This is a genomic window from Shimia aestuarii, from assembly GCF_900114635.1.
In the GTDB taxonomy this organism is placed as follows: Bacteria; Pseudomonadota; Alphaproteobacteria; order Rhodobacterales; family Rhodobacteraceae; genus Shimia; species Shimia aestuarii.
The window spans coordinates 53,212-110,882 of the sequence record NZ_FOTQ01000006.1; the positions used below are offsets into that span (position 1 = coordinate 53,212).

At 58.8% G+C, this 57,671-nt stretch carries 47 protein-coding genes (2 of these 47 only partly in view); 34 read left to right on the forward strand and 13 right to left on the reverse strand.

Annotation, left to right across the window (positions count from 1 at the left end; genetic code table 11):
• The 3 genes in view from BMZ35_RS14250 to BMZ35_RS14260 are tightly spaced (at most 21 nt apart) and all read right to left on the reverse strand, a layout consistent with a single transcriptional unit that may run on beyond the window.
• Positions 1 to 196: the start of an AMP-binding protein gene (locus BMZ35_RS14250; RefSeq protein ID WP_093094539.1), read on the reverse strand. It extends 1,421 nt beyond the left edge of the window; 196 of the gene's 1,617 nt are visible here — the first part of the coding sequence; it begins with the start codon at positions 194 to 196; its stop codon lies off the left edge, out of view.
• Positions 197 to 212: 16 nt separating this feature from the next.
• A complete protein-coding gene (gene dmdD, locus BMZ35_RS14255) occupies positions 213 to 1,019 on the reverse strand; it encodes a methylthioacryloyl-CoA hydratase (protein WP_093094540.1) in 807 nt (268 codons plus the stop codon).
• Positions 1,020 to 1,040: 21 nt separating this feature from the next.
• Positions 1,041 to 2,822: an acyl-CoA dehydrogenase family protein gene (locus tag BMZ35_RS14260; protein ID WP_278247153.1), complete on the reverse strand. Its 1,782-nt coding sequence runs from the start codon at positions 2,820 to 2,822 to the stop codon at positions 1,041 to 1,043.
• Positions 2,823 to 2,915: 93 nt separating this feature from the next.
• Between BMZ35_RS14260 and BMZ35_RS14265 the strand changes: the two genes are divergently transcribed.
• The 5 genes from BMZ35_RS14265 (at position 2,916) to speB (ending at position 9,414) form a co-directional block, all read left to right on the forward strand.
• Complete coding sequence (locus tag BMZ35_RS14265; RefSeq protein ID WP_093094541.1) at positions 2,916 to 3,929, forward strand: AraC family transcriptional regulator; 1,014 nt, start codon at positions 2,916 to 2,918, stop codon at positions 3,927 to 3,929.
• Between the two features lie 218 nt (positions 3,930 to 4,147).
• Complete coding sequence (gene speA, locus BMZ35_RS14270; RefSeq protein ID WP_093094542.1) at positions 4,148 to 6,037, forward strand: biosynthetic arginine decarboxylase; 1,890 nt, start codon at positions 4,148 to 4,150, stop codon at positions 6,035 to 6,037.
• 16 nt (positions 6,038 to 6,053) lie between these two features.
• Positions 6,054 to 7,265 carry a saccharopine dehydrogenase family protein gene (locus tag BMZ35_RS14275; protein WP_093094543.1) on the forward strand — a complete coding sequence of 404 codons (1,212 nt, stop codon included), beginning with the start codon at positions 6,054 to 6,056 and terminating at the stop codon, positions 7,263 to 7,265.
• A gap of 134 nt (positions 7,266 to 7,399) precedes the next feature.
• Positions 7,400 to 8,569: a carboxynorspermidine decarboxylase gene (locus BMZ35_RS14280; protein ID WP_093094544.1), complete on the forward strand. Its 1,170-nt coding sequence runs from the start codon at positions 7,400 to 7,402 to the stop codon at positions 8,567 to 8,569.
• The gene (speB, locus tag BMZ35_RS14285) at positions 8,566 to 9,414 is read left to right on the forward strand and encodes an agmatinase (RefSeq protein ID WP_093094545.1); all 849 of its coding nucleotides are present in this window, start codon (positions 8,566 to 8,568) and stop codon (positions 9,412 to 9,414) included. The genes BMZ35_RS14280 and speB overlap by 4 nt, the downstream gene beginning before the upstream one ends.
• A gap of 187 nt (positions 9,415 to 9,601) precedes the next feature.
• Here speB and BMZ35_RS14290 read toward each other — a convergent pair whose 3' ends face one another.
• Genes BMZ35_RS14290 through BMZ35_RS14300 form a run of 3 tightly spaced genes read right to left on the reverse strand, consistent with a single transcriptional unit; the run spans position 9,602 to position 12,613 of the window.
• Entirely contained in the window at positions 9,602 to 10,609 is a 1,008-nt protein-coding gene (locus BMZ35_RS14290) for an ABC transporter substrate-binding protein (protein WP_093094546.1), read from the reverse strand.
• A complete protein-coding gene (locus BMZ35_RS14295; RefSeq protein ID WP_093094547.1) occupies positions 10,588 to 11,955 on the reverse strand; it encodes a sensor histidine kinase in 1,368 nt (455 codons plus the stop codon). The genes BMZ35_RS14290 and BMZ35_RS14295 overlap by 22 nt, the downstream gene beginning before the upstream one ends.
• The gene (locus tag BMZ35_RS14300; RefSeq protein WP_093094548.1) at positions 11,948 to 12,613 is read right to left on the reverse strand and encodes a response regulator transcription factor; all 666 of its coding nucleotides are present in this window, start codon (positions 12,611 to 12,613) and stop codon (positions 11,948 to 11,950) included. The genes BMZ35_RS14295 and BMZ35_RS14300 overlap by 8 nt, the downstream gene beginning before the upstream one ends.
• 107 nt (positions 12,614 to 12,720) lie before the next feature.
• Between BMZ35_RS14300 and BMZ35_RS14305 the strand changes: the two genes are divergently transcribed.
• From BMZ35_RS14305 to BMZ35_RS14340, 8 genes are all read left to right on the forward strand, one after another.
• Positions 12,721 to 13,707 (forward strand): tripartite tricarboxylate transporter substrate binding protein, encoded by a 987-nt coding sequence (locus BMZ35_RS14305; protein ID WP_093094549.1) that lies wholly within the window; start codon positions 12,721 to 12,723, stop codon positions 13,705 to 13,707.
• A 55-nt stretch (positions 13,708 to 13,762) separates the two neighbouring features.
• Positions 13,763 to 14,245: a tripartite tricarboxylate transporter TctB family protein gene (locus tag BMZ35_RS14310; RefSeq protein WP_093094550.1), complete on the forward strand. Its 483-nt coding sequence runs from the start codon at positions 13,763 to 13,765 to the stop codon at positions 14,243 to 14,245.
• Between the two features lie 4 nt (positions 14,246 to 14,249).
• Positions 14,250 to 15,764 carry a tripartite tricarboxylate transporter permease gene (locus tag BMZ35_RS14315; protein ID WP_093094551.1) on the forward strand — a complete coding sequence of 505 codons (1,515 nt, stop codon included), beginning with the start codon at positions 14,250 to 14,252 and terminating at the stop codon, positions 15,762 to 15,764.
• Positions 15,765 to 16,040: 276 nt separating this feature from the next.
• A complete protein-coding gene (locus tag BMZ35_RS14320; protein ID WP_093094552.1) occupies positions 16,041 to 16,391 on the forward strand; it encodes a DDE-type integrase/transposase/recombinase in 351 nt (116 codons plus the stop codon).
• A gap of 69 nt (positions 16,392 to 16,460) precedes the next feature.
• Positions 16,461 to 17,918 carry a hypothetical protein gene (locus BMZ35_RS14325; protein ID WP_093094553.1) on the forward strand — a complete coding sequence of 486 codons (1,458 nt, stop codon included), beginning with the start codon at positions 16,461 to 16,463 and terminating at the stop codon, positions 17,916 to 17,918.
• Positions 17,919 to 17,969: 51 nt separating this feature from the next.
• Complete coding sequence (locus BMZ35_RS14330) at positions 17,970 to 18,206, forward strand: hypothetical protein (RefSeq protein WP_093094554.1); 237 nt, start codon at positions 17,970 to 17,972, stop codon at positions 18,204 to 18,206.
• Positions 18,207 to 18,260: 54 nt separating this feature from the next.
• On the forward strand, positions 18,261 to 19,199 hold the full coding sequence (locus BMZ35_RS14335) for a hypothetical protein (RefSeq protein ID WP_131814386.1): 939 nt from the start codon (positions 18,261 to 18,263) through the stop codon (positions 19,197 to 19,199).
• Positions 19,200 to 19,230: 31 nt separating this feature from the next.
• Entirely contained in the window at positions 19,231 to 25,686 is a 6,456-nt protein-coding gene (locus tag BMZ35_RS14340) for an AAA family ATPase (protein WP_093094556.1), read from the forward strand.
• 209 nt (positions 25,687 to 25,895) lie between these two features.
• Here the strand turns inward: BMZ35_RS14340 and BMZ35_RS14345 are convergent, their stop codons facing one another.
• The gene (locus BMZ35_RS14345; protein ID WP_242654809.1) at positions 25,896 to 26,693 is read right to left on the reverse strand and encodes a LuxR C-terminal-related transcriptional regulator; all 798 of its coding nucleotides are present in this window, start codon (positions 26,691 to 26,693) and stop codon (positions 25,896 to 25,898) included.
• A 130-nt stretch (positions 26,694 to 26,823) separates the two neighbouring features.
• On the opposite strand from BMZ35_RS14345, the gene BMZ35_RS14350 reads away from it, so the two are divergent.
• From BMZ35_RS14350 to BMZ35_RS14400, 11 genes are all read left to right on the forward strand, one after another.
• Positions 26,824 to 27,945, forward strand: a complete 1,122-nt coding sequence (locus tag BMZ35_RS14350; RefSeq protein WP_093094558.1) for an ABC transporter ATP-binding protein — start codon at positions 26,824 to 26,826, stop codon at positions 27,943 to 27,945.
• A gap of 30 nt (positions 27,946 to 27,975) precedes the next feature.
• Positions 27,976 to 29,133, forward strand: coding sequence for an ABC transporter substrate-binding protein (locus tag BMZ35_RS14355; RefSeq protein WP_093094559.1), 1,158 nt, complete (start codon positions 27,976 to 27,978; stop codon positions 29,131 to 29,133).
• A 22-nt stretch (positions 29,134 to 29,155) separates the two neighbouring features.
• A complete protein-coding gene (locus tag BMZ35_RS14360; RefSeq protein ID WP_093094560.1) occupies positions 29,156 to 30,007 on the forward strand; it encodes an ABC transporter permease in 852 nt (283 codons plus the stop codon).
• Positions 30,008 to 30,017: 10 nt separating this feature from the next.
• The gene (locus BMZ35_RS14365; protein ID WP_093094561.1) at positions 30,018 to 30,836 is read left to right on the forward strand and encodes an ABC transporter permease; all 819 of its coding nucleotides are present in this window, start codon (positions 30,018 to 30,020) and stop codon (positions 30,834 to 30,836) included.
• A 35-nt stretch (positions 30,837 to 30,871) separates the two neighbouring features.
• Complete coding sequence (locus BMZ35_RS14370) at positions 30,872 to 31,630, forward strand: SDR family NAD(P)-dependent oxidoreductase (RefSeq protein ID WP_093094705.1); 759 nt, start codon at positions 30,872 to 30,874, stop codon at positions 31,628 to 31,630.
• A 655-nt stretch (positions 31,631 to 32,285) separates the two neighbouring features.
• Positions 32,286 to 33,866 (forward strand): ABC transporter substrate-binding protein, encoded by a 1,581-nt coding sequence (locus BMZ35_RS14375; RefSeq protein ID WP_093094562.1) that lies wholly within the window; start codon positions 32,286 to 32,288, stop codon positions 33,864 to 33,866.
• Between the two features lie 137 nt (positions 33,867 to 34,003).
• Positions 34,004 to 34,975, forward strand: coding sequence for an ABC transporter permease (locus BMZ35_RS14380; RefSeq protein ID WP_093094563.1), 972 nt, complete (start codon positions 34,004 to 34,006; stop codon positions 34,973 to 34,975).
• Complete coding sequence (locus BMZ35_RS14385; protein ID WP_207502979.1) at positions 34,972 to 35,934, forward strand: ABC transporter permease; 963 nt, start codon at positions 34,972 to 34,974, stop codon at positions 35,932 to 35,934. Before BMZ35_RS14380 ends, BMZ35_RS14385 begins: the two co-directional genes overlap by 4 nt.
• Positions 35,931 to 37,622 carry a dipeptide ABC transporter ATP-binding protein gene (locus BMZ35_RS14390; protein WP_093094564.1) on the forward strand — a complete coding sequence of 564 codons (1,692 nt, stop codon included), beginning with the start codon at positions 35,931 to 35,933 and terminating at the stop codon, positions 37,620 to 37,622. Before BMZ35_RS14385 ends, BMZ35_RS14390 begins: the two co-directional genes overlap by 4 nt.
• 72 nt (positions 37,623 to 37,694) lie before the next feature.
• A complete protein-coding gene (locus BMZ35_RS14395; protein ID WP_093094565.1) occupies positions 37,695 to 38,297 on the forward strand; it encodes a helix-turn-helix domain-containing protein in 603 nt (200 codons plus the stop codon).
• 35 nt (positions 38,298 to 38,332) lie between these two features.
• On the forward strand, positions 38,333 to 39,448 hold the full coding sequence (locus tag BMZ35_RS14400; protein WP_093094566.1) for a M24 family metallopeptidase: 1,116 nt from the start codon (positions 38,333 to 38,335) through the stop codon (positions 39,446 to 39,448).
• A gap of 235 nt (positions 39,449 to 39,683) precedes the next feature.
• Here the strand turns inward: BMZ35_RS14400 and BMZ35_RS14405 are convergent, their stop codons facing one another.
• On the reverse strand, positions 39,684 to 40,877 hold the full coding sequence (locus BMZ35_RS14405; RefSeq protein ID WP_093094567.1) for a YcaO-like family protein: 1,194 nt from the start codon (positions 40,875 to 40,877) through the stop codon (positions 39,684 to 39,686).
• Between the two features lie 37 nt (positions 40,878 to 40,914).
• Between BMZ35_RS14405 and BMZ35_RS14410 the strand changes: the two genes are divergently transcribed.
• A complete protein-coding gene (locus tag BMZ35_RS14410) occupies positions 40,915 to 43,395 on the forward strand; it encodes an adenylate/guanylate cyclase domain-containing protein (RefSeq protein WP_093094568.1) in 2,481 nt (826 codons plus the stop codon).
• A 6-nt stretch (positions 43,396 to 43,401) separates the two neighbouring features.
• Here the strand turns inward: BMZ35_RS14410 and BMZ35_RS14415 are convergent, their stop codons facing one another.
• The 3 genes from BMZ35_RS14415 to BMZ35_RS14425 all read right to left on the reverse strand — a co-directional run bounded on the left by BMZ35_RS14415 (position 43,402) and on the right by BMZ35_RS14425 (position 46,312).
• Positions 43,402 to 43,872: a hypothetical protein gene (locus BMZ35_RS14415; RefSeq protein WP_093094569.1), complete on the reverse strand. Its 471-nt coding sequence runs from the start codon at positions 43,870 to 43,872 to the stop codon at positions 43,402 to 43,404.
• 20 nt (positions 43,873 to 43,892) lie between these two features.
• On the reverse strand, positions 43,893 to 45,539 hold the full coding sequence (locus BMZ35_RS14420; protein WP_093094570.1) for a peroxidase family protein: 1,647 nt from the start codon (positions 45,537 to 45,539) through the stop codon (positions 43,893 to 43,895).
• A gap of 344 nt (positions 45,540 to 45,883) precedes the next feature.
• On the reverse strand, positions 45,884 to 46,312 hold the full coding sequence (locus tag BMZ35_RS14425; RefSeq protein WP_093094571.1) for an Rrf2 family transcriptional regulator: 429 nt from the start codon (positions 46,310 to 46,312) through the stop codon (positions 45,884 to 45,886).
• Positions 46,313 to 46,420: 108 nt separating this feature from the next.
• Between BMZ35_RS14425 and BMZ35_RS20965 the strand changes: the two genes are divergently transcribed.
• Genes BMZ35_RS20965 through ubiV form a run of 5 tightly spaced genes read left to right on the forward strand, consistent with a single transcriptional unit; the run spans position 46,421 to position 49,572 of the window.
• Positions 46,421 to 46,567 carry a hypothetical protein gene (locus tag BMZ35_RS20965; protein ID WP_165610093.1) on the forward strand — a complete coding sequence of 49 codons (147 nt, stop codon included), beginning with the start codon at positions 46,421 to 46,423 and terminating at the stop codon, positions 46,565 to 46,567.
• Entirely contained in the window at positions 46,564 to 47,133 is a 570-nt protein-coding gene (locus BMZ35_RS14430; protein ID WP_093094572.1) for a DUF2478 domain-containing protein, read from the forward strand. The genes BMZ35_RS20965 and BMZ35_RS14430 overlap by 4 nt, the downstream gene beginning before the upstream one ends.
• Positions 47,130 to 47,639: a ubiquinone anaerobic biosynthesis accessory factor UbiT gene (gene ubiT, locus BMZ35_RS14435; RefSeq protein WP_093094573.1), complete on the forward strand. Its 510-nt coding sequence runs from the start codon at positions 47,130 to 47,132 to the stop codon at positions 47,637 to 47,639. The genes BMZ35_RS14430 and ubiT overlap by 4 nt, the downstream gene beginning before the upstream one ends.
• A gap of 17 nt (positions 47,640 to 47,656) precedes the next feature.
• Complete coding sequence (gene ubiU / locus BMZ35_RS14440) at positions 47,657 to 48,655, forward strand: ubiquinone anaerobic biosynthesis protein UbiU (protein WP_093094574.1); 999 nt, start codon at positions 47,657 to 47,659, stop codon at positions 48,653 to 48,655.
• Between the two features lie 5 nt (positions 48,656 to 48,660).
• Positions 48,661 to 49,572: a ubiquinone anaerobic biosynthesis protein UbiV gene (gene ubiV / locus BMZ35_RS14445; RefSeq protein WP_242654811.1), complete on the forward strand. Its 912-nt coding sequence runs from the start codon at positions 48,661 to 48,663 to the stop codon at positions 49,570 to 49,572.
• A 79-nt stretch (positions 49,573 to 49,651) separates the two neighbouring features.
• Here the strand turns inward: ubiV and BMZ35_RS14450 are convergent, their stop codons facing one another.
• Positions 49,652 to 52,060, reverse strand: coding sequence for a YbcC family protein (locus tag BMZ35_RS14450; RefSeq protein WP_093094576.1), 2,409 nt, complete (start codon positions 52,058 to 52,060; stop codon positions 49,652 to 49,654).
• Between the two features lie 14 nt (positions 52,061 to 52,074).
• Positions 52,075 to 53,625, reverse strand: coding sequence for a proton-conducting transporter transmembrane domain-containing protein (locus tag BMZ35_RS14455; RefSeq protein WP_093094577.1), 1,551 nt, complete (start codon positions 53,623 to 53,625; stop codon positions 52,075 to 52,077).
• 110 nt (positions 53,626 to 53,735) lie between these two features.
• On the opposite strand from BMZ35_RS14455, the gene BMZ35_RS14460 reads away from it, so the two are divergent.
• The 4 genes from BMZ35_RS14460 to BMZ35_RS14475 form a co-directional block, all read left to right on the forward strand.
• Positions 53,736 to 54,626 (forward strand): LysR family transcriptional regulator, encoded by an 891-nt coding sequence (locus BMZ35_RS14460; protein ID WP_093094578.1) that lies wholly within the window; start codon positions 53,736 to 53,738, stop codon positions 54,624 to 54,626.
• Between the two features lie 168 nt (positions 54,627 to 54,794).
• Complete coding sequence (locus BMZ35_RS14465) at positions 54,795 to 56,123, forward strand: PAS domain-containing sensor histidine kinase (RefSeq protein WP_093094579.1); 1,329 nt, start codon at positions 54,795 to 54,797, stop codon at positions 56,121 to 56,123.
• Positions 56,120 to 57,112, forward strand: a complete 993-nt coding sequence (locus BMZ35_RS14470; protein ID WP_093094580.1) for an NADH-quinone oxidoreductase subunit B family protein — start codon at positions 56,120 to 56,122, stop codon at positions 57,110 to 57,112. Before BMZ35_RS14465 ends, BMZ35_RS14470 begins: the two co-directional genes overlap by 4 nt.
• Positions 57,109 to 57,671, forward strand: partial view of a nickel-dependent hydrogenase large subunit gene (locus tag BMZ35_RS14475; RefSeq protein ID WP_093094581.1) — the 5' portion only. 868 nt of this gene lie beyond the right edge of the window; the window shows 563 of its 1,431 coding nt (coding positions 1-563); it begins with the start codon at positions 57,109 to 57,111; the stop codon falls past the right edge of the window. The genes BMZ35_RS14470 and BMZ35_RS14475 overlap by 4 nt, the downstream gene beginning before the upstream one ends.

Genomic DNA, 57,671 nt, shown 5'->3' on the forward strand with positions numbered 1-57,671 from the left:
CGACGCCAAGTCCGGCAAGACCGCTGGCCACCGCGCGGATGCGCCGGGCGGTTTCGCTCCAGCTGCGCCGGATGTCGCCATAGATCACCGCCGTGCGCGGGCCGTGCAGGGCCTCGGCCCGGCGCAGGAAGGACAAGGGCGACAGCGGCACGTGGTTTGCCGGTACTTTGCGAAGGGCTTCGAAGTGTTGGCGCATCCCGGTTCCGCCTGTCTTAGCTGTTGGGCCGCACGCGGGCGGCGGTCTTGTTGGCGAAGGCTTCGAGACGTGCGCGGGCGTCCGGCTGGGTGTTGACGATGCCGCCGACAAACGCCTCGGCATAGGCCGCATCAAGGCCGGACATGTTCTTCATGTGGCTGACCGCCGAACAGATCGCAAAGTTGGTCAGGGGCAGGTTCTGGGCCACCTTGGCGGCGATTTCCATCGCCTTGTCCATGCTGGAACCTTCGACCATGTATTGCGCAAGACCAAGGTCCACGGCCTCTTGTCCCTGATAGACGCGGCCCGTCAGAACCATGTCGATCATGCGGTATTTGCCGATCATGTCCGATACGCGGATCGTTGCGCCACCGCCGGTGAAAATGCCGCGCTGGCCTTCGGGCAGGGCGAAATAGGTGGTGTCGTCCATGACCCGGATATGGGCGGCGCTGGCGAGTTCAAGGCCGCCGCCGACAACCGCACCCTTGAGCGCGGCAATGATCGGCACCCCGCCATATTCCATCTTGTTGAACGCCTCGTGCCAGCGCAGGCAGACATGCATGAAGTCATCGGCACTGCGGTCGGCCTTCCAGTGTTCGACCAGATCGAGACCGGCGCAGAAGTGATCGCCTTCGCCCGCCAGCACGACGGCCTTGACCCCAGCCATGCGCGCGCCGCTGAAAAAGCGGATGAGTTCTTCGATGGTGGCCACGTCGAGCGCGTTGCGTTTGGTCGGGCGGTTGAGGGTCACGACATAGAGGCCGTTTTCGCGGGGCGAAATGGCGAGGGTCTCGTAGGTGTCGGGGTACACGACATCATTCATGGGTCTGGTCCTTTCGGGGCGTTATTCGGGGAAATCCGCGTCAAGCAGGCTGCGGGTGCCATGCAGAATACGGGCCTGTTCGGCGGTACAGTCGGGCAGGATGTTCTGGGCATAGAACAGCGCGGTGGCGATTTTCGAGGTCATGAACGGTGCGTCCTGACCAGCGTCCAGCGCCGCCTGTGCGGCCAGCGCGCCCTTGGCCAGTTTCCACCCTGCGGCCAGCGTGCCGGACAGCATGAGGAAGGGCACGGAGCCTGCAAAGGCCGCGTCGATGTCCTTGCGGCTGGTGTCGAGCAGCCAGTCGAGCGCGGTTTCGAAGGCGGCGCGCGCCTGCGCGAGGCTTGTGCCGATCGCCTGTGCGTCGGCGTTGCCTTGGGCCAGCAGGGCTTCGGTGTCGGCAATCCGGGCGGCGAAGCGGCGGGCGGTGTCGCCGCCGTCGCGCATCACCTTGCGCCCCAAAAGGTCATTGGCCTGAATGGCCGTGGTGCCTTCGTAGATCGGCAGGATACGGGCGTCGCGATAGTGCTGTGCGGCTCCGGTTTCCTCAATGAAGCCCATGCCGCCGTGGACCTGCACGCCCAGCGAGGCGACTTCGACTGCGCGTTCGGTGCAGAAACCCTTGACCAGCGGCACCATGAACTCGGCCAGCGCGGCGGTTTGCGGGTCGTCGCTGTGGTGGGCCATGTCCAGAAGTCCGGCGGTTGCGGCCGCCATGGCGCGCCCGCCTTCGGTGATGCTGCGCATGCGCAGCAACATGCGGCGCACGTCGGGGTGGGAAATGATGGCGACGGCGTCGCGGGCCTCGCCGTTGACGGGGCGGCTTTGAACGCGCTCGCGGGCATAGCCCAGCGCGCGCTGGTAGGCGCGGTCGGACACGGCAATGCCCTGAACCCCGACCGAGAAGCGGGCGGCGTTCATCATGATGAACATGTATTCCAACCCACGGTTTTCCTCGCCGATCAGGAAGCCGGTGGCGTCGTCATAATCGAGTACGGCGGTGGGGCTGGCGCAGACGCCCAGCTTGTGTTCGATGCTCACGCAGTTGACGGTGTTTTCGGCGCCCGGTGTGCCGTCCGGCCCGACCATTTTTTGCGGAACGATGAACAGGCTCAGCCCCTTGGGCCCGGCGGGGGCGTCGGGGGTGCGCGCCAGCACGAGATGGATGATATTCTCGGTCAGGTCATGCGCGCCGTAGGTGATGAAGATCTTGGTGCCCGAGATGCCATAAGTGCCGTCGTCGCGCTGCGTCGCCTTGGTTTTCACGAGGCCCAGATCGCTGCCCGCCTGCGGTTCGGTCAGGTTCATGGTGCCCGACCAGCGCCCGGAAATCAGCGGTTCGAGGTAGGTGGCCTTTTGTTCGTCAGAACCGGTCAGAAGCAGGGCTTCGATGGCCCCGTCGGTCAACAGCGGGCAAAGGCCGAAGCTGGTGTCGGCAGCATTCAGGATCTCGACCGCCGCCGCACCGGCTGCGCGCGGCAGGCCGATGCCGCCATATTCAACCGGATGGGTCAGGGCCTGCCAGCCCATTTCGACAAACTGTGCATAGGCCTCTGCATTGGCCTCGGGCAGGATCACGCGGCCTGCTTCGAACCGGGCGCCCGCGATGTCCCCGGCACGGGACAGGGGGGCAACCTGTTCGCTGCAGAACTGGGCAAAGCCTTCGAGTGCGGCCCCGATGTCGGGCAGATCGTGATCGGCATAGGCCGGGAGCGTGGAGACCTGATCCCAGTGGGAGAGGTGCTCGATACAAAACATCAGATCTTTTACGGGGGGCTGGTAGGACATGCCGGGCTCTTTCGTCATACTATGGGTTTACGTCATCTAGCGACCGTATGGCTTGCCGATAAGCTCATTTCTTGCCAAAATTGTATCCGATCGCGCCAAACCGAGGATAACATGACCCGTCAGGACCCCGTCTCTTTGACCACCGTATCGGCGGGGTTCATCCAGGATTGGCTGGACGCGCTGAAACTGCGCTGCGCGCCGGAAGAAATGGAGGCGCTGTTGAAGCGGTCGGGGTTGCAGACGGGTCCGATGACCCCGAACCAGCGTGTGACGATGAACGAGATCGCGCGTCTTTACCAGCTTGCCGCGCCCGAGACGGGGGACGAGATGATGGGGCTTTGGAGCCGTCCCGTCCGCCCGCGCGCGTTGCAGCATCTCGTGACCGTGCAGCGCGAGGCGAGCAGCCTGACATCGGCGCTGTATCGTTTCTCGACATACTGGAACCTGATCCTGGACGATGTGCATCTTGAATTGCGCAGCGCTGCGGGCGAAGTGGAGTTGGCGATGATCCCCTGTGCCGAGGTGACGCGGCCACAGCGTTTCGGGCACGTTCTTCTGCTGAAACTGGCGCATGGGTTGTTGTCATGGCTCGGGGGCGCGGAAACACCTGTGAAGGCGGTGAGATTCGCCTTTGCGCGCCCGGATTATTATGCCGATTACGCGGTGATGTTTCCCTGTCCGGTGGGGTTTGGCGCCCCGAGCACGAGCATCCTTTTTGACCCGGAGCAGTTCACCCGCCCCATCACGCGCAGCCCCGCCGAGGCGGCCGAGTTCCTTGATCGGGCGCCGCTTGACTGGCTGTTCACGGGATCGCGGGCCCATACCAACAGCCTTCGTGTTCGTGCTTTTCTTTATGGGGCCGACTGGGAGAGCTGCAGCCTTGCCGAGGCGGCGGAAGCGTTGAAAATGACGCCCCGGACGCTGAACCGGCGGTTGAACGAGGAAGGGACATCGTTTCAGGATATCAAGGACGCGCTGCGCCGGGACATCGCGATCCGGGCGTTGCAGAGCGGTGCGGAGAGCATCGAACAGATCGCCTTTGACACCGGGTTTTCGGCCCCGGCCAATTTCCACCGCGCCTTTCGCAAATGGACAAACCGCACGCCGGGGTCATATCGGGTGTAGGGCGGGGGGCTGACCGATCCATTTTTGATTGACTCGCTGACGTCACGAAACTATCGGTCGGTCAGCTCTCAGCAGAGGGCATGATTTGGAGTTTGCGCGGATGAATTGGCTTCATCTTCTCAATGCCGGACAGATCGAACCCGCGTAGTCCTGCGCGGCCTTGACGCCGGTGATCAACGCTCCCATCCTTTCCTAAATCTTACACGAGGTTTGTTCGAATGCCTGCAGAACAACCGCTTTCTGAATCCATCTACGGCATTGACCGTTGGAGCAAAGGCCTTTTGACCGTGTTGCCGAACGGGGATGTCGCCCTGTGCGATCCGGCCAATCCCGAGGCCCCGGCGGTCAGCCTGCCGGCGATCCTGCAGGACCTGCAACAGAGTGGTATTGCCAGCCCGCTCGTGCTGCGGGTCAAAAGCTTTCTCGAGGCGGAAATCCGTCATCTCAACGAAAGCTTTGCCAAGGCGATTGAAAAGACGGGCTATCGCGCGCCGTATCGTGGGGTTTTCCCGATCAAGGTGAACCAGCAGTCACAGGTGGTGGACCGGATCGTCGAGTTCGGGCGGCAGTACCATTACGGGCTTGAGGCCGGGTCGAAACCGGAACTTGTTATCGCGCTGGCCCATCGTCTGTCCAGGGAAGCGCTGATCATCTGCAATGGCGTCAAGGACGCGGAATTCGTCCGGCTGGCGATCCTGTCCCGGCGGCTGGGATTCAACACGGTTATCGTGCTGGAAAGCCCCAAGGAGGCCGAAATCGTCATCGAGGTGGCGCAGGAGCTGGGCATGGACCCGCTTTTGGGGGTTCGGGTCAAGCTGACCAACCAGATCAGCGGCAAATGGACCAGCAGTTCGGGCGACCGGTCGGCCTTTGGCATGAACACCGATCAGTTGCTTCGGGTGGTAGACCGGTTGCGGGACAAGGGGCTGTTGCATTGTCTGAAGTTGCAGCATTCGCACCTTGGCAGCCAGGTGCCGGACGTGAACGACGTGCGCCGCGCCGCGATCGAAGCCTGCCGGTATTTTTCGGAGCTCACCCGCGAGGGGGTTCCGCTGACTCATCTGGACTTGGGCGGCGGGCTTGGCGTGGATTACACCGGCGAAAAGCGGGCCTCGGACAATTCGATCAACTATTCCATGGAGGAATACTGCGCCAACGTCGTCGAGACAGTGGCCTATGAGATGGACGAAGCGGGGATCGAGCATCCGGTGCTGGTGACGGAAAGCGGGCGGGCGGTTTCGGCGACGTCGTCCATGCTGATCTTTGATGTGCTGGAGAGCACCCTTTATGACGCGCCGGACGCGCCGGAGGTCGAGCCGGATGACCATCACCTGATGGCCGATCTGGCAGCGATTTCGGGTTATCTTGTGCCGGAGCGGGTTCAGGAATGCTGGAACGATGCGCTTTTCTATCGCGATGAGCTGCGGGCCATGTTCCGGCGCGGCCATGTGGAACTGCGCCAGATGGCGCGGGCCGAGCGGATCTACCTGCACCTCATGGCGCGGATCAAGGACATCGCGCGCGAAGGTGAGCACGGCGCGGATCTGGACATGGAGCTGAAGAAAATCGCGGATGTGTATCACTGCAATTTCTCGCTGTTCCAGTCCTTGCCGGATGTCTGGGCAATCGACCAGTTGCACCCGATCGCACCGCTTCAGATGCTGGATCAGGTCCCGGACCGGCGCGCGGTTCTGTCCGACATAACCTGTGACAGTGACGGCAAGATGGACCAGTTCATCCTGAGTGGCGGCATTTCTCCGTCCCTGCCGGTGCATACGCTGCCCGAGGATCAACCCTATTACCTTGGGGTGTTCTTTGTCGGTGCCTACCAGGAGACGCTGGGCGATCTGCACAACCTTTTTGGCGACACCAACGTGGTGACGATCGACCTGCGTGCGGATGGCGGGTTCGACCTGTTGCACGAACAGGAAGGCGACACGATTGCCGAGGTGCTGTCTTACGTCGAGTTCGACCCGGCGGCCTGTATCGCGTCGTTCCGCAGGATGGTGGATGAGGCGATTTCGGCCGGGCAACTGACGGCGAAGGATCGCAAGACTTTGATCGGGGCCTATCGGGACTCGATGAATGGATACACGTATTTCGAATAACCACGAGGAGACACCCATGGGAAAGACGCTTGTTGTTGGTGCCGGTGGCGTGAGCCACGCAGCAGTGCACAAGATGGCCATGAACGCGGATATCTTTACGGAGATCACGCTGGCCAGCCGGACCAAGGCCAAATGTGACGCCATCGCCGCCAGCGTGAAAGAGCGGGTGGGCGTGGAGATCAAGACCGCCGCGCTGGACGCTTATAACGTGGCCGACACGGTGGCGCTGATCAAGGAAACCGGGGCCGAGATTCTCGTGAACCTGGCGTTGCCCTATCAGGACCTCGTGCTGATGGATGCCTGCCTTGAGGCGGGCTGTCATTACCTTGATACCGCGAACTATGAGCCCGAGGATGTGGCCAAGTTCGAATACCACTGGCAATGGGCCTATCAGGACAAGTTCAAGGAGGCGGGTCTGACCGCGATCCTCGGGTCGGGCTTTGATCCGGGCGTGACCTCGGTGTTTGCCAAGTGGCTCAAGAAACACAAGCTTGATACGATCCGCCAGATCGACGTGCTGGATGCCAATGGCGGTTCGAACGATCAGGAGTTTGCCACCAACTTCAACCCGGAAATCAACCTTCGCGAGGTTCTGGCCGAGGTGCGTCACTGGGAAGGGGGCGAATGGAAAACCAGCCCGGCGATGACCACCAAGGTCGAGTTCGACTTCCCGGCGATCGGGCCGAAGAACATGTACCTGATGTATCACGAGGAACTGGAATCGCTGTCGACCCATTTCCCCGAGATCGAGCGTGCCCGCTTCTGGATGACCTTTGGTGATGCCTATATCATGCACGCCAAGGTGCTGGAAAATGTCGGCATGACCCGGATTGATCCGGTGATGCATGACGGCAAGGAAATCATCCCGATCCAGTTTCTGAAAACCCTGCTGCCCGATCCAGGCGATCTGGGTGCTGAAACCAAGGGCAAGGCCTGCATCGGCGACATCGCCACGGGTCAGGCCAAGGACGGCTCGGGCGAGAAGACCTACTATATCTACAACATCTGCGACCACGAGGAATGTTATGCCGAGGTTGGTTCGCAGGCGGTCAGCTATACCACCGGCGTCCCCGCCATGATCGGCGCGGCGCAGGTGCTCAAGGGCAACTGGGTGGAACCCGGTGTCTGGAACATGGAACAGCTCGACCCGGACGATTTCATGGACATGCTGAATGCCCATGGTCTGCCCTGGCAGGTGCACGAACTCGACGGTCCGGTCGAGTTCTAAAACATCGCCCGGCGGCAACGCCGGGCAGCGCCCGACCCGCCACGTTTTGCCGAAGGCAAACCTTCGGTTTGACGGGCGGGCGCTACGCTTCCGCCCCGGTTCGGGCGCTGCCCTCGTCACTTGGAGCACACCCAATGTCTGACATGATGCAAACCCAGGCCGGAGACGCCGGCGCCTTTCGCAACTTTGACCTCTCTCGTGTACCCGCGCCCTGTTTCGTGGTCGACGAGGTGGCCGTGGAGCGTAATCTTGCCATCCTCAGGGATGTCTCCGACCGTTCGGGCGCCCACGTGTTGAGCGCACTCAAGGCGTTTTCCATGTTTGCCCTTGCCCCGCTTGTGCGTCAGTACCTTGGCGGCACCTGTGCATCGGGCATTTACGAGGCGCGGTTGGGGCGTGAGGAATACGGTGGCGAGGTCGCCACCTTTTGCGCTGGCTACAAGGACGCCGATATCGACGAGATCCTGTCGCTGTCGGATCACATCATCTTCAACAGCCCCGCGCAGAAGGATCGTTTCCTTGACAAGGCACGGGCGGCGGGTGTGCAGGTCGGGCTGCGCATCAACCCCGAGCATTCCGAGGGCGAGATTCCGAAATATGACCCCTGCGCGCCGTGTTCGCGCCTTGGCACCCCGGTCAGCCTGCTGACCCCCGAGGTGCTGGCGGGTGTCGACGGGCTGCACATGCATACGCTTTGTGAACAGGGGTTCGAACCCTTGCAGCGCACATGGGAGGCGGTCGCGCCCAAGCTTGCCCCCTATCTTGCGGACCTGAAATGGCTGAACTTCGGGGGTGGCCACCACATTACCCGTGACGATTATGACCGCGAGGCGCTGATCACCTTCCTGCGGGGTATCCGGGAGTCCCATGGCGTTGATGTCTATCTCGAACCGGGCGAGGCGGTGGCGCTGGATGCCGGTATCCTTGTCGGTGAAATCCTTGACCTGCCTGTGAACGGCATGTCCCTTGCCATCACGGATATTTCGGCGACCTGCCACATGCCGGACGTGATCGAGGCCCCCTACCGCCCGGCGCTGATGGGGGAAGCCGAAACGGGGACGACCTATCGACTGGGGGGGCCGTCCTGCCTCGCCGGGGACGTGATCGGGGACTACACCTGGGAGCGGCCGCTCGAGATCGGACAGCGGTTCGCCTTTCTCGATCAGGCGCATTATTCGATGGTCAAGACCAATACGTTCAACGGTGTACCTCTGCCGACGATTGCCCTTTGGAACAGCGACACGGATGCGCTGAGGATCGTCAGGCAATTCGGATACCAAGACTTCAAAGAAAGACTGTCATGAGCATTTTCCTCGAGAGCGAACTTACCGAACACGAGCGCGGCGCAGACGCCTTGTTCCACGTCATTCCGGTGCCGCTGGAACGCACGGTGTCTTATGGGGCGGGCACGCGGGAGGGGCCGGCGGCCATACTCGAAGCCTCCAATGAGCTGGAGCGTGAGTGCAAGGGCAAGGTGCCCTGCGCCGAGGGGATCTACACCCATGCACCGGTCGATTGCGAAGGCCCGCTGCCCGAAGTGATGGCCCGGATCGCGGCCAAGACCGAAGCCGTGGCGCAGGCGGGCAAGATACCGGTGACGCTGGGTGGAGAGCATTCGCTGAGCTACGGGGCGGTGACGGGCGTGGCGCGCGCGCTGGGGCAGCCGATCGGGTTGGTTCAGATCGATGCCCATGCGGACCTGCGGGTCGCCTATCAGGGCAATAGGCATTCACATGCCTCGGTGATGCACCTTCTGGCCGAAGAGGGCGTTCGGCTTGCACAGTTCGGCGTGCGCGCGCTGTGCCAGCAGGAGATCGACAGCCGGGTCGCCAACAAGGTTTTTTACGTCGACGCCGAAGAGCTTGTGACAGGCAATATTCATGCGGTCGACCTGCCCGAGGATTTCCCGGAGTTGGTCTATGTCAGTTTCGATGTCGACGGGCTGGATCCGAGCCAGATGCCCGCGACGGGCACGCCGGTGCCCGGGGGGCTGAACTTCTATCAGTCGGTGCAACTCGTCGAGGCCGCGCTCAGGGGGCGGCGTTGTGTCGGGATCGACGTGGTAGAACTTGCGCCGAATGGCCAGACCGCATGGGATTTTACCGCGGCCCAGATCACCTATCGGCTGATGGCGGCCTGCTGCGCCTAGCGGCCGTGTCTGCCCGCGCGCCGGGATTACTTGGCTGGGGCCGGAAAGGGCGCGCCTCGGGGGGGCATGCTTTCCGGCCGCAGATTTGACGGGGTTTCGGAAAACCGGGTCTCCGCCTGTATCCCCGGATGTCTGCTTGTCAGGACCACAGCACGCCTGAGGACCGGATCACCCATGTCCAGTCCTGCTATTGCACGACGGCATTCGTCCATTCCTTGATGAAAACGCTTCTCTTGAGGCGATCCAGATAGGTCATCAGAGCCGGTTCCAGACTGATGACCGACGGGTTTGCCCCGGCAGGGTTCAGTTCCAGAGGCGGCAGCGGAAAGTTCCCGCCGGAGGGCGCCGCAGTTTGAACCTTGATCATGTATCGCAAGAAGTCGCTTGCCGCACCGGGATGCGGCGCGTGCCGAGAAACGAAGCCAGTGCGCATCATCGTCGTGGGGAAGTCAGAAGGCCGAATGATCTCGAAACGATTGTCGCTCTTCTGACGCGAGACAGCGTAGCTTCCCAGTACATTGTACGCCACCAGCAGGTCGCCCGAAGCGACGTGATCGATCATATCACCCGAACAGCAATACAGTTTCGCATCAAGGCTTCCCATCACCTCCATGAGCCGCCAGAAAGTCTCCGAAGCGCGCGCGTCCTGAGTGGCAAAAAGATAACCGAGGCCGGATTGGCGTATGTCATAGGTGCCCAGCTTGCCGCGAAAGGTCTCGGGAGCCGCGCGCAGCACCTGGATCAGCTCTTGTCGGGTTCGGGGTATGGGCTTGTCGGCAAAGGCATTGCGGTTGACGACGATTGTCGCGGGTTCCGAGGTAAAGGCGAACAAGCGTTGCCGCCATTGGGCCCAATCAGGAAGGTCAACACCGCCAACCTCAAGCGCGAACCCGTCATTGACCAACTTCAATTGCAGGTCCATGGCGCTTGAAATGACAATGTCGAATGTGTCCGGCGCGGCCTGGAACCGTCCCGTGATCTCGGCGGTGCCGGTCACGAAGTATTCGACGGACCACGTGGGGTTCTCGGCCAGAAACCCGGAAATGATCGGGGCAAAGAACACGGTATCCGTGCTGGACAGGATGCGCAGTGTCTGAGTTGGCGCGGTCCCCTTGAAAACTTGGCGATCCTCCCAGTCCTGCGCAGCTGACAGAACCGGCAACAGGCAAAGGATCAAAGCGAAAAAGTTGCGCATGCGCCGCCTCCGGGTAGGTTTGACAGGGTGAGTGTGCCGCCATGGGCCTCTGCCACGTCCTGGGCGATGGTGAGTCCCAACCCCGAGCCAATGATCCCCCTGGCGTTATCCCCCCGCGAGAACCGGGTCGTCAGATCGTCGATTTCATCGGGCGGAAATCCCGGTCCCTGATCACGAATTTCAATGCGTGGTTTCGGATGCGCCATCACCTGGATCGCGATCTCGCTTTCCGGTGGGGAGTATTTCAGCGCGTTGTCGATCAGGTTGCGGAGTGCATTTTGCAGCAGAATGGCATCCCCCGTCGCAACCACGCTGTCAACGCCCGTGACATGCAAATTGATGTCCTTCATTTGAGCCACTGGGGTCATGCGGATCACCAGTTCGCGAACCATCTCCAGCAGATCGACCTGCTCTCGTTCCAAATGGTCGGCCCGGAAGGTGATCATCGCGTGATCCAGCAACTGCCCCGCCGCGCGCGAGCTTTCGTCGATTGCCCGGATCATCGCGCGTAGCGCCATCCGGTTTTCATCCCGATCCACCCGTTGAAGCGTGGCTTCGGCATGGGACCGGACCGTTGCCAGAGGGGTGCGCACCCGATGGGCGGCCTCGGCGATGAAGTCCTCGGACTGTTTGAGAGATGTATCAAGCCGCCCCATCAATCGGTTGAGCGAGGCAACCAGCGGGGCCATCTCGTTTGGAACCGGGCCTGCGACCGGGCTCAGATCATCCGGGCCGCGCCGCGTGATCGAGTTGGCCAGACGGCGCAGGGGGCGGATTGTTGTCGATGTGGCCCAGAAACTCAGAACCACGGTGAGCAGAAAGAACCCGGCCCCGAAGATCACGACGTTTCGGGAAATCCGGTTCAGCGTTACGGCCAGGGCTTCCTGCGTTTGGGCGATGGAAACAGACACGATCGTTCGCGTGTCTGCCCCGATCAGCGTCCTTGCCGCCGTGGCCATGCGTATCGCCGTGCCGTCCAAATCAACCGTTCGATGCACCGTTGCCGCGCCTGAGACCGCGGTTGGTTCGGGAAGGATGTCATAGCCCGAAAGCAGTCCGTCGTCCTGATAGATTGCATAGAACACCCGATCATCCGCATCCGTGCTGAGCATGGACAGGGATGCATATGGAAAGTCGACCTCGACGGCACCTTCGCGCAGAATTGCCGCGTCAAGGATCGAGCTGACCGAGGCCGCCAGAATGCTGTCCTGCCCCTGCTGGGCAATCTGCGCCACGTAGCCCCGGATCACGACGAAGACCAAAACGGTCAGCACTGCGGCGCCGCCGATCAGGGTCAGCGTCAAACGGGTGCGGAGCGACCCCGAGACGTTGACAGTGTCACTCATGATCCAGCCTGTAACCAAGACCGCGCAGCGTGGTTATCCGCAACGACGCGTGTTCAAGATGCCTGCGAAGTCGACCGATATAGACCTCGATCGCGTTTTCCGAGACATCCTCATCATAGGAAAACAGCCGGTCGAACAGTTTGTGCTTGGGGAAGATTTGTCCCGGCGCATTGATCAGAAGCTCCAGCAGGCGCAGTTCGCGGTTGCGCAGGGTTATGGCCTTGCCATCTACGGTCAAGCTGCCTGCCACGGGATCAAAGCGCACATTGCCAAGTTCGATCACCCCTTGCCCGGTGCCTGCCTTGCGCCGCAGAACCGCCCGGCACCTGGCCTGCAGTTCCTCGTGATCGAAGGGTTTGGTGACATAGTCGTCAGCCCCGAGATCAAGCATGCTGATTCTGTCAGAGACCTGTGACCGGGCGGTCAGAACGATGACCGGCGTGTCCTTGCGCCCGTCGCGATGCTGTTTGAGAAAGCTGCGCCCGTCCCCATCGGGCAGCATGATATCCAGCAGGATCAGATCGTAGTCCCCGGTTTCCGAAAAGGCGAAGGCATCCTGAATTCTGTCAGCATGATCAACAACATGCCCATCCATGCGCATGCGTGCGCAGATCGCATTTGCCAGCTCTGCATTATCTTCGACCAAGAGAAACTTCATCGGCTTTGGGCACCTTGGTTCAGCGTGACAGGTCCATGTCAGGTTGTTGTGGTTTGCTTGGTCAACTGAGCCGCCTTTCGGACAGTTGTCAAATTTTGGAGGAAACCATGACGACATTCTCACTTGGCCGCCGCGCTCTGATGGCAGCCGCAGTTGCGGCCATGGCGTTTGTAGCCCCGGCTTCGGCAGATGGACACAAGGTGCTCGACAGCATCCACTTCTTGATCCCCGGCGGCGCCGGTGGCGGTTGGGACGGAACCGCGCGCGGCACTGGCGAGGCGTTGACCAAGGCGGGTATCGTCGGCACGGCGTCTTATGAAAACATGTCCGGTGGCGGTGGCGGCAAGGCAATCGGCTACCTGATCGAAAACGCCGAAAGCAGCCACGGGACGCTGATGGTCAATTCGACCCCCATCGTGATCCGGTCGTTGACCGGCGTTTTCCCGCACAATTTCCGAGACCTGACATTGGTCGCGGGTACGATTGGCGACTATGCCGCCATCGTGGTGGGCAAGGACAGTCCGATCAATTCCATGGCCGATTTGCTGGCCGCATTTGATGCCGATCCGCGCGGCACCGCCATCGGCGGTGGCTCGGTTCCCGGCGGTATGGACCATCTGGTCGCCGCGATGGTGATGGAAGCCGCAGGCAAGGACGCGCTGGCTGTCAAGTACATCCCATATGACGCGGGTGGTAAAGCCATGGCAGCTTTGCTGTCTGGTGAGATCGCGGCCCTGTCGACCGGCTTTTCCGAGGCTGTGGACCTGGCGAATGCCGGGGAGGTCAAGATCATCGGCGTGACTTCGGCGGATCGTGTGCCGGCGGCGCCTGATGCCATGACCATGAAGGAACAGGGTATCGACACCACCTTCGTGAACTGGCGCGGGTTCTTTGGCGCGCCGGGCCTGCCGGCGGACAAGCTGGCCGTGTACCAGGATGCCATTGCCAAGATGTACGACACCCCGGAGTGGGAAGATGTTCGCGCGCGCAACGGCTGGGTCAACATCCACAATTCAGGCGACGACTTCAGAACGTTCCTGGAAGACCAGGAAAAGGTCATCGGGGACCTGATGAAGAAACTGGGCTTCCTCTGAAGCAGGTATCGGCAGAGCGGGGGACCGCTCTGCCATTTGAAAAAGGGAGGGGACAATGGCACTTGATCGCTGGATTGCGTTGGTTCTTGTCGGGATTTGCCTGGCCTATGGATATGCGGCCTGGTTCACAATGGATGGCGGGTTGGCCCCGTTCATGAAACGCAACCCGATCTGGCCCAGCACTTTTCCCAAGGTCTTGTCGGTTCTCGGCCTGATTGCCGCGCTGATCATCCTGTTTGGCCTGGAAAAGAGCGAAGTTTCGGAGCCGGACATCGATTACCGCCGCCTTGGCGACTATCACCTGGGGCAGGCGCTTTTGCTTCTGGGGCTGATGGTGGCGTATGCGCTGTGCCTGCGCCCGCTTGGTTTCCTGTTTTCAACGACTGCTTTCCTGATCCTTGGCTCGGTCATTCTGGGGGAGCGCAAATGGTTTGTGATGGTGCCTGTCTCGGTATTTGCCACGCTGGTCGTCTGGTATCTCGTGCAACAGGTTCTTGGCATCTACCTGCGCCCGCTGCCGGGCTTTTTCGGAGGATAACGGGATGCTTGAAGGACTTCTGATCGGCCTGCAAACCGCGTTTTCCCTGCAAAACCTGCTGATGGTGATCGGCGGGTGTCTGATCGGCACTTTCATCGGCATGTTGCCGGGACTTGGCCCCATGTCGATTATTGCCATCATGATCCCCGTCGCCATTTCCATGGGTGATCCCTCTGCGGCGCTTATTCTGTTGGCTGGTGTCTACTATGGCGCCATTTTCGGTGGATCGACCTCTTCGATCCTGCTCAATGCGCCCGGGGTGGCGGGCACGGTTGCCTCCAGTTTTGACGGGTATCCGATGGCCAAGCAGGGCAAGGCAGGCAAGGCGCTGACGATTGCCGCGATTGCCAGCTTTGCCGGAGGAAGCATCGGCGCCTTGCTCCTGATGGTGTTCGCACCGGCTCTGTCCTCGGTCGCGCTGTTGTTTCATTCGGCCGAGTACTTTGCGCTCATGGTCGTGGGCCTGTCGGCGATCGCCGCTTTTGCAGGCACCGGGCAGGTCGCCAAGGCGTTGATGATGACCATTCTTGGCCTGATCATGGCCACCGTGGGGGAAGGCGCTCTGTTCAACCTGCCGCGTTTCACAATGGGGATCATGGACCTGCAGTCGGGCTTTGGCTTCATCACGCTTGCAATGGCGATGTTTGCCTTGCCCGAAGCGTTGTTCCTGGTCCTGAAACCAAAGACGCCGCAAGACAGTCAGGATGGCGAGATCAAGGATCTGCGGATCACTTGTGCCGAAGCCAGGGCAATTGCGCCGGTCATCGGACGCCAATCCCTGCAGGGGTTCTTCATCGGGGTATTGCCCGGGGCCGGGGCAACCATTGCCAGCTTCCTTGGCTATGCGGTGGAGCGCAATATCGCCACCAAGGAAGAGCAGGAAGAATTCGGCAAGGGCTCGATCAAGGGGCTTGCTGCGCCTGAAACCGCCAATAACGCAGCCTGCACGGGGTCGTTCGTTCCGTTGCTGACACTGGGCATTCCCGGTTCGGGCACCACCGCGATCCTGCTTGGCGCGCTTATCGCGCTGAATGTCACGCCGGGCCCGCGCCTGATGCTGGATGAGCCCCAGATATTCTGGGCTGTCATCATGTCGATGTTCATCGGCAACCTGGTGCTGCTGATCCTGAACCTGCCGCTGATCCCCTATATTGCCAAGGTGCTGTCGATCCCGCGCAACTATCTGATCCCGTTCATCCTGTTCTTCACGCTCATGGGGGCCTATATCGGCCAGAACAACGCAACCGAGCTCTTGTTGCTGGTCGCTTTCGGGATCTGTGCCACGGCGTTGCGTTTTGCGGATTTCCCGCTTGCGCCGTTGCTTATCGGGTTCATCCTTGGGGGAATGCTGGAAGACAATTTTGCGCGTTCGATGCAGCTCTATGACGGGATTGGGTTCATTTGGGAGCGCCCCATGACGTTGGGTCTTCTGGTGATCGCCGCGTTGCTGGTTGTGCTGCCCAGCTATCGGGCGCGGCGGGCCCGCCTTCGTGCCCAGGGAGTTGCCGACGGGGACTGACAGAGGCCAAGAAAATTGCCGTCTCGCACATGGAGTCTCATTAGGTCGACATTCCGTGAATCTCGGGTGTTTCCAAGGCTTGTTTTGCCGGGCCTTGTGGACCGGCACCGGCGCGTCAGAACGGAATGGTAGCGGCGGCGGCTTCGACCGCCTTGCTCACATCTTCCAATCCGGCGGCCGGGGCAACGGTGGCCACATTACCGGTTGCCGGGGCGTGGCGTTCAACGGTCTGGCCCGAAGTTTGCTTCGAAAATCCTCAAGAAGCGGGCGCAGCACTTGCGGGCTCATTCCAACTGGGGCTCGCAACTGGACGCGATGTCCGTGGAGATGTCCGGCCAGCGGCACCACACTTGGCGGGGTGTCATACATGAGGGAGAATTCCTGGAATGCTATGTGACGAAGACGCGGGACAAGAAAGCAGCATTGAAATTCCTCAAGATATCAATGCGTAGGTTTGGGCGACCCGAAGTTATCGTTACGGATAGACTTCGGTATTACGGCGCAGCAATGAAGGAAATCGGGACGCGGGTCGGCAGTAAACCTGCCCAAGCTGAGACGAGTTCGAACGGGTCTGGCTGCACTGTTCTAGAAAGTCTGTGCTTGGGGCGAATCGTTGGTCTGGGCTAGGCTCGGGGCAACAACAGTATTTAATTGGTCGCGATGTTTCCGCTGAAATCGTGTTGTGGAGATCAACTGATGTTGAGGATTTTGGGTTTCGCCTTGAGCGCAACCTTTGTGCTTTTCACTCATGCGCTTTGGGCTGATGAAGCGAACTGCCAATGGCAGGATCAACTCGTCTGCGCCTGTGAAAATGCCAACATCTCCCTTGACGATCCGAAGTGGCGGGCCTGTTTTCTGGGTGACGTGAATTACGCCACGACGACGCAGGTCGATCCGCTTTCATCGAGGGCTTTTTCGGCCTTGAACTGGCCCGTTACCGTGGACGAAAACGGACAGGCGATCATTGGTGTTCCAGATCTGGATGCCGACCGGCAAGGGGATTGGACACCGGTTTGGGCAACTTGGAAAAGCACCAGGCAGATCTTTCGCGGTGGACAACCTCCCTTGGGGTGGGATGATCTTCAAAGTGCCGTTCCAGCAGCCTGCAGCGAACTGATTCTGGACGCCGAAATGGCCAAGGTCGCATACGCGGATACGATCTCCAGGGCTGTTCCTCCAAGATTGCTGAACGAGTATCTCAATCCCGAAGGGCATGCTCTGCTGGATGCGGCAGGCCAGCCGGTGCGTTATGACATCATTTTCAATAGGCAGGCTTACCAGTACGTGGTCGAAAACAAGCTTTGGGACCCGCGCAGTCTGGAGCAGTACATTTCCGCGAATGGCAAACTAGACATGCCTATGGGGAGTTGGGACCAAGGCGCCGACAATCCAGCGCGTCGCGGCGCCATTGCCCTGAAAACGTCATGGAAAATCCTGACCGATGCAGATGACCCAGAACGATTTCACAAGCAATGGGCCTATATCACGCCGGTCATCTCGGAAGGGCGTCGCATCCACGATTGCCAATTGAAGCCGGTTGCGCTTGTTGGAATGCACATCGTCTACAAAACGGAAACCATGCCTGAATGGGCGTGGGGAACTTTCGAACATGTGGACGTTGCACCGACATGGGACCAGATTGGGGATACCAATGCCGGGATCACTCCGTCTGGCGAAAAGGTGCCTGACTGGCTCTTCTTCAAAAAAAATCATTCGGGTGCGGCACAGATCAACGTTGCCCCGAAATCTGCTTTGGTCGGGAAACCTTCACGGATCGCGAAGGCCTATGAACCAGGTTATTATTTCGGACCGGTCGGCGCCAAAGGCTATTCCGCAACTCCGTGCGGACCCGCCAATCAGGAGTTCCACTGCATCAACAAGCTGATGTGGGATTTCTTTTCCGGTTCGGTGTTCGAGAATTACCATCTGATCGGCACGCAATGGCGACAGGGCGGGGCGTATGACGGGTTGCTGATCCCGCAAATCCTGGCGAATTCCACCATGGAATCCTACAGCCAGACCACGTCGAGCTGTATCGGATGCCATTCCTATGCGGGACCGTCCGATGAGGCGGGCAAGAAGCGGGTATATGATTTTCTCTTCACTTTTGAACGCGATGTGAACACGCTGTCCGTTCCAGTACAGGGAAATTAGGAAACAGGTTTGACGACATCACCTTAACTCCGGCAAAGAGAGGAATACGACATGGCTGAACAAGGCACCCCTGCGTACTACACCACGATGGCAGTGGCGAAGTTGTTCGAGAACGAGCCGATGAGGGCCGAATTCATGAACATCTACAGCCAAAGCACAGCGGCTGCGCAAAAGTACCTCGAAGACAACCTTGATATTCCAGGACCGATGGCGGAGGCGATTGTCACCAAGAAAGACAAGGAACTTAGCGATTTCGTTGGCGCGAACGTCTGTACTTATCTTTGGTGATCCGCGCCTGATCGGTTCGGGATGATCTGCCCACAGTCCCATGTCGAGGACGCCTTGAGCTTGATTGGACCCAATTTGATTGGGGCTGCATGTGCACGGAGCGTTTCCGCCTTTGCGGCGTCACTGCCAGATGTTGCGTCAGGGCACGTTCTGGAATGTCGGCTGGGCGAAGCCGGCGGTATTTGCGATTATTCGTTTGTGTTGAGCCGGGGAAATGGGGGGCTGGACCGGTTTGCAGCTTTTGTGCCGGAGGACCCGTTCTGGTCTCAAACAGCGGAAGTAATCCGCTCTGCAGAAGGGGCGCTTGTGGACGCGGGCCTGATCTGGCTCGAGGTGGATTTTGGCGCGAAAGAACCGTCTCGCCCAAGTTTCTTTGTGTCGCATGGTCCGGATCTGAGGACGCGCGCCGAGAGGTTTGATTTGGCCCGTGCCTTGGCGGGGGTATTTGATGTGTCACTAAGGGATGCCCTGGATACCCTGATGCGGAAGTTGCCCGAGCCGGTTGCGCCGAAACAAGCCGGGATCATGGCCGGACGCTCGGGAAGACAATTGAGACTGGTGCTGGACGGGATCAAGGTTTCACAAGTTTGCGCCATGTTGGCGAGGATTGGGTGGCCCGGACATGCGCGGTCGCTGGTCCGTGTTTCGGACTTGGCACGACAGCTCGCTGGAGATGCATCCTGCCGTGTTGATCTGGATCTGGACGAAAGAGTGGCACCGTCAGTTGGACTCGAGTTGGGGTATCCGGCGCTGACCGATCCGGAACGTGTTGTAAGATGCCTTGAGGCAGAGGGGCTGTGTACACCGGATACGGGTTCAGCGTTGCATTTGGCGATGTCACGCCGGACTCTTGCCAAGCCACGAACAGGCGGTCGGATCGACTTTGGATTGAACCACTTGAAGCTTGGCTTGCGTTCCGCAGCGGCCGACATCCAGGCCAAAGCGTATTTCAGTTTGGTTAACTTGCCTGACTTTCAAGGTAATTCCGTCTAAGATCGAGATAAACCAACCGGAGAAGACTGACGTGATCCGCGCAATTCAGGACAAAACAGTCAGGTCCGGCCTGTTCATGGCGGAAAGCGATGAAGCTGGTGAACCGTTGCTGGTCTGGCAAAGCCCGGCGCAAACTCGCTTGCAGCAACGGCGCCTAGAAGCGCGACTGGCGGGCCTGCAGCAATTATCGGGAACACAGGTTGCGCAGGTGGTCGATTTCGACATGGACCACGATATTGCGCAGGTCGTGATGATGCGCCCCACAGGAGACCCCTTGTCGCGGGTGACCGGGCGAGGGGGATTGCGGGTAGGGCAATTCCTGGGGCTTGCCGTTCAAATGGCCGGTGCCGTTCAATCCCTGCACAATCGCCGCATCCCGCATGGTCATATCAAGCCGGAGGCGCTTTACGTGCATCCGCAAACCGGTGCCGTGACGCTGGCGTTGCATCCAGATTCCATGATGCAACCGTCCGGGCGTCCTTCGGATATTGCCGGGCGCGCATTGGAAGATATTGCTTATTCAGCGCCGGAACAAAGCGGGCGGATCGAAACAGTCGCAGACCTGCGAGCGGATTTGTATGCGCTGGGCGTAGTGTTCTACGAAATGCTGACGGGTGCTCCGCCTTTCAACGCTTTGGACGAAATGGAGCTGGTGCACCAGCATTTGGCCGTCCCTCCGAGACCGCTTTCGCAAGCGCGCAAGAATGTGCCCCGCCAGCTGGCACGACTGGTGCACAAGCTTTTGGAGAAGGGGCCAGAAGCGCGGTATCAAACAGCCTTTGGCCTCTTGAGTGATTTGAAAAGATGCGTCGAGTGTTTTGAACAGGACACCGATATCCCCGAATTTGTTCTGGGCGCTCAGGATGATCACTCGGTGTTTCATATCCCTGATCGCCTGTTTGGCCGAGAGCGGGAAGTGCGGCGCATGAACGAGGCGGCTGAGCGGGTGTGTGCCGGAGGCGTGGAATGCGTGCTCTTGGCCGGTCGAAGCGGGACGGGAAAATCGGCGCTCGCTGCAAAATTGCGTGATCTCGGGGGGACGGCACCACAGCCGCTGTTCATTTCGGGAAAATACGAGGAAATCCAGAGCCTGCCGTATCTGGCGATTATCGAGGCCTTGCGTAGCTTTGTTCTGCTCAAGGTGTCGCAAGGCCCTGAGGAACTGGAGAGCTACCGTTTGCGGCTCGTCGAGGCTTTGGGCGACAACCTGGGTGTGATCGCTGAGTTCCTGCCAGAGCTGAAGATGGTGACGGGCGACATCTCCGCTCCGGTGAACGCTGACTCGATGGAGCGCAATCAGCGTTTCCGGCTGGCCATTCAGGCTTTCTTTGAAACGATGTCGGACCCGGATAGCCCGGTCATCCTGTTTCTAGACGATTTGCATTGGGCCGAAGCCGCATCCATAACATTGCTTGAGGATATGATCCGCACTGCGCGCCTGTCTCATCTTCTGATCGTTGGAGCCTACCGCGACAATGCGAAAGGAGCAGGCGAGAAGGCAGCACGTTTGATCGACGCGTTCGTCGATGCTGGCTATCCTTGCGAAACCCTGAACATTCGCCCGCTTCAGGGGAATGATACGCTCGAGATCATCGCCGAATCCATGGGGCTTGAGGATCGTTCGGTCGTAACTCACCTGGCGCGCGTTTTGCATGGCAAAACCCAGGGCAACGCGTTCCACCTGCGCCGACTATTGGCTGTGCTCTATCAAGAAGGTGCAATCCGTTTCGATATGGAGGCGGCGCGATGGGTCTGGGGCATGGACGCCGTTACTCAGCACGTGGTCGAATCCGATGTCGCTTTGCTTATGACGGAGCGGATCGAGCTATTGTCGCTGCCAGCATTGGAAATACTGCGATACGCAGCTTGCTTCGGTACCAATGTGGCCCCGGAATCGTTGCAGTTGCTGAGCGAGCGGGGTGAAGACGAGATCGAGGCTTTGTTGCAGGAAGCCGCGGACGCAGGCTTCCTCGAGCGTGACGGAACGCAGCAGGAGTTGTTCCGCTTCTCGCATGACATGGTGCGAGACGCGGCCTACCGTTTGACACCTGACGAAGACCGCGCCTTGCTGCACTATCGCATCGGGTCCTTTTTGTTGGGCGACATGGAGGACATGAACACTGATGAGCGGCTTTTCGTTGCGTTGGATCAAGTAAATCGGGGCATTGACCGCCTGCGAGACCCCCCCGTGGGCCGACTGATTGTCAGTGCTTCGCTTGCGGCGGCATACCGGGCCAAGGCTCTGGCGGCCTATGACACCGCGCATCGTTACCTCTCTGTGGCAATGAGCATTTCAACTGATCTCGGCGGAGTCGACTGGGATGTCGAGCCCGAAATCACGGCGCGTCTGCGGCGGGAGATGCTGGAGATGACTTTTCTTGTTTCCGGTTTCGATGCCGCGCGGCCGCTTTTTGAAGAACTGCTCGAGAACTTGCCCACGCCTAGTGAGAAAGCCCGGATCTACCAGTTGCTGGTAACGCTGTTCACATTCCGGTCGGATTATGAGCAGGCGTTGGAATTCGGGGTCGCCGGGTTGAAGCTTTTGGGTATTAATCTGTCCGCACCGCTGAACCCGAAGATCGGACAGCAATTGGCGTTGACCCATCTGGCTTTGCGCAAGCATGATGTCTTTGATTTTTCGTCGTTGCCGGAAATGGAGAACGAAGCGTCCGAGCAGTTGATGGAAATGCTCATGATCGTTTCGACGCCAGCGTTTCTGACCAACAAGGACCTGTTCGTTCTTATCTCTCTTCGGATGTTCCGGATCACGTTGCGAGACGGTTTGACAAGTGCGGGCATCTTCTCGATCCAGAACTATGCCATCGTGATGTATATCGCATTCAAGTCCGTTGACCGGGCATTTCGCATTGGCACGAACCTTTTCCCGCTACTGGAAAGCCGGAACGTCTCTGCGCAGGTGCGCGGACGATTATATTATACTTACTGCGTCGTGGTCGCATGGCATTTCAAGGATTACGACGAATTGCATGCCCTGTTGGGCGAGGGCATCGGACACAGCTGGTCGGCGGTAGATCTGGAATATGTGGGGTACTTTTACTACGGCTTGTTGAAGTACACTTGGGTTGGCTGCAAGCCACTATCCAACCTATTGGCGGAGCTTGACGAGTTCGATCGGTACCAGAAACGTCTCAAACACGAAGTACTGAACGATATCACGTCTGTTTACCGCCGGGCGCTGCAACGGCTGACGGGCAGCGTCGAGGACCGGGCGTGGTCCAAACAGGATAGTGAGCTGTGGCGTGAAATGGCGGGCGAGGCAGCGGTGGGCAGTTTTCTGACCACCGAAATGCTGCTGACCCATATCTATGGCGACTGGAAGGTCGTTCGTAACCTTTACACCAGTTTGCTGGCCGAAGAGGGGTTCACGACGCTGGGCCCCGAGTTTGTCGATTATCACCTGTTGTCTGGGTTATGCATAACGCGTCCGCCATCCGTATCGCTTGGCTTGAGTCACCGTCAACGCAGATTGCGGTTACGTAAACACCTCAAGGCGCTCAAGAGGTTGCAGGATCATTTTCCGACCAATCACAGCTTTCAGTATCTTTTGTTGCTTGGCGAGGCCGAGCGGGAGAAGGGAAACGCGGAGACCGGCCTGCTTTATGTCACCGAAGCCGTTGAGCGCGCCGAGGAGGCAGGGATCTGGTCTTATGTCGGAATCGGATGCGAATGTGCAGCCCAGGCCGCGAAGGAGTTGGATGACAAGACAGCCCGTGAAATGTGGCTGCGGCGCGCGTTGAATGCCTATGACAAATGGGGTGCCCAGTCGAAATGTGATGAGTTGTTGGACCAGCACCCTGAACTGGAAGTGATCGCGACTACTGCTGATATGATCGGGCAACCGTCCGAACTGGATTTGTCGACCATCGTCAAGACCAGCCAGGCGATCTTGGAGATCACGGACGTAAACACGTTGCTGAAAAGACTTTTGGCAATTGCCGTAGAAAATGCAGGTGCGAATCTTGGTGAACTTTTCCTGCGCAGGGACGGCCGTCTGGTTCTCGCGGCGAGTGCAGATACGTCGCACGGAGATGTTTCGGTGACGCTCATCAAGCCGAACCTCCCTCTTGGCGAACTTTCAGATCAGAAACACCCCAAAGACCTTGTGGCCCGTGTCGAGGCGATGAAAACCTCCGTGATTCTGGCAGACGCAAGTACAGCTCCGGGTTATGAGCGCGACCGCTATGTACAGCGCAACGCGCCGAAATCCCTTTTTACGATGCCGATCATCGGGTCGGGCGAGGTGCTTGGAGTGCTGCACCTTGAAAATACTCTGGCCAAAGGTGTGTTCACCCCCGCCCGTCGGGAAATCCTGTCAACGATCATGACGCTGGCGTCGATTTCGCTCACCAACGCGCTGCTTTATGCGCGACAGGAAGAGGCCCTGGAAGTTGAAAAACGCGCTTCACGCGAGTTGGCAAAGATCAACCAGGCGAAGGACGAATTCCTGGCCAATACGGGCCATGAACTGCGTACGCCCTTGAATGGGATTATCGGTCTCGCGGATGGAATGCTAAGCGGTGCCAACGGGCCCATTCCTGATCAGGCACGGGCGACTCTGGATTTGATCGTTACTTCGGGGCGGCGGTTGAGCAACTTGGTCAATGATATTCTGGATTTCTCGCGGCTCAAGGACGGGCAGATCGACCTAAAGGCTGTTCCACTAGATCTTCATTCAGCCATCAACGTCGTTTTTGCCTTGATGGACAACCGCGCGCGGAGCGCGGAAGTGACGCTGGTCAACGAAGTGCCGCAGAACGCGCCCAACGTGCTCGCGGACGAAAACAGGTTGCAGCAGATCTTGTTCAACTTGGTGGACAACGCCGTCAAATTTGCGCCCGGTGGTACAGTACGGATGGGGTGCGTCGCGAAAGGCGATCGCGTGGAGATCATTGTTGCAGATGATGGGCCGGGCATTCCCGAAGAAAGCAAGACACAGATATTCCGTGGGTTCGAGCAGGTCGATGCTTCGTCCCGCCGTGAACAAGGGGGACTCGGGTTGGGGCTCGCCATAGTCGAGCGCCTGACAAAACTGCAAGGCGGCGAAATCACGGAAGTTGGGACCTTTGGTCAGGGCGCACAGTTCCGGGTAGACCTGCCTGCGACGGAAGAAGAGGCAGTTGCGCAACACGCCGGAGGTGACACAGTCTCTCGGCCGATCGTTGATGTGGGCTCTTACATGGCAGACGTGATTCTGCGGCCGTCACAGAACATTGGCAAGAAACGTCGCAACAAGGCCTTGCTGGTGGACGATGATCCAGTGAACCTTCAGGTTCTTGAAAACTACATGTCCCTTGAGGGGTTCGAAACCCAATCCGCAAGTGATGGAGAAACAGCACTAAAGCTGGTCGCTGACGGGTACGAGCCGGATATCGTTCTTCTTGATGTGATGATGCCGCGTATGTCGGGTTACGAAGTCTGTGCGAGGTTGCGTGAAACGCATCCGGCATCGCGCCTCCCAATTGTAATGCTGACGGCCAAGAACCGGCTTGAGGATTTGCGTGCCGGATTCGAAGCGGGCGCAACGGATTACCTTGCCAAACCGTTTTCGCGTGACGAGCTTTCAGCACGCATGCATGCTCACCTGTCTCTGACACGGGTGTCCAATGCCTATAAACGCTTTGTGCCGGTCGAGTTTCTTGATTTTCTGAAACGGGATAGCATCCTTGACATTGATTTGGGTGACAACGTTTCGCGCAACATGACGATCATGTTCACCGACATTCGCGGGTTCACGACAATTGCGGAGAACATGACACCGCATGAGAGCTTCGAGTTCTTGAACGAATACTTCCGTCGGATCGGGCCTATTGTGCAGGAACACAAAGGGGTGGTCGCGCAATTTCTTGGAGATGGCATGATGGCTCTGTTTCCAAACGAACCGCAGGATGCGTGCAACGCGGCAATTGAAATTCAGCGAGAGCTACGCCGCATCAATGTTGACCGCGCGGCGCTCAACCTGGCACCAGTTGGTACCGGGATCGGGCTGCATTCCGGCGATCTGATCATGGGTATCCTTGGGGACAGGTACCGGTTGAACGGCAATGTCGTGTCGGACACGGTGAATGTCGCCGCAAGACTCGAAACCTTGACGGCGCAGTGTGGAATATCCATCGCGGCCTCGGGCGTGGTCGTCTCCGCTTTGTCAGAAAATGTGCGCGCCGAATGTCGCAAGATGACACGCGTGCGAATGGCTGGAAAGTCCAATGCCATGGATGTGTTCGAGATATTTGCAGGTGATATCGTGCCGGACATTCGCATGAAACAAGAGACGCGGAGTGCCTTTGAAGCGGCGGGAGAGCATTTCCGCAATGCCCAGTTTGGTCTGGCGCAGTTGGCCTTTCGCGACTTGTCCGACAGGTATCCTCGAGACTCGGCTGCAGCGTGGATGGCCGAACGTTCACGGCAGTTGGCAGTCAGCGGAGCAGAAAAAGATTGGCAGGGCGCGGATACGTTGACGCAGAAGTAGGGTTGAAGATGGTTCGACGCTGCCACTTGGGTGGCAGGGTAATCTGAAGCTGGCCTTTGGGCGGGGTACTCGTGCTCATCAATGGTGCGGCGATCGCCGAGTGGCGCCAGCTTTGTGCGGAGTAAAACGCAGCTTTACTGTCCAAGCTCAGACGCATTCGAAACCGTCTGACAGCGCCGGCAAATCGCTTTCGGCAGACGGTGTCAGGATCAATGTTTCCTGGACCTGGAATCCCCGGCCAGCAATGTGTCGATGAACTTGGAAAACAGCTCACCTTGAGAGTTGATCTGAAGCTTGGAGTAAATGTTGCGACGGTGGATGCGAACTGTGCCGGGAGAGATTTCAAGAATACGCCCAACAGCGTCGGCGGAATGCCCTTTCAACGTATGTTCGACGACCTGCCGTTCGCGAGGGGTAAGGACGCCTTCGCCAAAACTGGTGAAGGCAATCTCAACACTGTTTTGGAGAGAGGCATCGGATTCGGGGTTGGCGCTGTTGTCAAAACTGCTCGCCAGGGTCTTCCAATGCCTTGCACAGGTTGCCCGTACAATCGGCCAGTATTCCTTGAGTTGGCGAATCTCCTTGGCTGAAAATGCTTTCTCGGCACGCATCAGCGAGACAACGACAGTCGCGTTTCCGGGGAGGTCGATGAAGAAACCGATCTCTTCTGCAAGCCCGGTCCGCGCATAGTAGTTTCGAAAATACTCCCCCTGAAAAAAGCGGTCTGGGGCAAGTTCCTTGATCCGGTAAAGCCCCGGAGCGACATTGTTGACGCAAGCGAGGTAAAACGGATCCAGCAAGTAAGGCCCTTCCTGATAGTCCTCGACGAAAATTTGACGTTTACCCCTTGGGAAATCGTCAAAAAGGTCCATCGGACGAGCTGATCCGAGATACCCGAAAACAACGGTGAAATCGAACGGCGCGATCGTGCGAAGTGTATTCGAAAGGGTGTTGGCGAAGTCGTCGGCTTCGATTGAATCGACGAGTTGTCCGGTTGCCTCGATCAAGCTCAAAATGCATCCCTCTCGGGTTTTTTAGTGAATATACCCAAAACGTGATATATACATCAGTTTTGATTTTTTTTACAGTTTCCGACAATACGATGGTAGTCCAAAAATCAAAAAAAGATAGGGATAAATGGAAAGCGTGCAATATGCCACCAAGACAGATTTGGTAAGCGGAAACGCGATTGCCGAGCTTAGAGGCGTGACCAAGCGCTACGGTTCAGTGTTGGCCGCCAGTGATCTCGATCTTGCAATTGAGCCGGGCGAATTTCTTTCGTTTCTGGGGCCATCAGGCTGTGGCAAAACCACGGCATTGCGCATGCTGGCAGGGTTCGAAACGCCGACCGAAGGTCAAGTGCTGCTAGACGGTGAAGTCGTGAACGATGTGGACGCCCATCATCGTCCAGTGAACATGGTGTTCCAGCAATACGCGCTTTTTCCCCATATGACGGTGGCTCAAAACATCGGCTATGGCCTGCGCCAAATTCGTCCGCGTATCCCCAAGGAGCAGATCAATGAAAGGGTCGGCAAGGCGCTTGCAACTGTACGCCTGGCCGGGTTCGAAGACCGGCGTATCTGGGAGATGTCCGGCGGTCAGCAGCAGCGCGTTGCGCTAGCGAGGGCCATTGTCAACGAACCAAAGCTTTTGCTTCTTGACGAACCGATGGCCGCGTTGGACCGAAAACTGCGCAAGGAAATGCAAATCGAATTGCAAGACTTGCAGCGGGAACTGGGTATTACCTTTGTTCTTGTCACGCATGATCAGGAAGAAGCTCTGTCGATGAGCGACCGCATTTGCATCATGCGGGATGGAAGAATAGTCCAGATCGGGTCGCCGCAGGAACTCTATGACACTCCGAAATCACGGTATGTCGCCGATTTTGTCGGTACGTCCAATTTCTTTGACGGCAAAGTCGTCGGCTACCAGGGGGATTTGGTGTCCGTCCGACTGAGTGACGGTACTGTCGTAGAAGCCAGATCGCTCCATCAGGTCGCTGACGGGCAAGATGCGTGCGTAAGCGTCCGGCCCGAGCAAATGCGATTGTCGCGCGAAGAAGGTGGGCTGCCAGTGCATGTCCACAATCGGATCTTTCTCGGGGAACATACCGAGTATCTCGTAACGCATGCGATCCTTGGTGAATTCCTGGTCCTGTCACCAAGGCAAACGGAAATGAACGATGGTCCGTTCAACGCGGGCGAAAGCCTTACGGTGTCCTGGGACGCCGGAACGGCGCTCGTATTGGAACAAGAATAAAAGCCACCAAACACCAACAGGAGAGAAACCATGACAGACAGAACTGACCACATCTCGAAGAAAAAGTTCATGGAGGAGTTGGAGCGCTATCGTAAAGGCTCGATCAGTCGCCGCCATTTCCTTCGTGTGACCGGCCTTGGTGCCGCCACTGCCGTTTTGGGTTCGACCATGCCTGGCCTGCGACCGCGCCCCGCTTTTGCCGGTGATATCGGGGATCGCGTTGTTTTGGCCACATGGCCGAATTATCACGATACGGCGAATTTCGACGCCTTTACCGAGGCAACCGGTGCGCATGTGCAGGTGAATGTTTTCGGGTCGAACGAAGAAATGCTCGCCAAACTTCAGGCCGGGGCGACCGGTTGGGACGTTTATGTTCCGACGAATTACACGTTCGAAGACTATGTCAAGGAAGACCTGATCGAGCCTTTGGACGTGTCGCGCTTGCCCAACTACGAACCTGCGGCCTTTGATCCGCGTTATGCCGAAGCCGGTTCGGTGAATGGCAAGCTTTACGGTGTTCCCAAGAACTGGGGATCGACCGGCATGGCGATCAACACCAAACACAACAATGGGAAGGGCATTTCTTCGTGGAAAGAGTTCTTTGACATCACGATGGACAAGTTCTCGGGGCGCACGGTTGTCCACGATTATCAGCTTACCACGATCGGAAGTGCGCTGAACTATTATGGCTATTCCTTCAACTCGGTGGATGAAAAAGAGTTGGCGGATGCCGAGAAACTTCTGATCGACGTCAAACCGCATCTTTTTGCAATCACGTCAGATTACCAGCCGCCGATGCGCAATGGTGATGCCTGGTTGACGATCTGCTGGTCGGGGGACGGCAAGCAACTTAATACCGACATGCCCGAGATTGCATATGCCCTTGGCAGCGATGGCGGCGAGATCTGGAGCGACTACTACGCAATCCCCAAAAGCTCGGAACGTAAGGATGCCGCGTACGCGCTCATCAACTTCCTGATCAATCCTGAAGTGAATGCCAAGGAGGTTCTTGCGCATGGATATCCGACAGCGGATTCGCGGACGTTTGATCTTTTGCCGGATGCGCTGAAGAACGATCCCATCATCTTCCCCGCGCAGGAGTTGCTGAGCCCGCTTGAATTCGGTGCTGCAGTGACGCTCACGGATCCGAACCGCGCCGAGTTGATGGCGCGCTTCAAATCTGCCTGAACCTGAAAAAAACGAGAACAACATGAAGCAGAACAAGCGAAACTGGCTGTTGTTGGCGCCGGCAGGAACATGGTTCCTGGTCATGCTGATCATTCCGCTGAGTGTTGTTCTCATATTCAGTTTCGGAGAGCGAGCGCCGTCAGGTGGCGTTGTGCTTGCTCTTTCGCTTGAGCAATATGCAAACCTCCCCGCACGCTGGACGGCATTCAAAAACACCATGACACTGGCGCCGATCGGAACGCTTGCGGCGTTGTTGATCGCCTATCCCCTGGCGTATTTCCTGGCTGTGAAGGTCAATCCGAAATGGAAGACGATCCTTCTGGTTCTGGTCATCGTTCCTTTTTGGACCTCGATACTGATACGCAGCTATGCCTGGATTTTTCTTTTGGGAGGAAGGGGGCTGCCTGCGCTTCTGGACTGGATTGGCATAGAAGGTGTCCGGCTGATCAACACGCCTTTCGCGGTGCTTGTGGGAATTGTGTATGGGTATCTGCCTCTCATGGTTTTTCCTATCTTCGTAAGTCTTGATCGCCTCGACAAACGGCTTCTGGAGGCCGCCTCTGACCTAGGCGCAAGCCGTTGGAACGCGTTTCTACAAATCACGCTTCCCCTTTCCATTCCGGGTATCGCGACCGGATGCATGCTCGTGTTTATCCTGCTGATGGGAGAGTTCCTGATCCCGGCCTTGTTGGGCGGCGGCAAGGTATTCTTTGTTGGCAACGCGCTGGTCGACTTGTTCCTGCAGTCGCGCAACTGGGCATTTGGATCGGCAGTCGCGGTCACTCTGGTTGTGGTGATGCTGATCACGGTCACGATCTACATGCGACTGATCGCGCGGCTCGGGGCCAGCCGCGACGATGTCGCGATCATGTGAGGGGGGCAGTATGAGAATTTACGCTATTAGTGTTTACCTGTTCCTGTATATTCCCATCGGGGTGATTGCACTGTTCAGCTTCAATGCCGGGCGGCACGCCAGCCAGCTTCAGGGGCTTTCGACAAAATGGTACGGCAAGGCGCTGTCCAATCCTTTTGTCATGGATGCGCTGGAAACCAGTCTGATCGTTGCATTCACGTCCGCGCTTCTCGCCAGTGTTTTCGGCACCATGGCGGCAGTTGCACTCCAGGGGATCAAAGGGCCGGTCCGCGTGTTCTTCGACCTGCTGATTTATGTTGCGGTCATGATTCCAGGCATCGTCATCGGCATTGCGACCCTGATAGGGCTGGTCACATTGTTTGATCAATTGAACCCCCTTCTCGCGGCTGTCTGGCCTGAGGGGTGGACGCCACCGAAGCTGCGAATGGGCGTCGGTTCGCTGATTGCAGCGCATACCATGTTTCTAATGGCCCTCGTGATCATCATTGTTCGTGCGCGTTTATCCGGCATGGACCGCGCCCTGATCGAGGCTTCCGCCGATCTCTATGCAAGCCCGGTCGGCACCTTCTTTCAGGTCACGTTGCCTATGATATTCCCTGCCATTCTGGCTGGCTTTCTGTTGAGTTTCACTTTCAGTTTTGACGACTTCATCATCGCATTCTTTGTCGCCGGTTCGGAAACAACTCTGCCAATCTACGTGTTCTCATCCATCCGCCGAGGTGTGACGCCCGAGATCAACGCGATCGGCACGATGGTACTGGCCGTTTCATTGGTGTTGCTGGTGACGGCCCAACTTCTCTTGCAACGCGGAGGCAAGAAACCCAAATGACCATTGCGCTCTCGAAAAATCGTTCTACGACCAAACTGCAGCTTGATGGGAAGGTCGCTCTAGTTACCGGAGCCGGTTCGGGCATCGGCAGAGCCGGCGCCATGGCGCTCGCCCGAAATGGGGCCGTGGTCATTGTCACCGATTTGGACGCTGGCAAATCAAGAGATGTTGTCACTGAATTGCGGGCCGAAGGTGTGATCGCGCATGCGGCCGAACTGGACGTTACGAATGATGCTGCGGTCGCGTCGACGGTAGACGATATCGTCCGACGCCATGGCCGGATCGACGTGTTGCACTCGCATGCCGGGTACCAGATCGAGGGGAATCTGGAACAGGTGCCGATTGAAGGGATGGACCGATCCTGGCAACTGAACGTCCGCTCGCACTTCATTGCGGCAAGAGCTTCGGTTGCGCACATGCGCGCTCAGGGTGGGGGCAGCATAATCATAACGTCGTCCAATTCAGGTGTGCAATATGACCGCGAAATGGTTGCCTACGCGACCACCAAACACGCCGTGATCGCCATGACACGTCAAATGGCCGCCGATTACGCCAAGGAAAACATCCGCATCAATGCCCTTTGCCCGGGCTTCATCGACACGCCCTTCAATGCGGGCTTCGAAAAACAAATGGGCGGTCGGGACAGGCTGGAAAACTACGTCGCCGAAACAATTCCAATGGGGCGTTGGGGCTCGGTTGACGAAATCGCCGATTCAATCCTGTTTCTTGCTTCGGACATGTCCTCGTTCATGACGGGGCATGCCTTGGTTGTGGATGGCGGTGAAAGCATTTGAGTGGGTGTTGTCAGAGCGATGGCGCCTGAGACGGGCCGGGCTGTTTCGGAACGTTGCTCTATAAGGAATCACAGCCCTTTTTCTGCTTTCGTACGTTGCCAGAAGTCATCCGCTTGGCGGCGGTGTTTCATGTCTGTTTCCTGCCGTTGAATCGCAATGCGGGCGTTATGGTGGATGAGCCGGGCGTCGCTAACCTGCAGAAAATGGGGTATTGGCGGAGCAATTGCGTCGAGAATTCGCACCTCTCGTTCTGACGACGAGAACGGGCCATGATCCGCCTTTGGCGCATGCGAAGTGGGCTGATGTTCTCGCCCGTTTGCGCCTCAGTCTCTGTTTGGACAAGAAGGGCGCGCTGCTCAGCCCGGTACGAATTCGTAGTGGGCGGGCCGCGCGCCTCCTTAGGAAATGCATGTAAAGGCGACAAAAATTTTTATTGTATACCTCAATAATTTTTTTTAGGGTTCTTCCCGTGCGACGCCTCACATAGGCGGAGCAGTATCTGCAAGCCTGTTACTAATGCGGCAACCACGGAGATGGGGCGTTTTTCGTCGAAAAAAGCTCCCCAGAAAATCAATGAGTGCTTCTTTGCGGATTCTTGATCAGGACAAACAATAACGACTGCTTGCGGAAAACACCTACTGACAGCGAGGAAACCATGAAAAAAACAGCAACGATCCTGGCGGTTGCGGCGCTCATGTCGTCAACTGCCGTGGCCAACGCCGAGACCCTAAAATGGGCGCGCGCGGGCGACGCCCTGACATTGGACCCCCATTCGCAGAACGAAGGCCCCAGCCACACCATGCGTCACCAGATGTATGAGCCGCTGATCATCCGCGATACCAGCGGCGCATTCGTGCCGACGCTGGCAACCGACTGGGCTCCGAGCGCAGACAACCCCAACGTCTGGGTCTTCAACCTGCGCAAAGGCGTGAAATTTCACGATGGTGCCGATTTTACTGCGGAAGACGTAGTGTTCAGCTTTGAGCGTGCGAAGCAGCCGAACTCGGACATGAAAGAACTGATCGGTTCGATCGTCGCGGTACGCGCGGTCGACGACCATACGGTCGAGATCGAAACGGATGGTCCAAACCCGATCCTGCCGTCGAACCTGACCAACCTGTTCATGATGGACAAGGGCTGGACCGAGGCGAACAACACGGTCAAGGTGCAGGACTTTGAAGGTGGCGAGATCACCTATGCGACCACCAATGTGAACGGCACCGGCGCCTATCGGCTGGTCAGCCGCGAGCCCGACGTGAAAACCGTCATGGTGCGCAACGAAGAGTATTGGGGTCGCAACGATTTCCCGATGGAAGTCAGCGAAATCATCTATACCCCGATCCAGAACGCCGCGACCCGTGTGGCCGCCCTTCTTTCGGGTGAGGTGAATTTCCTTCAGGACATGCCGGTGCAGGATCTGGCCCGTGTGGATGGCGCAGATGGTTTGATGGTCAAACAGGCCCCGCAGAACCGCGTGATCTTCTTTGGGATGAACCAGGGCGCGGATGACATTGAAGCCGACAACGTCGACGGCAAGAACCCGCTGGCCGACGTGCGCGTGCGCAAGGCAATGTCGATGGCGATCAACCGCGACGCAATTCGTCAGGTTGTGATGCGGGGCCAGTCGCAGCCTGCGGGCATGATTGCGCCGCCCTTCGTCAACGGCTGGACGGCCGAGATGGACGGCGAAAGCACCACCGATATTGAAGGTGCCAAGGCGCTGATGGCCGAAGCCGGGTATGGCGACGGCTTCTCGATCCGCCTGGATTGTCCGAACGACCGCTACATCAACGACGAGCCGATCTGTCAGGCCGCGGTTGGCATGCTGGGTCAGATTGGCATCACGGTGAACCTGGACGCCATTCCGAAGGCACAGCACTTCCCCAAGATTACCGACGGCAAGACCGACTTCTACATGCTGGGCTGGGGTGTTCCGACCTATGACTCGGAGTACATCTTCAACTTCCTGGTGCATGGTCGTGAAAGCGACATCGGCACCTGGAACGGCACCGGCTTTAACAATGCCGAGATCAACGCCAAGATCAAATCGCTGGCATCCAACACCGATCTGGATGCGCGCAACGCGGATATCGCGGCTATCTGGCGTGTGGTTCAGGACGAACAGCTTTACATCCCGATCCACCACCAGGTGCTGAACTGGGGTATGAGCGAAAACGTTGGCATCGAGGTGGATCCCGAGGATCAGCCCCGCGTCAAATACTTCACCATGAAGTAATGTGATCCGGGCCGCCCGACCGTTTCGGGCGGCCCGTTTCTGCCGAAGACGGAGACGTTCCGCGCCTCGGCACCTTTCCGTGATCCGTCAAGTCAACGCGTGGTTCCCACGCGTATTGGCACAAGAAAGCCTCTGCGATGTTGCCATTCATCCTAAAGCGCGTGTTCCAGTCATTTCTGGTTCTGGTCATTACCGGAGCTATTGCGTTTTCCATGTTCACCTTTGTCGGCGATCCGATTGACAATATGCTTGGTCAGGAGCGCACGATGGAAGACGTCGAGCGTCTGCGCGCGCAATTGGGCCTCGATAAGCCGGTTCCGGTGCAGTATTTCCGATTTCTGAACGAAGCGATCCAAGGCAATTTCGGCGTCAGCTATCGTCAGGGGCGTGAAGTTTCCGAGATCATCTTGGAGCGTGCACCCGCCACTTTGGAGCTGGCTGCTCTGTCCGCGATTTTTGCCGTTGTAATGGGGATTGCGCTGGGTGTGTTCACCGCCATTCGTCGTGACGGGTTCGCCGCCAATTTCATCATGTCCGCGTCGCTGATCGGGGTTTCCCTGCCGACCTTCCTGATCGGTATTCTACTGATCTATCTGTTTTCGGTTGAGCTGGGCTGGTTGCCGAGCTTTGGCCGCGGTGAAGTGGTCCAGATCGGTGGATGGACCACTGGTTTTCTGACTGAATCCGGTCTCAAGGCGCTGATCCTTCCGGCGATCACCCTGGGGCTCTACCAAATGACGCTCATCATGCGGTTGGTGCGTTCGGAAATGCTTGAAGTTCTGCGTCAGGACTATATCCGTTTTGCCCGCGCACGCGGCCTGAGTGACCGGGTGATCAACTTCCGTCATGCGCTCAAGAACACCATGGTTCCGGTGATCACCGTCATCGGCCTGCAATTGGGCGCGATCATCGCGTTTGCGATCATCACCGAAACCGTATTTCAGTGGCCCGGCCTCGGGCTTTTGTTCATCAACGCAATCCAGTTCGTCGATATCCCGGTCATGGCGGCATATCTGATGATGATCTCGGTGATGTTCGTCGTCATCAACCTTCTGGTTGATATCCTCTATGCCTTCATCGATCCACGCTTAAGGGTGAGTGCCAAGTGACCGATCAACCCATCTCTGCGCAAAAAGAGACGCAATCGGCGTCTCCGTCCCGCCTGCGCCGCGCGCTGGACAGTGACTTTTATTACGCTTTCCGCCACTCGCCTGTCGCAATGGTCTCGGCCGCTGTGTCGATCCTGCTGATCCTGTCGGCTGTCTTCGCGCCGTTGATTGCGACAACCAATCCGTTCGATCCCACGACGCTGAACCTGATGAATGGGTTCACGCCGCCGATGACGCCCAACGCCTTTACCGGCGAGACGTTCCTGATGGGCACCGACGATCAGGGGCGGGACGTCTTCTCCACCATCCTTTACGGAATGCGCATTTCGCTGTTCGTCGGCTTTGCTGCCGTGCTGTTTGCGGTGGTTCTGGGCATCTTCCTTGGCCTTTTGGCAGGCTATTTTGGGGGCTGGACCGATAGTTTCATCATGCGCGCCGCTGACGTGCAGCTGACGTTCCCGTCCATCCTTGTCGCGATGCTGATCTTTGGTATTGCCAAAGGCATCACCCCGGTTGAACACCGCGATCAGATGGCAATCTGGGTGCTGATCCTTGCCATTGGCCTCAGCGACTGGGTGCAGTTCGCCCGCGTCGTGCGCGGTGCCACATTGGTGGAAAAAAACAAGGATTACGTGTCCGCAGCCCGCCTGATCGGGCGCCGCCCCTCCGCCATTATGCTGCGGCACATCTTGCCCAACATCCTGTCGCCCGTGCTGGTGATTGCCACCATCTCGCTGGCGCTCGCGATCATCGCCGAGGCCACGCTCAGTTTTCTCGGAGTGGGGGCGCCGCCCACGCAACCCTCGCTGGGGACACTGATCCGTATCGGGCAGGGCTACCTGTTCTCCGGTGAATGGTGGATCCTGTTTTTTCCGGCCTGCACCCTGCTTGCCCTGGCGCTGAGTGTGAACATGCTGGGCGACTGGCTGCGTGATGTATTGAATCCGAGGCTGAAATGACCGAACCCGTACTCTCCATCCGCAACCTGACGGTCGAAATCCCCACCCGCCGCGGGCTGTTCAAACCGGTGCAGAATGTCAGCTATGACATTCATCCCGGCGAAATCCGCGGTGTTGTCGGCGAAAGTGGCGCGGGCAAGTCGATGACAGGGAATGCCGTCATCGGGCTGCTGGACGAACCCGCGCGCATCGCGTCCGGGGAAATCTGGCTCAAGGGGCGTCGCATCGACAACCTCAGTGCCGAGGAAAAGCGCGCCATTCGTGGGCGTGAGATCGGCATGATCTTTCAGGATCCATTGACCTCGCTCAACCCGCTGTTCACCATTGGCGAACAGCTGGTCGAAACCATTCAGCTGCACCTCAAGGTTTCTGCCTCTGAGGCAAAGGAGCGCGCTCTTGCGTTGCTGGAGCGGGTCTCGATCCCGGACCCAAAGACGCGGTTCGACCAGTATCCGCACCAGTTCTCGGGCGGGATGCGCCAGCGGGTCGTGATCGCGCTGGCCTTGTGCTCGGAGCCTTCGGTCATCGTGGCGGATGAGCCGACCACGGCGCTGGATGTCTCGATTCAGGCGCAGGTGCTGGATCTGATCAAGGAACTGGCTTCGGAAACGCAGGTGGGGGTGATCCTTGTCACGCACGACATGGGCGTCATCGCTGACACCACCGAACAGGTCACCGTGATGTATTCCGGCGAGGTCGTCGAAAACGGACCGACCGACAAGGTGCTGAGCGCGCCGGAGCATGAATACACCAAGTCGCTGATCTCTGCCGTACCGCGTCCGCAAGTCAAACTGCACCGCTTCCCGCAGGTCAGCTATGGCGGTCGTGAAACCACCTTCAAGATCGAAGACCTTGCGCGCAACTGGCACAAACCAGAGCTGTCCAAGTCGGGCAAGCTGGTCGAAGTCAAAGGCATCACCAAGAAGTTTCTGGAAAAATCCGCGCTTCTGCCGTCGCGGCGCACCTATTTTACGGCTGTTGATGACGTGTCATTCGATATCAAGGACGGTGAGGTTTTTGGCCTTGTCGGGGAAAGCGGATCAGGCAAGTCCACCGTGGCGCGCATGATCGGCACACTATTGCCGGTTGATGGTGGCCAGATCCATTTCGACGGCGATGACGTCACCGCAATGTCGGCGGTCGAGATGGCGAATTACCGCAAACAGATCCAGATGATCTTCCAGGATCCGTTCTCAAGCCTGAATCCGCGCATGAAGGTGGAAAGCATTGTCGCCGAGCCGCTGTTGCATCACAAGCTCTTGCCGCCGGATCAGGTCAGCGGGCGGGTGCATGAATTGCTGGATCGTGTCGGTCTGACACGCGCGGCTGCCACGAAGTATCCGCACGAGTTCTCGGGTGGCCAAAGACAGCGCATTTCGATTGCACGCGCTTTGGCGACGCAACCAAGGTTCTTGATCTGCGATGAACCCACCAGCGCTCTGGATGTGTCGATTCAGGCGCAGATCCTCAATATCCTCAAAGATTTGCAGGAACATCTGGGCCTGACCATGTTGTTCATCAGCCACGACCTTCCGGTGGTGCGCCAGATGTGTGACCGCGTCGGCGTGATGAAACAGGGCCAGCTGATCGAGGTGCAGGATACCGAGACGCTCTTTGCCAATCCCGAGCAGGCGTATACGGCCCAGTTGCTTGATCTGATGCCCCGGTTGGCGCAGCTGTCGAGCTAATGGAATGCGTCGTTTTTTCATACCCCCGGCCTCCTGCGCGGATCGTATCCTCGCGATCCGGAGGAATGTGAAATGATGGCATCCGATCAGCTCGAACCGGCCAAGCTGGGTAATTTGATCCGCAAGTGCCGGCAGCAGCGCAAGCTGACGCTGAAAGAACTCTGCGACAAGGCTGGCGTTTCTGTAGGCTACCTGTCGCAGGTCGAACGGGGCAATGCGACGCCGTCTCTCGGCACCTTGGCCCAGATTGCCCGCGCGCTTGACTTGGGCCTTGATTACTTTGTGGCCCGACCCAAACCAGGGGATGCGGTGTCCTATGCGGCTCAACGGCGCAAATTTTCGATCTCGGACTCCGGTGTCACCTACGAGGCTCTCAGCACCGACTTTCCCGGTCACGAATTGTCGGCCTTCATCATGAACTGCCCTCCGGGATTTGAATCCGAGACGTTTCAGCACGAGGGCGAAGAGTTCATCTACGTCCTCAGCGGCTCGATTGAAAAAAGCCTGGATGGGGAAACCTTTACCCTGCGCGAGGGCGACAGCCTGCATTACAACGGAATGACACCGCATTCGTGGAAAACCCTCGGCGACACGCCCGCCCGCATGCTGTGGACAGGCACATTGGTCGTACTGCAAGGGGATCAAAACAGCCGCCTTCCAGGGCATCGCGGGTAGGTCCAATCATTGAGGCGTCATTCAGGAGAGGTTCAATGTCAGATATTGTGAAAAACAGGTTGGCGCGGCTTCGCAAGCGCATGGATGAAACCAATACCGATCTGGTCGCCATCGGACCGGGCAGTCACATGCAGTGGCTGCTGGGATTGAATCCGCATGGTGATGAACGTCCGGTCATGGCGATTGTGACTGCCGAACACGTCGGCGTGCTCATGCCCCTTCTGAACGCAGAAGCGTCGCGCGCGCAATGTGCAGACATACCGTTTTATGAGTGGGGTGACGCCGACGGCCCGTTGGGTGCGCTCAAGCAGCTTTTGAACAAGTCAAATGCCAACCGGCCCGGCCTCAGCATCGTGCTGGACGAGACGATGCGCACCGATTTCTCGTTCCTTCTTCTCGGCCAGCTTGATGCGCCGACCCACCGTTTCACGTTGGACACGGTTGGCTTCCTGCGCGCTGAAAAAGGCGCGGAGGAGCGCCAGCTCCTGAAGGACAGTGCCCTTTTGAACGATGCCGCCTTTGAACGGGCGTTTGACGCTTTGCGCACCGGAATGACCGAGCTCGATGTGCGCGATATCATTATCAATCACTACGTTGAAAACGGAGCTCAACCCGCCTTTTGCATCGTCGCATTTGGGGAAAACAGCGCCTACCCGCACCATCATACGGGTACGGATACCCTGCAACCGAACATGGCAGTGCTGATTGATGCCGGGTGCCGCTTGCGGGGCTATCCTTCGGATATGACCCGCTGTGCCTGGTATGGGGATACGCCCAGTCCACGGTTCAACGAGATTGCCAGCATCGTTGAACAAGCGGTGCAGGCCGCGCAATCCGAGGCTTTGCCCGGTACCCTGTGCAGCGACGTTGACAAAGCCGCCCGCACGGTCGTTGCAGACGGAGGCTATGGCCCGGAGTTCCTGCACCGCACCGGCCATGGTCTGGGTGTAGACGTCCACGAACCGCCCTATATTGCCGCCAACTATCCCGAACCCTTGCGGGTTGGAAATGTCTTCTCCATTGAACCGGGCATCTACTTGAACGAGGAGTTTGGCATTCGGCTCGAGGATGTGGCGTTTCTACATCCCAATGGTGTCGAATTCCTGTCTGAATTGCCCCGCACTGTGCGGCGGCTGCCGGTCAGAGATTAAGAAACAAGCCCGAAAATATTCGTTCGGCGGTGACGCTGTGTGCCCGGTCTCTGTTATCGCATCGGAGCATGGACAATTTGTTGCGCGACAGTGGCTTTGACAAGAGCCTGTCATCTGTTCGATTCTGGTGGCAGGGATTTGCCGCTTTCAATCGGGAGGCGCAGTTTCTGTAGCAGAAAAAGTCAGTTCTGCAGTTCCAGCTGAGACCCGTTTGATTCTGTCTGACACGGCGGCCTCAGATCCTGAGCAGCACTGGGTTTGGGGCTGCGCTCACCGTGGTCAGGTCGCGGTCGTCCGGGGCCAGAAGACGAGACCGTCCGAAACGGGGTTTCCAGTGGCACAGGTCAGGAGACAGGGCGCGCCAGACGGGGACCGAGAATTCAGGCCGGGTCTGGCACAGGAAGGCGACGCGTATCCCCGCGTCTTGCAAACGCGTACCGATCGAGGTTGGTACATTGGGCGGGATTGCAGATGGAGGCGCGCCAAGCGACAGGGGAGGCGCGTGATCTCCGGCCTCCTGCGCCCATGTCTCAAGCCCCGGTCGGGCTTCTCCGACACCGCCCTGAAACACGAGTGCCATTTGAGCCATCTCCGCCAACGCCTTGAGGGCAGCGGCCTGGAAGGTGGGCGCTGCGGCGAAGCCCAGGGCCGGTGGGGCTTTCGCGGATTGTCCAACGGCGGCAACGACCGGGACACCGATATCGCTGGTGATGTCGAAAAGGCGTGTGGCCAGTCCAACGGTGCGGCAAGCTTCGATCAGATGCCTGCCTGCGTCGTCTAGCATGGTGTCAGCAAGGTGATGGCGCGCGCGACACCCGTACCACCAGCGCCCGGCGGCATCCCGTTCGATCAATTCGAGCAGGGCGCCTGCTTGCGCCGCGCTGTCAGATGACCCCGCAGCGCAGCCGTTGGTGTCGGCAACAAGGATTGCCTCGGGGTCGCCGGACCGGTGTTCTCCGAGAAAAACGGCTTGTGCGGGTACCCAGACGGCCGCACCCGTCAAGTCGACGATCTGCACCCATTCGGTTTCGGTCGTGTCGGGGTTCGGGGCAATCCAATCGGTGCCCTTGAGATGCGCGTTCCATTCCTCTCTGTTTGATCTCTGGTCCTGAGAGAACCCGGCCAATGTATTCGCGCTCCAGACCTCGCCCGGCAGATCCTTCTCGTGGGCCTTCTCCGTTGCCTCATCGCCCCATCGGCAGAGGCTCGCGACTTCGACGGCCTCGCCAAGACCGCTGATTAGGGCCAGTTGTGCAGTCACACCATGTCCCGACGCTGCCCGCCCGGCGGATGGTAGTGCGGCAGAGGGCCAGTGCGGCCAGCGTGCCAAGGCCGCGTCGTTCGGGGTTGTCAGATTGCAATGAACCGGCCAGCCCTCGGGCGAGAGAGCAAAAACATCGAAAAACTCGGCAATTTCCGCTAGGCTCATGGGGTAATCTTATTTCGAATGCACCTGTGGCGATAGTATGAAACCGCACCAAGATATCCCGGATCAGGCAACTGAACCGTCTCCAGATGGGACGCAGGAGCGGGTGGTCTTGTTCATCGACATGGTGTCCTACAGCCAACGTATCGGCGAAGACGAGGCGGCCACGCTGGAGTTCATGTCTGCGTGTTTCGATACGTTGCGTATTCTGGCGCGGCGCTATCAGGGCAAGCTGGTCAAGACGCTTGGTGATGGCGCGATGCTGTTGTTTGACGAGGCGCATAACGCCATAGAGTACGGGGTGGAGTTCCAGCGCATCGTCACGAAACTGCAGACCGCGGTGGCCGATCCCTATGTTTTTCGGGTTGGGGTGCACAAGGGTGCCGTCCTGATCCATAACGGAGATGCGTTTGGCAACACGGTCAATGTTGCGGCCCGTTTGCAATCCGTCGCCGCGCCGGGCCGATGTGTTGTTTCCCAGATCGTTTACGAGCTAGCCCATGACGTCATCGATCTGGAGTTCGAGGCGCTTGGGGCTCCGGCTTTGAAGAATATCCGTGAACGCATCCCGGTCTATGGCGTGGTTGATCCGCTTCTTCAGAGGCAGTTTAGTGAACGGCCTGCCGTTCCGCAAATCGAGGTGCTGAAAGGTGCCTTTATCGCGCGCGGGCCTGCGCTGAATCATGATGTGCGATTGCTTCTGGGGTATCTTGCCCTTTGTCCCGGACATGCCGACAGCCTCGAACGGCTGGCCGCGCTTCTTGGAGGTCAAGGCGCGGCGGCACGGGTCGCGGATGCGGTCCTTGCGCTTGAAGGGGACCACGGGTTTCTGGGCCGTGCCGTCAGTCAGTTTGGAGGGCTTGTGGCGCTTGATCCGGTGGCTTTGGAAACCGATCTGGACATCCTGTTGCGCGATCTCCGACAGAACCGTGTGCCTGAGTTGCTGCTCTCGGATGCGGAGTGGCCTCAGCGTATTCTTGCGGGGTTCAGGGAGGCAGGGCCGGTGTTCGCCGGGTGGCGTCGGGTGATCAGAGCGACCTGGAAGCGGCGGCTGATGCACGAGATGGAGCGCCTGCTGGAGCGCAGTTCGTCGAGTGAGGATGTGCATGAAGATGCCGCAGATGCCATGCTGTTGCTTGAGCCCGGAAACGAGATCGCAGCCGAGGCGCGGATCAGGGTCCGCATCGCGCGCGGGGACCAGGGCGGGGCGCTTGCCGAGTTCGAACGGCTGGAGCAATACCTTGCGGAAACTTACGGCGTGGCACCGGGAGAGCGGATCCGAGCTCTGGTCAGTGCGCTGGTAAAGAAAGGCGGTCAAAGCTTGCTGCGGCCTGCCACATCGCGCCCCCGGCGGCTGTTGCGGATCGCAGTGGGCGGGTTCGAAGGGAACGGGCAGGCCGTGTCCGAGCAGCTGGCGGCCTTTCGTGGCGACCTGATCGCAAATCTCGCGCGTTTTCGTGACTGGTCGGTGATTGATAGCCTCGTGGGCGATGAGGGGCAAACGGTAATAGACTACCGTGTCGATGGGCGTTCGACAGGGCAAGGCGGCGCGCCAACACTGGCGCTGACACTAAATGAGCATGCCAGCGGGCGCACTCTCTGGGCCGAGGCGTTCACGGTCTCCTCCGACGCGTGGGAGCGGTCGCAGCGCGAGATCATTCGGCGCATTGCGGCCACGATCGAGAGCTACATCTCGGCGGATCGTCTGGCAATTGTGCTTGGGGCGCGAAGTGATGATGTGACCAGCCACGACGCGTGGTTGCGGGGCGACCGGGCATTGATGCGCTGGACACCGGAAGGGGCCGAAGAGGCGCGGGCCATATTCGAAGGTATCCTTGAAAAAGACCCCGATCACACGCCGTCGCTGTATCGGCTCGCTTCGATTTCAAACGTGCAGCACGTGATCTGGCCGGGGCGGGCGCGGCGTTCGGCGGAGGATGCCGAGGCGGACAGGTTCGCGTCCCGTGCGGTTGACCTTGATCCCATGGATGCACGTGTGCAGCGCACAGTTGCGTGGACCGCCGCCATGAACGGGGCTTTCGCGCGGGCCACGATGCATATGGACCTGGCTGTGAGCCTCAATCCCAACAGCCCGACATCGCTGGCGAGCTGCGCGATGGGCTTTGCGTGGTTTGGGGAACAGGAAAAGGCGGACGCAGCGTTGACACGTTGCCTGTCGATAGCTCCCCTGTTGCCGGAATGGGGGTGGGCCTACAACGCGGCAACTTATTTCGTTCTGGGGCGCCTGGACGAGGCGCTTGAAGCTGCCGAGCTCGGCGGGGACAGTATCGCAGACACGCAGGGATGGATCGCGGCCGCCCACGCGCGGCGTGGGGATACCAGCGCGGCCGGCGCCGCGTTTCGGCGCTTTGTGGCGATGATCTCGCCCGCCTGGAGCGGACCGGAGCCGGTCACGTTCGAGAGCGCGGCTGATTGGTTCGCAGAGGCGTATCCGTTGCGCTATGAAGACGATCGCACGCGATTGAGCGAGGCGATCCACACCGCAAGACGCGCGGCGTGATCAGAATCACTGACAGCGGTTGAGGAAAATGACAGCGAGGAGGTACTCCTTGGCTTTCTGATCGTCGTCTTCGTCGCACAAAAAGTGTCTCAGGTGCTGGACCATCTTCTCTGTATACCCGCCGCCGGTCAGGTCATCGCGCGCCTGCGGGATCGGAATTGTCATGCGCACGTTTTTTTTGCCATTACTCTCCCAGTCTGCGTCTTCTTCGCATTTCACACGAAGAAAGTAGTCGTTGGCACCGTCATTGAACTTGTATTTATTTCCTTGTTTCATGATCTCGGGTTCCAGACCGTCACGCTCGATCCTGAATTCATGTGTGTTCTTCAGGCTGGCAAATAGGTCGTCAAAGAAATCCTCGGCATCATTGTCTGGATCATCCATCCACAGATTGATCTCTTCCCCGGCTTTTTGCATGCCATCACGATGCGTGACGTCGTTGGGACCTCCTTTGAGGTGTGCAATGATGTTGGTCATTAGAAGTCTCCTTTCCTAATTCAGAGTACGCCGGTATTGGCCAATGCAACGATGTCGGAGAGCCGGGTGGGCTCTCCGCCAGCGCTTAGACTGAGAAATGAAGTGCGCTGGAAACCGCCCTGCGCCGTTCGGGTCAAGATGGTGTCTTCCGCCTCGGCAAGCGCGCTCACGATGGTCTCCATGACCACGCGCCCACCCAAAGGCCCCAACTGGCCGTTTCCGAGCGTTTCTGCCTCGGCCAGCACATAAAACCAGAGGGGTGTTGAAAGGCAGAGATGCTGGTTCCCGACAAGGCCGTCAAACTCGTTGGCATGAGTCTGAAGAAATGCCGCCACATCGAAATGTCCGACAAGCCCGGCTTGCGCGGCAAGATCCTGGCCGGAGGGCAGTCCAAGTTGGGCGCCTTTTTCCAAGGTGCGCTGCGCCAGAGAATGGGGGCCGGATGGCAGGCCCTGATCGAAATGGCTGGCGTCAAGTTGGGAGAGATCCGGCTGGATCGAGGCGCTGATCGGACGAGCCATGGAGGTGGTCACCGGCAGATTGAGGCCGATGTCATCGATCATATTCAGCCAAGGTTGGTTCCAGTTGAAGGGCAACCGGCCGTTTTTGAGTTGGCCGCCTTTGGAGGTGTAGCCAAGCAGGGCAGACAGGCGTGCGATCCTGGACGTCACGGGGAGGGGCGGCGGGTAGCGGATCGCCCATTCGGAGTAAATCTCCTGCACCATCGAATGCCCGAAGCGAAAGCAGGCGAGGGCGAACTCGAGCGGTACCAGAAAGTTTCCCGGCGTTGAGGTGACCAGCAGGGGGCCATCGGCCATCACTTTGTCGTAAACGTTTTTGGGGATGATGCGTGGCAGGTAGTCCATCAGGACAATTGTTTGAAGATGTTGACGGGTTGCCGTCTTGCTGGCTGCGTCGTTCAAACCCTGCGTTTCGGACAGATGTTGGTGGAAGCGTACAAACAACACATGCAGCTGTGCCAGACCGAGGTTTGCGTCGACTCTTGGATCGAGGCAGCAATGGGTGCCGATGTTTGGATCCTCGCGGGGAAGGTCATAAGCGTCATCAAGGATGGCGGGACATTTGTGCAGGCGGCCCAGAGAACTCCCGCCGCTTTCACGCCACGGGCTGGTGCGGGGCGCGGTCTCCGGTTCGGTTCCGAAAATCGTGTCGAAATCCAGCGCGTGCATGTGGCGGGCATTGCTCCATCCGCCAAGGCCGGGTCCCAGCAGGTCGGGGTTCCATTTCATGTATGACATGTCATGGGCGAGGAATTGGCCAAGGTAGGTATAGGCAGCAGGGATCCCCTGGCCCTGCTGGGGCGGGTTCCGGGCGGCCATCTTCTCTGCAAGAAGCTGATACAGATTGCCGGTATCACCTGCTGTCGCGTAAGGGCCGTCAAAGAGTTGATCGTAGAAACTGACATGTTCAAAACCGGACAGGGCCACGTTGCCTTGATTGGCAGCGAGCACGGTGCTGCGGGCTCGAGTGCGCGAGGAGGTCTGCAGGTTAGAGTGAGCCAGCTTGAACGCGTCAATTTCCGCATCGAAAAGAACTGGTGTGGAAGCGATCCGATCATCAACGTCTGTTGTGGGTTGGTCCGGCACATATTGGAGTGTCAGTCTCAACTCGTCCTGGCGGCCATTGAGCCAGAAGTTCTCACGCATTCCAGCGCGTCGCATGCCGAGTTTGTTGCTGTCAGAGCGGAGCCGAACAAAGCTGACCCCCGCGCCGTGAGACAGTGCCATCGTTCCACCTCGCGGTGATTTAGATGTCCACCATACATTCTTTGGAGGCAATCACCAAATCCGAACCCGAGATCGGGCTTCCAGAACCCCAAAGTCCGCGCGACGGAAATTGATCCCAGGATTTGCTATCCGGAAGGGCATCATCCTGAGATGCTGCCCGTCTGGCCAGGTCCATGGCTGGGCCGGTGTGCCAGAAACTCTATCTTGTCATTGCGACCGAAACCGTTCTGTTGGCGCTGATGTCTGACAAGTTTGACCCACGGTCAGACATCGGGTGGGGTGAAGAACGCGGGGCGATAGACGCAATCGGCCAATGTGCTTTGGTTGAGGTCTGCAATGAAGGACGCCTCGGCCTGGGCCAGCCGTGCCTTCAATCGGCAATGCGGCGTCAGAGTACAGGCAGCGCCGCCCGGCAAAAAGCACTCGACCAACACCTGATCAGCTTCCAGAATGGCCACCACATCGCCAAGACGTATCTCTTCCGGTGGGCGGGTCAACTTGGCCCCGCCGCTTCCACCGCGCCGGGTTTCGAGGTAGCCGGCCGCGGAAAGTGCGGAAATCACCTTGGCGAGGTGATTGCGCGAAACATTGAACTCGGCAGCGAGTTCGCCGGTTGTCATGACGCTATCGGGGGCTCCGGCCAAACGCATCAGGACGCGCAGTCCGTAGTCGGTGAATGAGGTGAGGCGCAAGGTCGCGATCCTGTTTTGGTATTTACAATGCGTATTAATCGGGCGTAATCGGTAAATCAAATGCTAATTCGATCTCGTCAAGGCGAATCGAAACTGAAAGGACCGGCCATGAGACATGATGCCGTCACCCTTGCACAGGAAGAAATCGGCACGCGGGTTGCCTCTGTTTTGATCCGTTGTTATCGCGCGCTTCTGGCAGGCCTCGTGTTCCCGGCGCCCCTTGCGGTTTGTGTCGGACGGGGGCGGACCAGATGACGAGACTAGCGAGTGTTTCGGCCGTGGGTCGGGGGGCTACGGACCTGTTGCTTTCAGCGGTTGCTGAACGGCTGCAGGCTGAGGGGGTCCGGGTTGGTGGGGCGCTGCGCCCACAAAAACCGCAGGATGAGGCCTCACATTGCAACAGTGATTTGTTGCTTCTGCCGGATGGGCCGATCGCCCGTATCACGCAAGACCTTGGTGCAGGTTCCACAGCTTGCCGAATGGACTCTGGGGCACTGGAGGAGGCGGCGGCAACCGCAACTGCGCGGCTTGTTTCGGGCGGGGTTGATCTGATCGTGTTGAACAAGTTCGGGATCAGCGAGGCGGAAGGGCGCGGTTTCCGCGTCCTGATCGCCGAAGCCTTGTCGCGAGATATTCCGGTTGTGGTTGGCGTGTCCGATGCCCACAGGGCGGCTTTCGAACGCTTCGCGGACGGTATGGCCACGGCGCTGTCGGACAGCGAGAGCGCCGTAGTGACCTGGTGCCTGGCGGCGGTTGCCAATTCCGTTGAGTCATCCGGCGAGGAACCAACCTGTCGGCAGCAAGAGAGGCTTGAGAAATGACATCAAACACCGACGCCGTTCGCCGCCCGCGCTTGCCGGGGCACCGCCCGGTGGCGCGATTGTCGGCTGCAATAGCGCAGCCGATCCTGACGCGGGTGGTGCGTCGCATTGCAGAGCGCCATCCGTCGCTCTTCGCCCGGCTTGGGCCCCACCAGAAAACCGATTTCATTATTGACCCGATCGAGCTTCCCTTTGCGCTGCATCTTCGTCCTGATCCGGATGCGCTGATCTTTCGCGCCGTGCCGCGCGACCTTGCGCCCGTCGCCGGGGCAGCGATCCGCGGTCGTTTCATGCTGTTGCTGGAGTTGGTTGATTCCGAGGAGGATGGGGATGCCGCTTTCTTCTCGCGTGATCTTGAAGTGACTGGCGATACAGAAGCCGTCGTGCGGCTGCGCAACGCGCTCGACGATGTCGACGGCTCCATTGCCGAGGAAACTGCCGACATGTTTGGTGCACCGGGCCGCGCAATCCTGGCGCGGCTGCGCCGATCCTACCCCGCAAACTGAAAGGAAACAGGCTGACCATGAGCCTTGCCGAACTGATCTGCCCCGCCGGGACGCCCGCCGCTCTGCGTACCGCCGTCGATGCTGGCGCCGACGCCGTATATTGCGGTTTCCAGGACGCCACCAACGCCCGCAACTTTCCGGGCCTGAATTTCACACCGGATGAACTGGCCGAGTCCGTCACGTATGCCCATGCCAAGGGGGCAAAAGTCCTGTTGGCTCTCAACACCTATCCGCCGGCGGGCAGGGTCGACCTTTGGCGGCAGGCCGCCGATACCGGTGCGCGATTTGGTGTTGATGCGTTCATCGTCGCGGATATGGGCGTCGCCGACTACATCGCCCGCACCCATCCCGGCGTCAGGTTGCACCTGTCAGTGCAGGCCGCAGCCTCAAGCCCCGAGGCCATCCGCTATTATTGCGAGAATTTCGGCGTGAAGCGTGTTGTCCTGCCGCGCATATTGACGATCCCCGAGATCCGGCAAATTCGCAAGGAAATCCCTTGCGAGATCGAGACCTTCATTTTTGGCAACCACGGCCTCATGGTGGAGGGGCGGTGCAGCTTGACCAACTATCTGACGGGACAGTCGACCAATCTGGATGGCGTCTGCTCCCCGGCTTCGGATGTCGAATATGTCCGCCACGATGATGGTTCGATGTCTTCTCAACTTGCAGGTTTCACCATTGATTGTTTCGGTCCGGACGAAAAGGCGGGTTATCCCACGATCTGCAAAGGGCGCTATACCGCGCCCCATCGGCAGGAGGGCTACTATGCCTTCGAGGAACCCATCAGTCTCAACCTCTCCAGATTGTTGCCGGAACTGATCGAGGCGGGGGTGCACGCCTTCAAGATCGAGGGGCGGCAACGGTCGAAAAGCTATGTGCGCAATGTCGTAAAGGCTTTTCGCGCAGCGGTGGATGACATCCGGGCGGGGCGGGAGGCGAATATCGCTGACCTCGTCGCGTTGACCGAAGGACAGAAACAGACACAGGGCGCCTTTGAGACTAAGAAATGGCGGTGACGAACATGACAAAACTGACTCTCGGACCGATAGCCTATCACTGGTCCGCCGATCGGCGGCGCGATTTCTATGCCCGCATCGCGGATGAGGCGCCCGTTGACGAAGTGTATCTTGGAGAGGTGATCTGCTCCAAGCGCGCGCCTTTCCAGGAGGCTGATCTGCCAACAATCATCGAGCGGTTGGAACGTGCAGGCAAACGGGTGGTCTTGTCCTCGCTTGCCGAGGTGATGCTGACGCGAGAGCGGAAGGCGACCGCGGACATGGCTGCGATGGACAGTCACGAGATCGAGATCAATAACGCCGCAGGGTTATATGCGCGCGGCAAACGCCCCCATCGCATTGGCCTCTTCATGAATGCCTATAACGAGGCGACGATCAAATGGATGGCCGACCAGGGGGCAACGCATGTTGTCCTGCCAACAGAGTTGCCCGCTCCGGCGATTGCCGTCGCAACGCGCGTTGCCCGAGACCTAGGGCTTGACGTTGAGGTGCAGGTTTTTGGTCGAGCTTCGCTGGCGGTGTCGGCGCGTTGCTATCACGCCCGTGCGCATGGCCGTACCAAGGACAATTGCCAGTTCGTGTGTGAAGACGATGCGGACGGCATGCCGCTGACCACGAGTGACGACCAGCCAATCCTGCGGGTGAATGGTATCCAGACCCAGTCAGAGAGCTACGTTGACCTTCTGCCGGAAGCGACACGTCTGGTCGGCGACGGTGTCACGCATTTGCGTCTGATGCCACAAGCGGTTGATATGGTGGCTGTCGCGCAAGTTTTTCGTCGTACATTGGACGGCGATCACGAACTTTCCGAAGCGGAGGCAGAGCTGCGTCGGATTTGTGGCGACACACCGTTCAGCAATGGCTTTTTTTACGGAGAGGCCGGATACCGGCGCATCGCCAACGTCAATCGGGTTTAGTCGTGCGGTTGGGCGCGTCGGATCCGAAATACGCGGATCGACGCGCCGCCAAGCAATGTCCAAGCGGGCAAAGCCTCGGTTACTCCGCCGCAAGTGTCGGCATGGCGTCGGAATGCTCTTCCAGTGGGGTCCACTTCAGGTCACCGCGATAGCGCCACGCCAGCTTGCCCTCGTCATCCATGGCGATCAGGTGCAGCCAGCCATTGTCAAAGAGCTTGCGCACTTCGGTGTGGCGCTCGAGAATGTCGGACATTGCCTCTCGCGGTGCTTCTATGATGACGGACAAGCGCAGCGGTTCATGTTGGAACCGGTTGCCGTCATGGACGGACTGCCATGGCAGACCCGGTCGAGGGGCACCATTGTTGCCCTCCAGCACGCCGATGCCCCCCACCACGTTGTGCAGCAGCTTATTCCCGCCACCAAACAGATTGGGAGCTACGGTCGAGCCGTAATATTGAAGGCTGATCCAACTGGCGACGACGACGGGGGCGGTCATGATAAGTTCAAGAACGCCAAAACCGTCATCGCGACGCCAGTCGTAATTGTGAAGAAACGCCTGCCCGGACAAGTCTGCGCCGTCGGTGCGGTGCCGCGGCGCGGCGATGAAGGCAAGGCACCCGGCCAAGCCCCATTCGGGGCGCGTCTCTGCCCAGTCCCGCGCCCGGTTTGCGACGGTCGCGGGACTGGAAGCGCGGGGCAGGCGCTGGGCGCGCTCTGCTCTGGCGAGGTTTCCGGCCGCGGTCAGCCATTGTTTCAGCTCCATAAGGCCCGCCACCGGTTTCCCTTTCGGTAGATCCTGCTCGAAGAGCGTCACCGCGTCGGTCGTCGTATGGTGCAAAGCTGGCAAGAAGACCGTGTCCGACGGGATGTCGATGCCGGCTTCACGCAGCCCAAGCTGCACGTCGGGGTCATTCAGCAGGCCCGCCAGTAGCCGGGCGTTCACGTCGCCCGCGTAACCGCCGCACGCACCACATTGCAAAGCGCTTGCATGCGGGTTGTTGGTTACGTCGGCCCCGTGACCGGCCAGCAGAACGATCTTTGCGAAGTTGTCCGTAAGCGACATGGCCGTCAGAACGGACTTTGCCATTCCAACGCGCGTTTCAAGGTCGATGGCCGAGTCCAGCCGGGGCGCGGGATCTGCTGCGGGTTTGCCGCCGATACCAAGGGAGTCTCGTACGAGTTTTCCTGCGTAGAGCGGCCCCGTGGCCTCCACAAAGGCGAATGACGAGACGGCTGCCAATTTGAACCGTCCCCAAGCACGTTTGGCCCGGGCGGTGTAGCGGCGCCCCAGATCAGCTGTTTCGGGTTCGATCGACTGCGATGTTACATCGGGTTGCAACAATACCGGGCCGCGCCGTTCGGCTACGTCCGATCCGGCAGCCTTGTGTGCGCTTGCAAGACCAAAGAAACCGGCAAACCCGATTGTCTCGATCTTCTCGTCCTGCGCCTCGAGCGCGCGGCGGAAGACTTCGGAACGAACGTCGATGCAGAACGCCGCCTGCACATCCGCTCGGCCCTCGGGATTTGGCGGTTTGCTCTGCTGCAGCCTGTTGCCAAGGAGGCGTTGCTCGGCCCTTTCGGAGGCGTCCTGAAGAACCGCATCAATCACGTGGTCTTTCGACGGGGTGACTGGGGCCTGGTGTGCTGCGACGGTTTCTTGCCAACGCTCTGCGATCTGATCCTCGTAGAACTCGAACAGGGCTTCGTCGAACACCATCCGGATCGCAAGAAGCTCGGTCACGGTGTTTTCATGGCCACCATCCAGTTCCGCCTGCCACAAAAGGTAGCGCCCATATTGTGCCCATCCGCCCATAGACATCAGCCACCGGTGGAAGGCGGTGGTGGCGGCACAGGCAGTTATCCCAAGTTTTTCCGAGGCGCGGCCTATGGCGCGCCAAGGCGACCGGTTGGTGCCCGCGACATAGGCGCAGAAGCCGGTCAGGCCCTGAATTTCGGGCGTGAGGTCACGTGCGGCGTAATCCCGCCAGGAGCTGAAGGGTCCGCCGGACCGGGCCTGCTGCCAGAGTGCCTGGCCCTCGTCGAAATGACCGGCGGCCCACGCGCCGATGCGGTCCTCGATCAGGCCCGGCCAATCGATACCGGAAACGTCTGCCGCCAGTTCGGCCACTGTGGGAAGGGCCTCGGGTTTGGGTGCGCTGTTTGCCAATGCGTCGCGGAGTTCCTGAAGGCTGGGCGCATTGAAATGTCCGCTGTGGGCGGCCAGCGCGTCTATCAGGTCCTTTTCGGAAATGTCGCCTGTATCAAGCTTCTTGGCCCAATGGGCGCGGGAGGGCATGATCCGCACACCTCCGACCCGCGCCAGACGTGCAGCGGTGACTGCGAGAGGTTCTCCGGTCTGTCCCAGGAATGGGTTGACCGCGACGCTGGCCGATAGCGGGAAAAGGGGTGGGATCGCCCTGGCCGCATTGTTGGCCTCGGCGATGAGTTCCAGCAAGGGGGCGGGGTATGACTCTAGTTTTGCGAACATGGGATCTGTTCCTTTCAAGCTGTTGACCGCTTGGACCAACCGTCCAAGAGCTTGTCGAAGATTGCATTTGCGTAAAGGCCGTTGGTCAGGTGAACGCGCAATCCGGCTGCTGCGGGATGCGATGCCCAGAGCGGGAATGTTGATTGCGCAACGGCCACAAGGCCAAAGCTCGCCAGTGCAAGGATGATGAGGGCCCATTCGAGCGGTCCGGGCGTCGGGGTGGGGGGAAGGGTCCCTGCGGTGAGTGATTGCGCGATGACCTGCAGGGCGAAGTAACTCACCGATGTTACCAGCGAATAGGCGATGGTATGGCGCATCAAGGCGCGCGGTGCGGCATCTGCGAAACCCTGTGCGAGCAGGTAGGCAACGCCGAAGATCAGGATCACGCCTAGCACGATGGCCTGGATCGACTTTCCGTCAAACCCGATGATTGCGCCGACCAGGCCGTAAATCACGATGGCGACGGAAAAAGCGTGAAGCACGTTGCGAGCACTTGGCACTGCAATCGGTCCGGGCTGTCGGATGGCTGTGACGTTGCGCACGGCCTCACCGGAGCTGAGGAACGCGTGGGCTTTGTAGAGTGAGTGGGCGACGATGTGCAGCAAGGCGAGAGGAAATAGCGCAAGGCCACATTGCATGATCATGAAGGCCATCTGCGCGATGGTCGACCATGCCAGCGATGTCTTTACTGCCGGCTGAGTCAGCATCACCAGACCGCCGAAGAGCGCTGTGAACCCGCCGAGCATGACGAGTAGTGCCATGACACCAGGCGCCAGAAGCATCACATCGGCAAACCTGATCAGGAGGAATCCGCCTGCATTTATGACTCCTGCATGCAATAGGGCCGATACCGGCGTCGGGGCCTCCATCACCTCGGTCAACCATCCGTGGATCGGGAATTGTGCCGAGGCAAAAACGGTCGCGAGCGCGATCAGGATGGCTGCAAATGCCGTTAGCCAGTTGGCCTCGACCGTTGCGAGGATAGTGTAGATATCGGTGGTTCCGGTTGCGGCGATCAGAAGGATGACAGCACCTGCCAGGGTGGCTTCGCTCAACCGCGCGACAAGGGCTTTCTTGCGGGCGGCACGCCGCGCCGTATTCCGTTCGGGGTAGAAGAGCAGCAATTGGTTCAGGGACAAGCTGGTCAGCGTCCAGGCCACAAAGAGCTGAATGAGGTTGCCGGACATCACCAGCAGCAGAACTGCGGCCAAAGTTGCGGCCATCCAGCCAGTGAAACGTCCCTGGCGGGCCTCTCCATCCATGTAGGTCTTTGAATACCGCAGCACGATCCAGCCGATAAAGCTGACCAGCACCAGCATCACGGTGCTTACCACGTCGAGGCGCACGGACAGGCCTATGCCAAAAAGACCGATTAATGGCGACGTTCCGGGGCCATTCACCACAAGCAGCACGGCAGCCCCAACGGCAATCACAAAGGCGAAAAACGCGGCGGCTTCTGCCAGTGCCGGCACGCGTCCGGGACGTCTGCCCGGCTGCCGTGCCGCGTGAATTGCCGCCATTAGCAGGACGAGCGGACTGAGTAGGGACAAGAAGAGATAAACCATGATCGAACTCCGTTGGTTTCAGTCAGAGACTTCGGAGCACTTGATAGGGCAGGGTATCAGGCAATAAAAATTCATTGTTTTTCATCAATCGTTCTAATAATTAGAACGATATGCCGCTAAACTACCATCATCTCCGTTATTTCTGGGCTGTCGCGCATGAGGGGAACCTCACGCGTACAGCGCAGCATCTGAACCTTTCTCAGTCCGCCCTATCGGTTCAGATCAAGCAATTGGAAGAACGTCTGGGGCACACCTTGTTCGAACGGCGCGGGCGGCAGATGCATCTGACAGAGGCCGGGCGCATTGCGTTGGACCACGCGGATGCGATTTTCGCGACCGGTCAGGAACTTGTGGCCACGCTGACGGGCACCGTTCAAAGCCGAAAGGCGTTGCGCGTGGGAGCGCTCGCGACCCTGTCGCGCAACTTCCAGATCGGTTTTCTCAGACCGATGCTGTCGCGAATGGATGTCGAGGTGATCCTCCGCTCGGGAGGTCCCACCGAATTGCTTGAAGGGTTGGGAACGCTCAACCTTGACCTTGTGCTCATGAACCGCCCGCCACCAGACGATAGCCTGACACCGTATGAAACCCATCAGGTTGGCGAGCAGGAAGTCAGCATTGTCGGCACCCCGGAGCGGCTGGCCCCTGATCGTCCGATAAGAGACCTGCTCAAAGAGCAGCCATTCATTCTACCCACGACCGACAGCAGCGTGCGGACCGCATTCGACGCCATGGCCAGCCGAATGTCCGTGCGCCCGCAAATCGCCGCCGAGGTGGATGATATGGCGATGATGCGTCTGTTGGCGCGAGAAGATATCGGGCTTGCACTTGTGGCACCGATCGTCGTGAAAGATGAATTGAACACAGGCCGGTTGAAGGAAGCCAAAGAGCACCCACGGATCAAGGAGACCTTTTACGCGATCACGCTTCGGCGGCGGTTTCCGAACGCAGTGGTGCAGGATCTGCTCGAACGAAATGCCGGTTCCGAACTTTTGTCATGAATTGAAACACATCGGCGTTCATCAGGGCGATTGCGGAGCTGGGTTGTTGGGGGGCATGCACTCTGTGGCGCGTCGTCGATCTTGTCATCAGGCTCGGAAACGGCCCACGGCATTCCGGCGCTTTTGTTTTTTGTTCTCTGCGCCTAAGCTTTTGTCAAGAGGAGTGTCATGCAGCAGGATTCGACCAAGTTTTCGGCAGAGCAAGAAGAGCTTGGTGACAGAGCTTGGGCTGATGTTCTTGAAGCCGTAGACAAAACCTATGCCGAGCTGGTCGATTACCAGGAGCAACTGGAGGCGCGAAACTCTGAGTTGCTGACCTTGCGCAGCTTCCTTGGTTCCATCATGACGTCTATCAGCGACTATCTCATTGTTGCTGGCAAGGACGGCCTGATCGTGGATGCAAGCGTGTCGTTCTGTACGGCGCTGGGTGTTTCGGTTGATGACCTTGTTGGCCGCCATATCGGCAACTTTTTTCTCGAAGCGGACCGCGACCTTGTGCTTTCGACTGTTTCGCAGGTCGCATCGTTGCGCCAACCGGCGACGATCGACGTCGAGTTGCAGATTGAGTCCGGGGCTGAACCTGTTGAAGTGCGGATCGCACCGCGCCTAGATCGGCGCCGAAGGGGCGCGGGTGTTATTCTTACGGGGCGCCCTCTTGGGGAACTGCACAATGCCTACATGAGCCTCGAGCAGAGCCACGAGGATCTGAAGCAGGCGCAAAGCCAACTGGTGCGCAATGAGAAGCTGGCGAGCCTGGGCCGGTTGCTCGCGGGTGTGGCCCATGAACTGAATAATCCAATCAGTTTCGTTTATGCAAACACGCACTCTCTGGAAAAATATCTCGATCGGTTCGAAACCTATTTTGAGAGCGTTCAGCAGGGCGCATCACGTGAGGAGCTTGTGCAATTGCGCGAGGATCTTCGTCTTGACAGGGATCTCAAGAACCTGCGCTTGGCTATCGAAGGCGCACGGGACGGTTCGGAAAGGGTGCGCGCCATCGTCGAGGACCTGCGCCGCCTGTCTGCCGAGGGTTCGGGCGACATGATCCGGCTTGATCTTGTTGATACCACCAGAATTGCTGCGAACTGGATCGAACGTGGAAGCAGGTCCAGTGTGAACTTCGTTTGGGAAGGTGAAGACCCCTGTTGGGCCATTGGTCGACCGGGGCATATTCAACAGGTCATGATGAACCTGATCCAGAATGCCACGGATGCGATGGAACATGTGGCAGAGCCAGAGTTGAAAATGACCTTTGCCTATGAGGGCGACCTGGCAACTGTCACAATTCGAGACAACGGTCCCGGCATTCCAGAAGAAATGAAGGAAGCGGTTTTTGATCCCTTTTTCACGACAAAGGATGTCGGGCAGGGAACCGGTCTCGGCCTGTCGATATCGCACAAGATCATTGAAGAGCATGGGGGCGCGTTGTCTTTGGGGCCGGATCAGGGAGTGGGCGCCTGTTTCAGGCTGACGCTCAAGAAAGGGGAAGCCGAGTGAACATCTTGTGGCTGCAATCAGCAGGGTGCGGTGGATGCACGATGTCACTTCTTTGCGCGGAGAGCCCGAATGTGCTCGAAACCTTGGAAGATGCGGGAATCTCGTTCCTTTGGCACCCGGCGCTCAGTCAGGAAACCGGTGCCGAAGTGCGCGATCTGTTGACCCAGATTGAAACGGGCGCAATCGTGCTGGATGTCCTCTGCGTCGAAGGATCTATTGTGCGCGGGCCACTTGGGACTGGCCGGTATCACATGCTGGCCGGTACGGGGCGATCCATGTTGGACTGGGTGCAAAGCCTCGCCCGGAAGGCACAGTTCGTGGTCGCGGTCGGAACTTGTGCAGCATACGGAGGAGTCACCTCCGCCGGAGAAAACCCGTCTGATGCGATCGGCTTGCAGTATGACGGCGCCCATGCCGGAGGCGCGTTGGATGCAGTGTTCCGAAGCGTCGGTGGGATGCCTGTCATCAACGTCGCCGGGTGTCCGACACATCCGGATTGGGTCACCGAAACATTGCTTCTGCTTGCGGCGGGCGCTTTGGATGCGGGGCAACTGGATGACTTCGGGCGTCCCCGGTTTTATGCTGATCACCTCGTGCACCATGCCTGCCCAAAGAACGAGTTTTATGAGTACAAGGCCAGCGCCAATGCACTTTCCCAAGCCGGATGCCTGATGGAACATCTGGGATGTGTCGGAACACAGGCAGTTGGTGACTGCAATATCCGGACGTGGAATGGAGACGGCAGCTGCACGCGGGCGGGATACCCTTGCATCAACTGTACAGCTCCTGAGTTTGAAGAACCCGGACATGCCTTTGCCGAAACCCCCAAGTTTGCAGGCATACCAATCGGGTTGCCGTCGGACATGCCCAAGGCCTGGTTCATGGCCTTGGCCAGCCTCTCCAAAGCGGCAACGCCACATCGTATCGCGACCAATGCAGTCGCTGATCGTGTCCAGGTTCCCCCGACAATCAAGAAGCCCAAGTCATGACCGACACCAGATTGATCGTTGGCCCTTTCAACCGTGTGGAAGGTGATTTGGAAATCCGGCTCGACGTGTCGGATGGGGCGGTTCAGGCGGCGTACACAAACTCTCCGCTGTTTCGGGGCTTTGAGCGAATCCTCGTGGGGAAAGCGCCCGAAGATGCGTTGACGATAACGCCGCGCATCTGTGGGATTTGCTCTATTAGCCAATCCGTCGCTGCTGCTCGGGCCTTGGCAGACGTTGCTGGCGTTGCACCGACTCCGGCGGCGGAGAAGGCGGCGGCCATGTTGCATGCAGTCGAAAACTTGGCGGATCACGTCACACATTTCAACCTGTTCTTCATGCCGGATTTCGCGCGTCCAGCGTATACCAGCCATCCTTGGCATGCGGATGCCGTGGCACGTTTCCTTGCGGCAAAAGGCAGTGCAATTCATGCGGCGATTGAGGCACGCGCAGGGCTTTTGCATATCGTCGGGCTGTTGGCGGGGAAATGGCCACATACTTTGGCCATCCAACCCGGCGGGATGACGCGAGCGATGACGGCTCGCGACAAGGTACGCATCGC

Bases quoted from the DNA above. Each gene is read 5' to 3' on its own strand.
- dmdD (WP_093094540.1), bottom strand. From the start codon at position 1,019: ATGAATGATGTCGTGTACCCCGACACCTACGAGACCCTCGCCATTTCG.
- BMZ35_RS14260 (WP_278247153.1), bottom strand. From the start codon at position 2,822: ATGACGAAAGAGCCCGGCATGTCCTACCAGCCCCCCGTAAAAGATCTG.
- BMZ35_RS14265 (WP_093094541.1), top strand. From the start codon at position 2,916: ATGACCCGTCAGGACCCCGTCTCTTTGACCACCGTATCGGCGGGGTTC.
- speA (WP_093094542.1), top strand. From the start codon at position 4,148: ATGCCTGCAGAACAACCGCTTTCTGAATCCATCTACGGCATTGACCGT.
- BMZ35_RS14275 (WP_093094543.1), top strand. From the start codon at position 6,054: ATGGGAAAGACGCTTGTTGTTGGTGCCGGTGGCGTGAGCCACGCAGCA.
- BMZ35_RS14280 (WP_093094544.1), top strand. From the start codon at position 7,400: ATGTCTGACATGATGCAAACCCAGGCCGGAGACGCCGGCGCCTTTCGC.
- speB (WP_093094545.1), top strand. From the start codon at position 8,566: ATGAGCATTTTCCTCGAGAGCGAACTTACCGAACACGAGCGCGGCGCA.
- BMZ35_RS14290 (WP_093094546.1), bottom strand. From the start codon at position 10,609: ATGCGCAACTTTTTCGCTTTGATCCTTTGCCTGTTGCCGGTTCTGTCA.
- BMZ35_RS14295 (WP_093094547.1), bottom strand. From the start codon at position 11,955: ATGAGTGACACTGTCAACGTCTCGGGGTCGCTCCGCACCCGTTTGACG.
- BMZ35_RS14300 (WP_093094548.1), bottom strand. From the start codon at position 12,613: ATGAAGTTTCTCTTGGTCGAAGATAATGCAGAGCTGGCAAATGCGATC.
- BMZ35_RS14305 (WP_093094549.1), top strand. From the start codon at position 12,721: ATGACGACATTCTCACTTGGCCGCCGCGCTCTGATGGCAGCCGCAGTT.
- BMZ35_RS14310 (WP_093094550.1), top strand. From the start codon at position 13,763: ATGGCACTTGATCGCTGGATTGCGTTGGTTCTTGTCGGGATTTGCCTG.
- BMZ35_RS14315 (WP_093094551.1), top strand. From the start codon at position 14,250: ATGCTTGAAGGACTTCTGATCGGCCTGCAAACCGCGTTTTCCCTGCAA.
- BMZ35_RS14325 (WP_093094553.1), top strand. From the start codon at position 16,461: ATGTTGAGGATTTTGGGTTTCGCCTTGAGCGCAACCTTTGTGCTTTTC.
- BMZ35_RS14330 (WP_093094554.1), top strand. From the start codon at position 17,970: ATGGCTGAACAAGGCACCCCTGCGTACTACACCACGATGGCAGTGGCG.
- BMZ35_RS14350 (WP_093094558.1), top strand. From the start codon at position 26,824: ATGGAAAGCGTGCAATATGCCACCAAGACAGATTTGGTAAGCGGAAAC.
- BMZ35_RS14355 (WP_093094559.1), top strand. From the start codon at position 27,976: ATGACAGACAGAACTGACCACATCTCGAAGAAAAAGTTCATGGAGGAG.
- BMZ35_RS14360 (WP_093094560.1), top strand. From the start codon at position 29,156: ATGAAGCAGAACAAGCGAAACTGGCTGTTGTTGGCGCCGGCAGGAACA.
- BMZ35_RS14365 (WP_093094561.1), top strand. From the start codon at position 30,018: ATGAGAATTTACGCTATTAGTGTTTACCTGTTCCTGTATATTCCCATC.
- BMZ35_RS14375 (WP_093094562.1), top strand. From the start codon at position 32,286: ATGAAAAAAACAGCAACGATCCTGGCGGTTGCGGCGCTCATGTCGTCA.
- BMZ35_RS14380 (WP_093094563.1), top strand. From the start codon at position 34,004: ATGTTGCCATTCATCCTAAAGCGCGTGTTCCAGTCATTTCTGGTTCTG.
- BMZ35_RS14390 (WP_093094564.1), top strand. From the start codon at position 35,931: ATGACCGAACCCGTACTCTCCATCCGCAACCTGACGGTCGAAATCCCC.
- BMZ35_RS14395 (WP_093094565.1), top strand. From the start codon at position 37,695: ATGATGGCATCCGATCAGCTCGAACCGGCCAAGCTGGGTAATTTGATC.
- BMZ35_RS14400 (WP_093094566.1), top strand. From the start codon at position 38,333: ATGTCAGATATTGTGAAAAACAGGTTGGCGCGGCTTCGCAAGCGCATG.
- BMZ35_RS14405 (WP_093094567.1), bottom strand. From the start codon at position 40,877: ATGAGCCTAGCGGAAATTGCCGAGTTTTTCGATGTTTTTGCTCTCTCG.
- BMZ35_RS14410 (WP_093094568.1), top strand. From the start codon at position 40,915: ATGAAACCGCACCAAGATATCCCGGATCAGGCAACTGAACCGTCTCCA.
- BMZ35_RS14415 (WP_093094569.1), bottom strand. From the start codon at position 43,872: ATGACCAACATCATTGCACACCTCAAAGGAGGTCCCAACGACGTCACG.
- BMZ35_RS14420 (WP_093094570.1), bottom strand. From the start codon at position 45,539: ATGCGTGAGAACTTCTGGCTCAATGGCCGCCAGGACGAGTTGAGACTG.
- BMZ35_RS20965 (WP_165610093.1), top strand. From the start codon at position 46,421: ATGAGACATGATGCCGTCACCCTTGCACAGGAAGAAATCGGCACGCGG.
- BMZ35_RS14430 (WP_093094572.1), top strand. From the start codon at position 46,564: ATGACGAGACTAGCGAGTGTTTCGGCCGTGGGTCGGGGGGCTACGGAC.
- ubiT (WP_093094573.1), top strand. From the start codon at position 47,130: ATGACATCAAACACCGACGCCGTTCGCCGCCCGCGCTTGCCGGGGCAC.
- ubiU (WP_093094574.1), top strand. From the start codon at position 47,657: ATGAGCCTTGCCGAACTGATCTGCCCCGCCGGGACGCCCGCCGCTCTG.
- ubiV (WP_242654811.1), top strand. From the start codon at position 48,661: ATGACAAAACTGACTCTCGGACCGATAGCCTATCACTGGTCCGCCGAT.
- BMZ35_RS14450 (WP_093094576.1), bottom strand. From the start codon at position 52,060: ATGTTCGCAAAACTAGAGTCATACCCCGCCCCCTTGCTGGAACTCATC.
- BMZ35_RS14455 (WP_093094577.1), bottom strand. From the start codon at position 53,625: ATGGTTTATCTCTTCTTGTCCCTACTCAGTCCGCTCGTCCTGCTAATG.
- BMZ35_RS14460 (WP_093094578.1), top strand. From the start codon at position 53,736: ATGCCGCTAAACTACCATCATCTCCGTTATTTCTGGGCTGTCGCGCAT.
- BMZ35_RS14465 (WP_093094579.1), top strand. From the start codon at position 54,795: ATGCAGCAGGATTCGACCAAGTTTTCGGCAGAGCAAGAAGAGCTTGGT.